This is a genomic window from Stutzerimonas stutzeri, assembly GCF_002890915.1.
Lineage (GTDB): Bacteria > Pseudomonadota > Gammaproteobacteria > Pseudomonadales > Pseudomonadaceae > Stutzerimonas > Stutzerimonas stutzeri_AF.
The window spans coordinates 503720-560559 of sequence record NZ_POUT01000001.1 but is presented as its reverse complement, the minus strand read 5'-3'; the positions used below and the strand labels follow the sequence as shown (position 1 = coordinate 560559).

The window sequence follows — 56840 nt, the reverse complement described above, 5'->3', positions numbered from 1 at the left end:
GTGGAATGCTCGATCCAGGTGCGCATCGATTGGCTCGGCAATTGCACGGACTGCCCTTCCCAGCACAGAGGATTTCGTTCGAGCATGACCGACAGGACAGACTTCGAGGTAGACAACAGTCCGGCGCTCTGGCGTTCCCAGGAGATGCTGCTGCTCCAGCAGGTCATGGCGCTGGCCGGCAGGGACTTCGCGGTGGAACCGGTGTTCAAGGAAATGCTGCATCTGCTTTCCGAGCTGCTCGGGCTGAACCGTGGCCGGATCGTGCTGCTCGATCCGGATGGCCGTGGCGGGCACATCCATTACGCCTACGGCCTGACCGACGACGAAGTAGCGCTGGGCCGCTACGCACTCGGCGAGGGGATCACCGGTCGGGTGCTGGCGCATGGGCAGCTCATCATCGTGCAGGACATCGACAAGGAGCCGGTCTTCCTCGGCCGCATGGTTGAACGCAGCAAGCTGCCGGCCGGGCCGGTGTCCTTCATCGCATTGCCGATCCAGATCGGCCAGCAGACCGTGGGGGTGCTGGCCTGCCATCGCATCCGCATGCGTGCGCGACCGCTGGCCGACGACCTGACCGTCCTGCGCATCCTCGCCACGCTCGCCGGGCAGTTGCTGCACCTGCGAGGCTACATCGAGGAGAAGACCCGCGCCCTGGCCCAGCACAACGACCTGCTGACCCGCGCCCTGCATGCCGACGCCACGCGTTATGGCATCGTTGGCAATTCGCCCGAGTTGCTGCGCGCCATTTCCGAGTTGGAGCGGGTTTCGGATGCCACCGCCAGCGTGTTGCTGCTCGGCGAGTCCGGGACCGGCAAGGAACTGTTCGCCCGCGCCCTGCACCTGGCCAGCCCGCGGCGTGACAAGCCATTCATCAAGGTCAATTGCGCGGCGATTCCCGACAGCCTGTTCGAGTCCGAGTTGTTCGGCTACGAACGCGGCGCCTTCACCGGGGCCACTGCCCTGCGCGCCGGCTGGTTCGAGCAGGCCGATGGCGGCACCATTTTCCTCGACGAGATCGGCGAGCTGCCGCTGACCATGCAGACCAAGCTGTTGCGCACCCTGCAGGAAGGCACCATCACCCGGCTCGGCGGCAAGCGTGAGATCCGTATCGATGTGCGTCTGGTGGCGGCGACCAATCGCGACCTGGCCAGCGAGGTGGGGCGCGGGCTGTTTCGCCAGGACCTCTACTACCGCCTCAACGTCATCCCCATCCACCTGCCGTCGCTGGCCGAGCGGCGCAGCGACATCCCGGCACTGGCGATGCATTTCCTCAACCGGGTCAACCAGGCGAACCAGCGCAACATCAACCTGACCGGTGATGCCATCGCCCGGCTGCAGGCCTACCCCTGGCCGGGCAATATCCGCGAGCTGTCCAATGTCATCGAGCGCGTGGTGCTGCTGGCCGATCGCTCTCTGCTCGGCGCCGCGGACCTGGAACCGTTCCTGGCCGGCGGCGAGGCCGTCGGGGACGTGCGAGCACAGGCGACGGTGGACGATGGCCGAGGCGAGGTGGCCATGGCCGTGCGGCCCTACGCGCCGGCGGGCTCGCATAGCGCCGACGAGCTGCGCCAGGCGCTGGCGCGCTGCGGCGGCAACAAGTCGCGTGCCGCGCAATCGCTCGGGCTGACGCCGCGGCAGTTCGGCTATCGCTGGGAAAAGCTCGGCCTGTAGCGGGCGCCTTCCTGCCATTCGGGTCGGCCGATGACATTGTTTACATTGTTTCCAATCTGTTCGTTGGGTATGCCGCCAGATGCGCGGAAAGCGAGCCTTAAATTTCATATCTAATTGATATAAAAGGAATTTTATTGAGTATTCGGTGATTGGCATAACCTCTGCAATGACCCCGACGAGACCAGAAGAGCAGCCCGCTGCTCAGTTTGAATCCCCGTTGGAGAATGCCATGTCCGCCGCACCCGCCACCTGTGCCACCACCGTCAAGACCTACCTGAAGCCGATCGACCGCGACAGCCTGATGGGTTTCGCCGAGAAGGGCCGCAACAACCCCGCCAGCCGGGGCACCAACAAAGTCCACACCGTGATGCAGGGGATGTACCGCAGCCTCAGCTACGTCGGCGAGCATACGCCGGTGGTGGTGGATGAGCCGCTGCACCTGTTCGGCGAGGACACCGCGCCGGCGCCGGGAGAGATCGTGCTGTCCGGCCTGGGCGGCTGCCTGGCGGTGGGCATCACGGCGGTGGCGACCTGGAAGCAGGTGAAGCTGAGCCGCCTGGAAGTGTTCCTCGAAGCGGACATCGGCAACCCGGCGGCCTGGGGTGCCGGTGGTGCAGAGATGCAGCCGGCGCAGATGGGTTTCCAGGAAATCCGCGTGAAGGTGCTGGTGGAGGGCGATGCGAGCCGCGAGGAGCTGGAGGAGATCGTGCGCCAGGCCAATTTCTACTCGCCGGTGGCCAACTCCATGCGCAACCCGATCCCGTTCAGTATCGCCCTGGCCGACTGAGCCTCATCCCGCAGGAGGAATGCCGTCATGCACAGCGCCGTTGTCGTTTCCCCTTCGTCCGTCGCCGGCCTGGCCGATGAGCGCTTGCTCGCCGAAGTCCGCCGTATCGCGGCGGGGCCGCTGGCCCAGTTGGCTAGCCGGATCGACCACGAAGGCCATTACCCCCTGGAGATCATGACCCGGCTCGGCGAGGCGGGAGCCCTGGGCGCCCACCTGCAGAGCCGGGGAGGGCGCTACGATATTGCCCTGGCCGCCATGCAGGAGGTTAGCCGCAGTTGCGGCTCCACCGGCTTCCTTGTCTGGTGCCAGGACGTCTGCGGCCTCTATATGGAGCAGTCGGACAACCCGGCGCTGTTGGCGCGCCTGTCAGATCACGCGCAGGGCCGGACGTTCGGCGGCACCGGCCTGTCGAACCCGATGAAAGCCTTGGCCGGCATCGAGAACATGCTGCTGCGTGCGCGCAAGGTGCCGGGGGGCTACCGCGTCAGCGGCTCGTTGCCCTGGGTCAGCCATATTGCCCAGGGCCAGTACTGCGGGGCCATCGCCGCCGTGGAGCGTGACGATGGCTCGCGGTCCCACGAAATCATGTTTCTGCTCGACATCGATGCGCGCGTGGAGCTTCGCGCCTGCCCGGCCTTTTCCGGGATGGAAGGCACCAGCACATGGCGCATCCAGCTCGACGACTATTTCGTCGGCGAAGACGGCCTGATCGCCGATCCGGCCCGTCCGTTCATCGCGCGCATCCGTGCGGCCTTCATCCTGCTGCAGGCCGGGATGGCCACCGGCCTGGTCCAGGGCAGCCTGGACGCGATGCGCGAGGTCGAGCCGGTGCTGGGCCATGTCAACCACTTCCTGCACGACCGGCCCGAGGAAATCCAGGCCGAGTTCGAGGAACTGGGCGGGCGAATCATGCAGCTGGCGCGCAACCCCTTCGACGGCAGCAAGGACTACCTGCTGGATGTGCTCGACGCCCGCACCCAGGGCGCCGAACTGGCCCTGCGCGCCACCCAGTCGGCGCTCATGCACCAGGGTGCGCGTGGCTATCTGCGCAGCGCGGCGCCCCAGCGGCGTATGCGCGAGGCGCAGTTCGTCGCCATCGTAACCCCGGCGATCAAGCACCTGCGCTGGGAAATGGCCCGCCTGATGAAAGAGGAGCTGCCGGCATGAGCGACATGACCCGGGCCTGGCGGCAGTTCATCTGCCGTGCCTGCGGCCTGATCTACGACGAGGAACTGGGCGACCCGGACAGCGGGTTGGCGCCGGGGACCCGCTTCGAGGACATTCCCGATGACTGGGAATGCCCGCTGTGCGGCGTCACCAAGCTGGACTTCGAGCCCTACCTGCGCCGCGCCGTGCCACCGGCCGCCGCGCTGCCGGCCGGGCCGCGTGGCACCGGCATCGTGGTGGTCGGCGCCGGCCTGGCCGGCTGGGCCACCGTCGAGGCGCTGCGCGAGCGGGATGCGGAGGTGCCGATCACCCTGGTCAGCGGCTGCAGGGGCGACCGCTATCACAAGCCGGAACTGTCGCTGGCGCTGAGCCGCGGCCTGACGGCCGAGTCGCTGGTGCGCGAGACGGCCACCGAAGCGGCGTGCCGGCTCGGCGTGCGGCTGTACAGCGAAACCTTCGTGGTCGGCCTGAGCCCGGCATTGCACCAGTTGCGCACCACCCGCGGCACCCTGGGCTACACCCGGCTGGTGCTCGCCCAGGGCGCGCGTCCGGCATTACCGGCGGTATTGCCGCCGGCGCTGTGCTGGCGGGTGAACGATCTGGCCGGCTGGACTGGCCTGCAGGCGCAACTGGCCAAGGGGCCGCAGCGGGTCGCCATCGTTGGTGCCGGCATGGTCGGCTGCGAACTGGCCGAGGATTTTGCCCGCGCCGGCCACCGGGTCGTCCTGCTGGACCGCCAGCCCCAGCCGCTCGGCCGTCTGCTGCCGGAGCCGGCGGCACGGCGCCTGCGCCAGAGCCAGACGGAGCTTGGCATCGACTACCGTGGCGAGGTGGACGTGACCGCGGTCAGCGTCCTGGCCGATGGCGGCAAATGCATCGAGACCCGCTGCGGCCAGCGCCTGGTGGTCGACCAGATCGTCGCCGCCACCGGGCTGGCCACCGACCCGCGCCTGGCGCGCCAGGCCGGGCTGGCCTTCGACCAGGGCATCCGCGTCGATCCGCTCAGCCTGCGTACCAGCGCCGAGGACATCCATGCGCTGGGCGATTGCATCAGCCTGGATGGCGCTCCCTGTCGCTTCATCGAACCGATCGGCCGGCAGGCCCGGGCAATCGCCCAGGCCTTGCTGGGTGGCGAGGGCGGCGACTATTGCCACCGCGTCCCGGTAATCCGCCTCAAGACCCGCAGCCTGCCCATCGAATTGCATGGCACACCCTGTGCAGATGGCCAATGGCATGTGGTGAGCGAAAACGACGACTACCTGCTCATGGAGCAGCAGGTCGATGGGCATATCACTTCAACCTTGCGTGTCGGTCAGGCCAGCGCTGCCTGACCGTGTGACCTAAAAGAGGGCATCGTGATGACCGACAAGAATTTCTACCGTCCCTACTCGGCGAACAGCAGCCTGGCCGGCTGCAGTTGTGGCGCCCATGCCAGCCAGCGGGAACACGACCAGCAGGCTGAGCAGGCGCGCCTGGCGCGCGGGCGCGACAGCGAGACCCTGTCCCAGGATTTCGTCGAGGCGGCCGCCGTGCGCGCGCTGTTCCCCCACGATGCCACCCGGCGGCGGTTCCTCCAGGCGGTGGGCATGGGCACGGCGATGGCAGCCATCGCCAGCGTGCTGCCGCTGCAATCGCTGCAGGCGATGGCCGCGGAACGGGGCCCGCTGGAGAAGAAGAACCTGAAGATCGGCTTCATCCCGATCAACTGCGCCACGCCGTTGATCATGGCTGACCCGATGGGCTTCTACCGGGAGCAGGGCCTGTCGGTGAGCCTGCAGAAGACCGCCGGCTGGGCGCTGGTCCGCGACCAGATGCTGAACAAGGAACTGGACGCCTCGCACTTCCTCGCGCCGATGCCGCTGGCCATCTCCATGGGCCTGGGTTCCAGCGCCCAGCCGATGCGCGTGGCGACCATCCAGAACATCAATGGCCAAGCCATCACCCTGGCCCTCAAGCACAAGGACAACCGTGATCCGCGCAACTGGAAAGGCTTCAAGTTCGCCATTCCCTTCGAATACTCGATGCACAATTTCCTGTTGCGCTACTACCTGGCCGAGCATGGCCTGGACCCGGACCGTGACGTGCAACTGCGGGTGACCCCGCCGGCGGAGATGATCGCCAACCTGCGGGCGGGCAACATCGATGGCTTCTTCGGCCCCGAGCCGTTCAACCAGCGCGCCGTCTATGACGGCATCGCCTTCCTGCACGTGCTGTCCAAGGACCTCTGGAACGGTCATCCCTGCTGCTCCTTCGGGGCCTCGCAGGCGTTCATCGAAGAGAACCCCAATACCTTCGCCGCACTCTATCGCGCCGTGCTCAACGCCGCGGTGGCCGCTGGCGACCCGCAGAACCTGCCGGAAATCTCGAAGGCCATCTCCACGCCGAACTACCTCAACCAGCCCGAGATCGTCGTGCGCCAGGCGTTGACTGGCCGATATGCGGACGGGCTGGGTGGCGTGCAGAACGTGCCGGACCGTTCCGGGTTCGATCCGATGCCGTGGTACTCCATGGCGACCTGGATGCTGACGCAGATGAAGCGCTGGGGCTACGTCAAGGGCGAGGTGGACTTCAACGGCCTGGCCGAGCAGGTATTCCTGATGACCGACGCCCGCCGTCACATGGCCGAACTGGGGCTGGCCGAGGCCAGCGCCGAGCCTGTCGGCGGCTACAAGGGCTTCAGCGTGATGGGCCGTCCGTTCGATCCGGGCCAGCCGCAAGCCTATCTGGATGGCTTCGCGATCAAACGTGTCTGAAGGAGGCGCCATGAATACTTCGATTCGGTTGAAGGCCGCGCTGTTGTCCTGCGTGATGCTGCTGGTGCTGCTGATGGTCTGGCAGGCGACGACCCGTCCGGGCCAGCAGGCCGCCGGTGCGGTGGACGACGAGTACGCCCTGCTGATGGGACAGGCGGCGGGCGGTGCCAGCGAAACCGTCAATGGCATGCCGACGCCGGCGCAGTTCGCCACGCTGGCCTGGCGACAGATCAGCGACCCGTTCTACGACAATGGCCCGAACGACAAGGGCATCGGCATCCAGCTCGCCCATTCCCTCGCGCGGGTGGGGCTCGGCTACCTGATCGCGGCGCTGGTGGCCATCCCGCTGGGCTTCGTGATCGGCATGTCACCGCTGCTGTACAAGGCCTTCGACCCCTTTATCCAGCTGCTCAAGCCGATCTCACCACTGGCCTGGATGCCGATCGCGCTCTACACCATCAAGGATTCCACCACCTCGGCGATCTTCGTCATCTTCATCTGCTCGGTGTGGCCGATGCTGATCAACACCGCCTTCGGCGTCGCGGGTGTGCGTCGCGACTGGCTGAATGTGGCCCGCACCCTCGAGGTCGGTCCGTTGCGCAAGGCATTCAGGGTGGTCCTGCCGGCTGCGGCGCCGACCATCATCACCGGCATGCGCATCTCCATGGGTATCGCCTGGCTGGTGATCGTCGCGGCGGAAATGTTGATCGGCGGCACCGGGATCGGCTACTTCGTCTGGAACGAGTGGAACAACCTGTCGCTGGGCAACGTGATCTTCGCCGTGCTGATGATCGGCGTGATCGGCATGCTTCTCGATCTCCTCTTCGCCGCTCTGCAAAGGAAGGTGACCTATGTCGAATGAAACCCATCCGCACACCGTCCCCTTCATCAAGGTCGAGGGGTTGGGCAAGCGCTACCGCGACGACCAGCCGCCGGTGTTCGAAAACATCAACTTCAGCATCCAGCAGGGCGAGTTCATCTGCGTGATCGGCCACTCCGGCTGCGGCAAGAGCACCATCCTCAACGTCCTCGCCGGCCTGGAAGAGGCCTCCAGCGGCGGCGTGGTGATGGCCGGCAAGGAGATCGCGGGCCCCAGCCTGGACCGCGGCGTGGTGTTCCAGAGCCATGCGTTGCTGCCCTGGCTGACGGTGGAGCAGAACATCGCCTTCGCCGTGCGCTCGCGCCATCCGCGCTGGTCGCGCCGCCAGGTCGCCGAGCATGGCGCACGCTTCCTGGCGATGGTCGGCCTCGCCGCCGCCGCGCGGAAGAAGCCCAGCGAGCTGTCCGGTGGCATGAAACAGCGCGTCGGTATCGCCCGCGCTTTTGCCGTGGAGCCGAAGATGCTGCTGATGGACGAGCCGTTCGGTGCGCTGGACGCGCTGACCCGCGGCGTCATCCAGAGCGAACTGCTGAAGATCTGCGAAGCGACCCGGCAGACGGTGTTCATGATCACCCACGACGTCGACGAGGCGATTCTGCTGGCCGACAAGATCATGCTGATGAGCAACGGCCCCCAGGCACGGGTGGCCGAGATCGTGATCAACACCCTGCCGCGGACGCGCACCCGGGAAACCATGCACCACGATCCGCAGTTCTATCGCATTCGCAACCACCTGGTGGATTTCCTCGTGCACCGCTCCAGGGTTATCCAGCAGAGCGGCCCCGCCGCCAGCGGCGGCGAGCCGCTGGTGGTCAGGCCGGGCCTCGAGGACGACGGGCCGCCACCGGGTCCGGACCAGCCACAGAGCTCACGGATGCGCGTCGTCGCCTGAGCGCACCGCCAGTTCCCTTGCACCGATCCACGACCGCGAGCATCCGATGCTCGCGGTACGGGATACCTATCGCCCGAAAACCAAGGAAAAATCCATGCGTGCTCATCTGCTGTTGCCTTGTCCCGCGTTGCTGCTCTCGCTCATCGCCCCCGTGGCCCAGGCCGGGGACGCCTTCTCCGACCTGCTCACCCAGGGCAAGGTCTCGCTCGACCTGCGTTACCGTTACGAACACGTCGACCAGGACAATGCGCTGGCCAACGCCAACGCTCAGACTCTGCGCACCCGCGTCGGCCTGCACAGCGGCAGCTGGTTCGGGCTCTCCGCACTGGTCGAAGTGGACAACGTCAGCCGCCTCGGTGATGAGGATTTCAACGACAGCCGCAATGGCCGCACCGGCTACGCGCTGGTGCCCGACCCGGACGGTAGCGAGGTGAACCAGGCGCTGTTGCGCTATGACACGGCGTTCGGCCATGCCGTGGCCGGCCGGCAGCGCATCGAACTGGACAACCAGCGTTTCGTCGGCGGCGTCGCCTGGCGGCAGAACGAGCAGACCTACGACGGCGTGCTCGGCCGCATCGAGCCGCTCGAGGGCCTGAGCCTGACCTACGCCTACCTGGCCAACATCAACACCCCGTTCGGTCCCGATGGCCAGCATGGCTATCCGACCAACCCGGCTGACATCGAGGGCCACAGCCACCTGTTCAACCTGGCCTATGCCTGGCGGCCGGAGCTGAAACTGGCCGCTTACAGCTACCTGCTCGGCCTCGACAACCTGGCTGTGGCGCCGACCGCCGCGCCCGGCAGCCAGTCCAGCCGCACTACCGGCCTGCGCCTGAGCGGCACCCTACAAGGCATGGGCTATGCCCTGGAATATGCACGCCAGCGCGACTATGCCGGCAATCCCCTGAGCCTGAACGGCCACTATTTCCTCGGTGAGCTGAGCTATCAGCAGGGCGGCTACCTCCTCAAGGCCGGCCACGAAGTGCTGAGCGGCGGCGACGGCCCCGGCAATCGCGCCTTCCAGACTCCGCTGGCGACCAAGCACCTGTTCCAGGGCTGGGCCGACCTGTTCCTGATCACCCCCGCCGAAGGTATCCGCGACAGCTACCTCGGCGGCAGCTTGCCGCTGCTCGGCGGCAGCCTGCAGGCCTGGTACCACCACTTCCGTGCCGACGAGGGCGGGGATCGTTATGGCACGGAACTGGACGTGGCTTATGCCCGGGCGATTCCTGTCGTGAAGAACCTCAGCGCCATGGCCAAGTACGCCCGCTATGACGCCGACGCTTTCGGCGTGGACACCGACAAGTTCTGGCTGCAGCTGCAATACCGCTACTGATCGCGACGGCGCCACCGGGCGTGGGGAGGATGGATGCTGCTGGAAAGCCTGTACGGAGTGGGAGTGGGGTTGGCCTTGGGATTGACCGGGGGTGGCGGCGTGCTGGCCGTACCGGCGTTGGTGCTCGGCCTGGGCTACAGCCTGCCCGAGGCGACCCCGGTGGCATTGGTCGCGGTCGGCGCCTCGGCCCTGCTTGGCGGGCTCGATGGCCTGCGCCGGGGGCTGGTGCGTTATCGGGCGGCGCTGCTGATGGCTGGCGGAGGCGCCCTCTGCGCGCCGCTCGGCCTGCTGCTGGCGCAGGTTCTGCCGGTGGCGGTGCTTATGCTGCTGTTCTGCGCCGTGCTGCTGCTGATCGCTGCGCGTATGGTGGGGCAGGCCCTGGCGCGCACCGTTGCGCAGGGCACCTCCGCCGTGTCGTGCAAGAGCTGTCGGCTGGACAGCACCACCGGGCGCTTTCGCTGGACGCCGCGCTGCTTTCTCAGCCTGTCGCTCATCGGCGGCCTGTCGGGGTTGTTCAGCGGCCTGCTGGGCGTGGGCGGCGGTTTCCTGATCGTTCCCGGCATCCGCCAGGTCAGCGACCTGGGCATGCACGGTATCGTCGCCACCTCGCTGCTGGTGATCGCACTGATCTCCGCTGGCACCGTCATCGGTTTCTGGTGGGCGGGCGGTAGCCTGCCGAGTGCCGCCTGGACCTTCATCGCAGCTGCCGGTGGCGGAATGCTCGGTGGCCGGCTGCTGGCACCCAGGGTATCGGCTCGTGCCTTGCAACTGGGCTTCGCCCTGCTCGCCGGGCTGGCCGCGCTGATGCTGCTGGGCAAGGCGCTCGCATCCCTTCCCCCGCTTTCCTGACTTTCCCGGACTCCTGCCATGCAAGCCCACGTGCACAGCTTCTTCGACGCCCCGACCTCCACCTTCAGCCATGTGGTGCATGCAGGGCCGGGCACCCCCTGCGCCATCATCGACCCGGTGCTCGGCTACGAGCCGAAATCCGGGCGGACCGATACCCGCGCCGCCGATGCGATCCTCGACTACATACGGCAGCAACGGCTCGCCGTGCACTGGCTGCTGGAAACCCACGTGCATGCCGACCACCTCTCCGCCGCCGCCTACCTGCGCGCGCAGGCCGGTGGGTGGATCGCCGCCAGCGAGGCGGTCCGGCAGGTGCGCAAGGTCTTCCTGGGCCTCTACAACCTGCCCGAGAGCTATTGCCAGGCGCATGCCCAGTTCGACCACCTGTTCCGCCCGGACGAGGCTTTCGCCATCGGCGAGCTACAGGCCAGGGCACTGCATGTGCCCGGCCATACCCCGGCGGACCTGGCGTTCCGGGTCGGCGATGACGTGGTCTTCGTCGGCGACACGCTGTTTGCACCGGACGTCGGCACCGCTCGCTGCGATTTCCCCGGCGGCAGTGCCCTGCAACTGTTCCGTTCGATTCGCCGCCTGCTCGACCTGCCCGGGGACACCCGCCTGTTCATGTGCCATGACTATCCGCCGGCCGAACGCGCACCACGTGCCGTGTGCACGGTCGCCGAGCAGCGGGCGACCAACATCCATGCGCGTGACGGCGTCGACGAAACGGATTTCATCGTCATGCGCGGCCAGCGCGACGCGCAGCTGGAACTGCCCGCGCTATTGCTGCCGTCGATCCAGGTAAACATCCGCGCCGGTCTGCTGCCGGAGCCGGAAAGCAATGGGGTGCGTTATCTGAAGGTGCCGCTGGACGGGCTCTGAGCGGAAGCTGGCGGCGCACGATGGGTGCCCTGATGTACAACCGATCGATGAGGAAGTTTTCATGCAGACCAAAGAACATTGGGAAAAGGTGTACACGACCAAGGCCGTGGACGAGGTCAGCTGGTTCCAGGCGCATGCCGGGCTCTCGCTCAAGCTGATTCGCGACGCCGGGGTAGCGCTGACGGCCTCGGTCATCGACGTTGGCGGGGGCGCGTCGACGCTGGTCGATGATCTGATCGCCGAAGGCTTCGAGAACAACACGGTGCTCGACCTCTCCGCCGCTGCCCTGAGCCGAGCCCAGGCGCGCCTGGCGGAGCGGGCCACGGCAGTGGAGTGGCTGGAGGCCGACATTCTCGAAGCCGATCTGGCTACGCAGGCCTACGACGTATGGCACGACAGAGCGGTGTTCCATTTCCTGGTGACGGCTCGCGAGCGACGTGCCTATGTGCAGAAGGTCCTCCAGGCGGTCAAGCCGGGTGGGCTCGTCATCGTGGCGACGTTCGCCGAAGACGGCCCGGACCAGTGCAGCGGATTGTCTGTAAGGCGCTATGCCCCGGATGAATTGCACGCGGAGTTCGGCGAGCCCTTCCTGCTGCTCGGGCACCAGAAGGAATCCCACCGAACGCCTGGCGGTGCCGAGCAGGCGTTCGTTTATTGCGCCTGTCGCAAGCTGGTTTGACCGGCTCCCGGCACCGGGGTCGTCCAGAATGTAAACAATGTATTCATTGTTTGCTTTGGCAATTTCGTCCTCATGGCCCCGAGACGTGTCAGTGGCTCTGGGTAATCTCATTAACTTATTGATTTCAAATTAATTTAACGAGTTTCGTGCGTTTTGGCACAGCGGCTGCAAAAGCTTCGTCGAGATCAGAAAGCATCTCTTGCTCATTCCAACGGAGAAATGCCATGCCTGCTGCCCCCGCCACCTGTGCCACCACCGTCAAGACCTACCTGAAGCCGATCGACCGCGACGGCCTGATGGGTTTCGCCGAGAAGGGCCGCAACAACCCCGCCAGCCGGGGCACCAACAAAGTCCATACCGTGATGCAGGGGATGTACCGCAGCCTCAGCTACGTCGGCGAGCATACGCCGGTGGTGGTGGATGAGCCGCTGCACCTGTTCGGCGAGGACACCGCGCCGGCACCGGGAGAGATCGTGCTGTCCGGCCTGGGCGGCTGCCTGGCGGTGGGCATCACGGCGGTGGCGACCTGGAAGCAGGTGAAGCTGAGCCGCCTGGAAGTGTTCCTAGAAGCGGACATCGGCAACCCGGCGGCCTGGGGTGCCGGTGGCGCGGAGATGCAGCCGGCGCAGATGGGTTTCCAGGAAATCCGCGTGAAGGTGCTGGTGGAGGGCGATGCGAGCCGCGAGGAGCTGGAGGAGATCGTGTGCCAGGCCAATTTCTACTCGCCGGTGGCCAACTCCATGCGCAACCCGATCCCGTTCAGTATTGCCCTGGCTGACTGAACCCTCCCAATCGAACCCCGTGAGCGGGCAGCCGCCGCGCCGCCCGGCAACGACACCAAGAGGAATATCCGATGATTTCCAGCCGCGAAGACGTAACCAAGATGATCCTGGCCGCCAAGGTCAGCAAGGGCCTGAAGTGGAGCCAGGTGGCCGACGCCATCGGCCTGTCGAAGGAGTGGACCACTGCCGGCTGCCTCGGGCAGATGACCTTCGACAAGGCCCAGGCGGAAACCCTCGGCACGCTGTTCGGCCTGTCCGACGAAGCGGTGGCCTGGCTGCAGATCGTGCCGTACAAGGGCTCGCTGCCGACCGCGGTGCCATCCGATCCGCTGATCTACCGCTGGTACGAGATCGTCAGTGTCTACGGCTCGACCATCAAGGAGTTGATCCACGAGGAGTTCGGCGACGGCATCATGAGCGCCATCGATTTCTCCATGGACATCCAGCGCCAGGCCGACCCCAAGGGCGACCGGGTGAACGTCGTGCTGTCCGGCAAGTTCCTGCCCTACAAGAGCTATTGAACCAGACCCGCCCGGGCCGTATGGCGCCGGGCGGTCTCCCGAGGTATGGGAGAAAGGTGCGAACTCGCGTTCGGCCGTGCAGCCCTTGCCCGGGGGCGGAGTAACCGGCACATGCCCCTCACTCGCCGAGGCGGATGCGCCACATGCCCTGGCCACTCTCCTCCACCCAGAAGCCTTCGAGAAACACCGAGCCCTCGAAACGATGCAGTGTGGCTCGGCACTCCGGGTAGCCTTCGCAGCGCAACTGGTAATGGCCTTCGCCCTGGGCGGTTCCGCTGTAGGCGTAGGTTTCCCCGTCCTGGGCATACTCCACGCGCACCCGGTCGGCCTCGAGCCGAACGCTGCAGGGTTCGTCCAGGCTGACACGACTGGCCGAATAGGTTTCCATGCGCGAATTGGGATAGAGCATTTCTCGATTCCTTTTTCCATTGACCCCATCAAGGCCCGGCGAGCCGCTCGGACGGGCCGCTCATCATGACGTGGGGCACTGGCGAGAATCCAGAAAAAGCAAAAGGGCCCAGGTTTTCACCTGAGCCCTTTCATGGATGGCGCATCCGGCGGGATTCGAACCCACGACCCCTGCCTTCGGAGGGCAGTACTCTATCCAGCTGAGCTACGGATGCGTTGCGGGGCGCAATCATACGCATGTCCTCCGCGGGCGTCCATGCTGGCGGTGCGTCGGGGTGCGGGGATATTCGCAAGCGCGTGTGTGGGCGTCGGGGCCGTGGCCGGAGGCTCTATTGCGGGAGCCGCGAGGCTGATTCGGGGCGGGGCGGCTGTTACCCTTGCAGCGGTTGCGGCCGCGGGCCGGGTTTCGCAAGCTGTCGGGGAGTCGGGATGTCGAGTCATATCAAGCTCTGGGATGCGCCGCTGCGCGTGTTCCACTGGTCGTTCGCCGCGGCGGTGATCGCCGCCATCGTCACCGGCTGGGTCGGTGGCAACCTGATGCCCTGGCACGGCCGGCTGGGGCTCGTGGTGCTGGGGCTGCTGGTGTTTCGCCTGCTGTGGGGCTTCGTCGGGTCGACCTATGCGCGCTGGTCGCGGATCTTCGCCGCAACGGTGGGCGTGCGGGATTACCTGCAGGGCAACTGGCGGGAGGCTGGCCACAATCCGCTGGGCGCGCTGTCGGTGCTGGCGATGCTGGGGCTGGTGGGCTTCCAGGTGGTCAGCGGGCTGATGGCGACCGACGATATCGCCTTCCAGGGGCCGCTGTACGCGCTGGTTGGCAGCGATACCGGCAACTGGCTGAGCGGCCTGCACCGGCAGGCGAAGTGGCTGCTGCTCGGGCTGATCGGCCTGCATCTGGCGGCGATCGCCTGGTACGGGCTGGTCAAGCGCAAGCCATTGGTGCGGGCGATGATCGCCGGGCGGATGCGCCGCGAGCATCCGGCGCAGCGGGATGCCCGGGGCGGCTCGCTGGCCACGGCGCTGCTGGCCGTCGTGCTGGCGGTGGGGGTGGTCTGGGGTGTGCAGTCGGTGGCCGGCAGAATGCAGCCACCACCTGCGGCGCCGGCGCCGAGCCTGGATTGGTAGGGCGCTGCCGGTCGGTTCTGGCCGCCCGGCAAGGCGCGAGGGCGCGGGCTCAGTCGGCGCGGAATTTGTCGTGGCAGGATTTGCACGAACCGCCGACGTCGCCGAAGGCCTTCTTGATCGCGGCCTGATCGCCTTCGGCGGCGACCTTGGCGAGCTGGTTGGCGGCACTGGTGAAGGTGCGGCCGATGCGCCCGGCTTCGTCGAGGTTCTGGAAGAACTCGGGCTTGAGGCGGGTCTCGTTGCCCAGCTGCGCGGTGGTGGTGTCCGGGCTGTAGAGGCTGCCCATGCCGGAGTTGGCGATGGCGGCGATGGCGTTGGCGGCGGCGGCGACCCTGGCCTGGTCGTAGGGCTCCTTGCCGTCGATGACCTGGGCCTTGATCTTGCCCATGTTCCAGGCCATGAACTGATAGCCGGCCTGGCGGGTTTCCACCATCTCTTCGGGTTTCAGTTGCGCCTGGGCGGCAGCGCTCGCCAGCAGGACGGCCGCCGCGGCGCCTGTCATCAATGCTTTCACGGTAACTCCTTATCGATCCATGGTTGTCGGCGGCTGGTGCCGCCCGCGTGGAACTATACCCCGCCCAGTAGTGCGGTTTGGGTAACAAGGCGTAACAGACCGCGCAGGCATCAGGCTGGTCAATGGCACGACAACGCCGAGCGTCATGAGCTTGCCGGCCGGCCGGCTGCGGTCCTAGCATGGTCGTTCGCAGTGCAATGCGACGGCAGGAACCGGGCGGCGAAGGACGGTTCAGATGCTCGTCGCGTTCGCCAAACTTTCCGCAGCGGGCCTGCCGCTACGATGCCCGAGGAGACTGCCATGCAACTCAAAGACCCTTCCCTGTTCCGCCAGCAGGCCTATGTCGATGGCGCCTGGCTGGATGCCGACAGTGGCCAGACCATCAGCGTGAACAACCCGGCCACCGGCGAGATTCTCGGTACGGTGCCGAAGATGGGTGCCGCCGAAACCCGCCGTGCCATCGATGCCGCCGAGCGCGCGTTGCCGGCCTGGCGCGGGCTGACCGCCAAGGAGCGCTCGCAGATGCTGCGCCGCTGGTTCGAGCTGCTGATGGAGAACCAGGACGACCTCGGCCGGCTGATGACGCTGGAGCAGGGCAAGCCGCTGGCCGAAGCCAAGGGCGAGATCGCCTATGCCGCCTCCTTCATCGAGTGGTTCGCCGAGGAAGCCAAGCGCATCTACGGCGACACCATCCCCGGCCACCAGCCGGACAAGCGCATCCTCGTCATCAAGCAGCCGATCGGCGTCACCGCGGCGATCACCCCGTGGAACTTCCCGGCGGCGATGATCACCCGCAAGGCCGGCCCGGCGCTGGCGGCCGGTTGCACCATGGTGATCAAGCCGGCTTCGCAGACACCGTTCTCGGCGCTGGCGATGGCCGAGCTGGCCGAACGCGCCGGCATTCCCAAGGGCGTGCTCAGCGTGATCACCGGCTCGGCCGGCGACATCGGCAACGAGCTGACCGCCAACCCCAAGGTGCGCAAGATTTCCTTCACCGGCTCCACCGAAGTGGGCGCCAAGCTGATGGAACAGTGCGCGCCGGGGATCAAGAAGGTCTCGCTGGAGCTGGGCGGCAACGCGCCGTTCATCGTCTTCGACGACGCCGACCTCGATGAGGCGGTGAAGGGCGCCATGCAGTCGAAGTACCGCAATGCCGGGCAGACCTGCGTCTGCGTCAACCGCATCTACGTGCAGGATGGCGTGTACGACGCCTTCGCCGAGAAGTTCCAGGCGGCGGTGGCCCGGCTGCGGGTCGGCAACGGCCTGGAGGAGGGCACCGACATCGGCCCGCTGATCGACGAGCGCGCCGTGGCCAAGGTCCGCGAGCACATCGAGGATGCCGTCGCCCAGGGCGCGCGGCTGGTGGCCGGTGGCCAGGCGCACACGCGGGGCGGCAGCTATTTCGAGCCGAGCGTGCTGGTCGACGTGCCGGACAGCGCCAAGGTGGCCAAGGAAGAAACCTTCGGCCCGCTGGCGCCGCTGTTCCGCTTCAAGGACGAGGCCGAGGCGATCGCCAAGGCCAACGACACCGAGTTCGGCCTGGCTTCCTACTTCTATGCGCGCGACCTGGGCCGCGTGTTCCGCGTCGCCGAGGCGCTGGAGTACGGCATGGTCGGCATCAATACCGGGCTGATCTCCACCGAAGTGGCGCCGTTCGGCGGGGTGAAGTCCTCCGGCCTCGGCCGCGAAGGCTCCAAATACGGCATCGAGGACTATCTGGAAATCAAGTACCTGTGCATGGGGATCTGAGGAGTCGTGCGCCAGCCAGCCCGATCGCGTGGCTGGCTCTTTGCTATTAACGCGGTAAAATCGCGGCCCCTTGCGGCGGCGCACGCTCATCGGATGTACCATTGCAGCTGCCCGAGCGCTTGCTAGGCTGGGCAGTGGCCCTTCATCGAGCAGCGTTGTGAGCATCGCGTCCCACGTTTCCTTTGTCCTCGTCGCCTACAACGAGCCCTGGCGCGCCGATCAGCTTTGCCAGCTGGTTCGCGAGTTGCGCCCGGGCGCGCGCGTGTTGCCGGTGAACGATGGCCAGGCGGCGTTGACCGCCTGCAAGAGACAGGTGCCGAGCCTGCTGATCGCCGATGGCGAGCTGGACGGCCTCGGTGGTGTCGAGCTGCTGCGCGAGCTGCGCCGCCACCCGCCGACGCAACGCCTGCCGTGCATCCTCATCAGCGAACGTACCGACGCCCCCAGCGTGCGCGCGGCACTGCCGCTGGCGCCGGCAGCCTACCTCGGCAAGCCCTGTGACCTGGACGATCTGCGCCGGCGGCTGGACAAGTTGCTGCCGCGCTCGGCCGGGCGGGCGAGCCGGGCCCTGCGCGAACCGGCCGATACACTGGACAGTTTTCTCGAACGCATGCGGCAGAACAATCGTGGCGCGCCGCTGCTGGAGACGGTGCACGCCGCGGCGCTGCGCCTGCAAGCCGGCGACCAGGATCTCGACGAACTGGACGAGCTGCTTGCGCGCGACCCGCAGGTGACCGCGCGGCTGATCAGCGTCGCCAATGGCAGCGGGGCGCACCGGAATACACCGTGCCTGACCCTGGGCCAGGCGCGCCAGTGCCTCGGCAGCAAGCGCAGCCTCAATCTGGTGGCGGAGCTGGCCCTGCAGCACAACGCCCGGCTGGCCGAGCCGCGGCTGGCCGAGCTGGCCGGGCGGCTCGGCGAGCAGGCGCTGCAGACGGCGAACCTGGCCCGTTGGCTGGCCCGCCAGCTGAAACTGGACGCCGAGCTCTGCTACACCGCCGGGCTGCTGCAGAATATCGGCGAACTGGCCCTGCTGCGCAGCCTGCAGGACTGGCTCGACGGGGGCGGCGAGCTGCCCGAGGCTGCCTTGCAGCGCGCCCTGCGCGAGCGCGCTGCCGGTTACGGTTCGGCGTTGCGCACGCAATGGCGCCTGCCGCTGGGGCTGCGCCAGGTGATCAGTGCCTACTACACGCTCGGTGCGGGGGCATTCAGCCGCGAAGCGCTGGTGCTCAACCTGACCCGTCTGCTGGCCGAGCTGCCGACCGAGGCCGTGCCGGCCAGCCTGGTGGGAGAACGCACGGTGCGCCTGCTGCGCCTCGATCCCGACCTGCTGAGCCGCGCCCCGCTGGGCAGAACCGCTGGCCACTGAGCTGCCGCCGGCCTTCTTGGCGACCATTCCGCCGGCTTATAACGGCCGGTCCGCCATCGTCCGCCGAGCGCTTGCGGTCAGCTAAACCCCGTCCTGCCTGCCGATCGATCTCCTAAGCTGTAGTACCCGGCATGCGTCCGGCGAGTGCCCGTCGTCTCTCGACAGTCAGAAATGACTTGGTTATTCTGCTGTGCGAAACATGATTCCGTGAAATAACAATTCCAATCCATTCACACAGCGGAGGCCTACATGACGGAAGTCGTACGGCTGGAAAAACGGGGCGAGATCGCCTTGATCACGGTCGACAACCCCCCGGTCAATGCCCTCGGGAAGGCGGTGCGCCAGGGGCTGCTGCAGGCCTTCCGGGCTGCCGAGGCGGATGCCGCGGTGCGCGCGGTGGTGCTGGCCTGTGCAGGCAACACCTTCATCGCCGGCGCCGACATCAAGGAGTTCGGCAAGCCGCCGCAGGCACCGGCGCTGCCGGACGTGATCGACGCCATCGAGGCCTGCGGCAAGCCCAGCGTCGCGGTGATCCACGGCACCGCGCTGGGGGGCGGCCTCGAAGTCGCGCTCGGCTGCCATTACCGCATCGCCCGCAAGGACGCCCAGGCCGGCCTGCCGGAAGTGAAGCTCGGCCTGCTGCCCGGTGCCGGCGGCACCCAGCGGTTGCCGCGCCTGGCCGGGGTGGCCAAGGCGCTGGAGATGATCGTCAGCGGCCAGCCCATCGGCGCGGCCGAGGCGGTGGCGCATCGCATCGTCGACGAGCTGTTCGAGGGCGACGTCGCCGAGGCCGGCCTGGCCTATGCCCGGCTCATGCTCGAGGAAGGCCGCGTGCCGCGCCGCACTGGCGAGCAGACCGTCGGCCTGGAAGGCGCCGACAATGCCGGGCTGGTCGCCGCCAAGCATGCCGAAGTGGCCAAGCGCATGCCCGGGCTGTTCTCGCCGCTGCGCTGCATCGCCGCGGTGGAAGCCGCGACCCGACTGCCGCTCGCCGAGGGCCTCGCGCGCGAACGCGAGCTGTTCCTCGAATGCCTGAACTCGCCGCAGCGCGCGGCGCTGGTGCACGCCTTCTTCGCCGAACGCCAGGCGAGCCGGATCGCCGACCTGCCGGCCGACGTGCAGCCGCGCGCGATCGATACCGCCGCGGTGATCGGCGGCGGCACCATGGGCGTCGGCATCGCCCTGTGCTTCGCCAATGCCGGGGTGCCGGTGAAACTGCTGGAAATCGATGAAGAGGCGCTGCAGCGCGGCCTGCAGCGCGCCCGTGATACCTACGCGGCCAGCGTCAAGCGCGGCAGCCTGACCCCCGAGGCGATGGAAGAACGCCTCAAGTTGGTCGAAGGCGTTACCGAGTACGCCGCGCTGGCGGATGTCGATGTAGTGGTCGAAGCGGTATTCGAGGACATGGCCGTCAAGCAGCAGGTCTTCGAGCAACTGGACGCGGTGTGCAAGCCCGGCGCGATCCTCGCCTCCAACACCTCGTCGCTGGACCTGAACGCTATCGCTGGCTTCACCCGGCGCCCGCAGGACGTGGTCGGCCTGCACTTCTTCAGCCCGGCCAACGTCATGCGCCTGCTGGAAGTGGTGCGTGGCGAGAAGACCAGCCATGCGGTGCTGGCCAGCGCCATGGCCATCGGCAAGCGGCTGAAGAAGGTCGCGGTGGTGGTCGGCGTGTGCGACGGCTTCGTCGGCAACCGCATGGTCTTCCAGTACGGCCGCGAGGCGGAGTTCCTGCTGGAGGAAGGCGCCACGCCACAACAGGTCGACGCTGCCCTGCGCAATTTCGGCATGGCCATGGGACCGTTCGCCATGCGCGATCTGTCCGGTCTCGACATCGGCCAGGCGATCCGCAAGCGCCAGCGCGCGACGCTGCCGGCGCACTTAGATTTCCCCACCGTCTCGGACAAGCTCTGCGCCGCCGGCATGCTCGGGCAGAAGACCGGCGCCGGCTACTACCGCTACGAGCCCGGCAACCGCACCCCGCAGGAGAACCCCGAACTCGCGCCTATGCTGGAAGCCGCGTCGCGGGAAAAGGGCATCGAGCGGCAGACGCTGGACGAGCGGTACATCGTCGAGCGCTGCATCTTCGCGCTGGTCAACGAAGGCGCCAAGATTCTCGAGGAAGGCATCGCCCAGCGCTCCAGCGACATCGACGTCATCTACCTCAACGGCTACGGCTTCCCGGCCTTCCGCGGCGGGCCGATGTACTACGCCGACAGCGTCGGCCTGGACAAGGTGCTGGCGCGGGTAAAAGAACTGCACGCGCGTTGCGGCGACTGGTGGAAGCCGGCGCCGCTGCTGGAAAAACTGGCCGCCGAAGGCCGCACCTTCACCGAATGGCAGGCCGGCCGATGAACGCCGCCGACCTGTATTCCGAACGCACCATGAGGACCTTCCCATGAACGTCAACTACACGGCCGAAGAGCTCGCCTTCCGCGATGAAGTGCGCGCCTTCCTGAAAAGCGAGCTGCCGGCGGACATCGCCGCCAAGGTCAAGCTCGGCAAGCACATGTCCAAGGAAGACCACCAGCGCTGGCAGCAGATCCTGGTCAAGCGCGGCTGGTATGCGCCGGGCTGGCCGGTGGAGCTGGGCGGCACCACCTGGGGCCCGGTGGAGAAGCACATCTTCGACGAGGAGTGCGCCGCCTTCGGTGCACCGCGCACCGTGCCTTTCGGGGTCAACATGGTCGCCCCGGTGATCATCAAGTTCGGCACCCAGCAGCAGATCGACCACTACCTGCCGCGGATTCTTTCCGGTGAGGACTGGTGGTGCCAGGGCTATTCCGAGCCGGGCGCCGGCTCCGACCTGGCCAGCCTCAAGACCCGCGCCGTGCGTGACGGCGACCACTACGTGGTCAACGGCCAGAAGACCTGGACCACCCTCGGCCAGCACGCCAACATGATCTTCTGTCTGGTGCGCACCGACCCCGAGGCCCAGCAGCAGCGCGGCATCAGCTTCCTGTTGATCGACATGAGCACGCCGGGCATCAGTGTGCGGCCGATCATCACCCTGGACGGCGACCACGAGGTCAACGAAGTCTTCTTCGACAACGTCCGCGTACCGGTGGAAAACCTCGTCGGCGAGGAAAACCAGGGCTGGACCTGCGCCAAGTATCTGCTGACCCACGAGCGCACCGGCCTGGCCGGCATCGGCGCCTCCAAGGCGGCGCTGGCGCATCTCAAGCGCATCGCCATGAAGGAGGTCTGCGACGGCAAGCCCATGCTCGAAGACCCGTTGTTCCGCGCCCAGGTCGCGGAAGTCGAGATGCAGCTGATGGCCATCGAGATGAGCACCCTGCGCATCCTTGCCGCAGCGAAGGAGGGCGGCGTACCTGGCGCCGAGTCGTCGATCCTCAAGATCAAGGGCACCGAGATCCGTCAGGCCATCACCCACCTGCTGCGCAAGGTCATCGGCCCCTACGCGCTGCCGTTCCTCGAGGAGGAGCTGCAGCTGGACTACGACGGCGAGCCGCTGCACGGCGACTACAGCGCGGCGCTGGCCGGCGACTACTTCAACATGCGCAAGCTGTCGATCTTCGGCGGCTCCAACGAAATCCAGAAGAACATCGTCTCGAAGATGATTCTCGAGCTGTAAGGGGGCAACGCCATGGACTTCAAACTGACCGAAGAGCAGCAGATGCTGCAAGACACCGCGGCGCGCCTGGTGCGCGACGCCTATCCGTTCGAACAGCGCGAGAAGTTCAGCGAGTCCGAGCTGGGCTTTTCCGCCGAATTCTGGTCGCAGCTGGGCGAACTGGGCCTGACCGCGGTGCCGTTCTCCGAGGACATCGGCGGCTTTGGTGGTAGCGGCGTGGAAACCATGCTGGTGATGACCGAACTGGGTCGCGGCCTGACGCTGGAGCCGTATCTGCAATCGGTGATCCTTGCGGGTGGCCTGATCAACCAGCTCGGCTCCGATGCGCAGAAGCAGGACCTGCTGCCCCAGGTCGCCGCCGGTTCGCTGCAGCTGGCGGTCGCGTTCGACGAACCGCAGAGCCACTACAACCTGAACGATGTACAGACTCGCGCCGAAGCGGTCGACGGCGGCTATCGGCTCTCCGGACGCAAGGCCGTGGTCATCGGCGGGCACAGTGCCGGGCAGATCATCGTTTCCGCGCGCACTTCCGGCGACAGCCGCGACGAAACGGGCATCAGCCTGTTTCTCGTCGACCCGGACGCCGAAGGCGTAAGCCGTCGCGTCTACCCGACCATCGACGGGCGCAAGGGCTGCGAGCTGTTCCTCGACGACGTGCAGGTGGGTGCCGAGGCGCTGCTTGGCGGGCTCGGCAGTGCCTTACCGGCGCTGCGCTACCAGCAGGGCCGCGCCATCGCCGCGCAGTGCGCCGATGCGCTGGGCAGCATGGACGAAGCCTGCAAGCTGACCCTCGACTACCTGAAGACGCGCAAGCAGTTCGGCGTGCCGATCGGCAAGTTCCAGGTCCTGCAGCACCGCATGGTGGACATGCAGACCGAGCTGGAGCAGGCCACCAGCATGGCGATCCTCGCCGCGACCTTTGCCGATGGCGAAGACAACGACGAGCGCAGCCGTATCATTGCGGCCGCCAAGTACATCTGCGCCCGCGCGGCGCGCAAGGTGGCCGAGGAAGCGATCCAGCTGCACGGCGGCATCGGCATGACCTGGGAATACAACCTCGCCCACCACGCCAAGCGGCTGGTGATGATCGCCCACCAGTTCGGCGACGACGACCATCATCTGCAGGCCTACGCGAAGCTGATGCAGGTGGCCTGAGCGGCCGATCGGCTTGACGAAAAACCCGCTCCCAGGAGCGGGTTTTTCAATGACTGGGGGGGGATGCCGGCGACGTGCTCGAGCCGGGCGTAGGGTGGATAACGCGAAGCTTATCCACCGTTTTTCACCCCGGCATTCGATGCCGCGCCGTCGGTGGAAAATGCTTCGCAGCTTTCCACCCTACATGGCTGCGGCGGCAGCGGTGATCAGACCGGCTTGGCCTGCGCCTCGGCGGTCGTGGCGCCTTGCGGCTTCCATTGCTGCAGTCTATCCAGGCTGCCGCGGTAGTGCTTGAGGCCCATGCCGAGCAGGATGATCGCACCGACCAGGGCGATGCCGGTTACCACCAGCAGCGAGTAGCGCAGCGCCATGTCGTCGCCGAAGACGAAGTCGGTGCCCAGCGCCACGGCGGTCGGGCCGACGCCGAGACCGACCAGGGTGATGACGAACAGGTACACCGCCGAGGCCTGGCCGCGCATGGAGTTGGGCATGATCTCCTGGATCGCCGCCGGGCCGACGCCGAACGGCATGGCGATGGTGAACACGTGCAGGGCGATCAGCGCCAGGGCCAATTGGCCGTCGCCGACCAGGTAGACCAGGTTCAGCGGCAGGGTCAGCGCCGCCGAGACGATGGCGACCCGCAGCGGCGCATCGCGGTAGCCGCGCCGGTGCAGCAGGTCGCACAGGCGCCCGCCGGCGATGATGCCCAGCGAACCGGCGATCGCCACCACCGAGCCGTAGAGCACGCCGACCTCGCTGGCCGACCAGCCGTAGGTGCGGATGAAGAAGGTCGGAATCCACGCCGAGCTGCCATAGGCGGCGAAGGCCAGGCAGGCGAAGCCGAAGTTGTGGCAGAGCACGGTCTTGCGGTTCTGCCTGATATAGGCCGCCACCTCGGCAAGCGGTACCTCGATGCCAGCGCCGACGCCCTGGCGCCGCGGCTCCTTGATCAGCAGCAGCACCGCGGTGAATACCACGCCGGCCGCGCCGAGGATGAGGAAGATCAGCTGCCAGGGACGCACTTCGCCGATCACCGGCAGCAGCACGTCGCCCTGCGCCGAGGCGAACTTGACCACCAGCCCGCCGAGCAGGAAGGCCAGCCCCGAGCCGATGTAGATGCCCATCGAGTAGACGCTCATCGCCGTGCCGCGCAGCTTGGGCGGGAAGCTGTCGGCGATCAGCGAATAGGCCGAGGGCGACAGCGCCGCTTCGCCGACACCGACGCCGATGCGGAAGGTGAGGAAGTGCCAGAAGGTTTTCGCCGTGCCGCACAGCGCCGTCATCAGGCTCCACACCAGCACGCCGATGGCGATGATGCCGCGTCGGCTCTTGCGGTCGGCCAGGCGGCCGATCGGCACGCCGCAGACGGTGTAGAACACGGCGAAGGAGAAGCCCATCAGCAGGCTCATGTGGGTGTCGGTGATGTCGAGGTCACGGCGTATCGGGGCGACCAGCAGGTTGAGGATCTGCCGGTCGACGAAGGACAGGACGTAAGCGAGCATGAGGATGGCGACTGTCAGCCAGGCGCGGGTGCTCGAAGGGTAGCCGTTATTGTTGTTCATGGACGAGGCTCCGTTTGGCGAGGGGCTGCAACCAGCCCAGCCTCACTTTTTCGGAGATCGCCCGAATCGGCAAGCGGAATAACTACCGCATATGTTTCGAAATATGATGGTTATGTTCCGCTGTGCGGAATTAATTACAAGCCGCTGTCGCTTCGGCGCGGCGCTCGTGCAGCTCGGGCAGCAGGTGCGCTTCCCACAGGCTCGGTTGGAAGGCCTGGCGGAAGAAACCGAAGTGGCCGATGCGCGTGGCGCCGATTTCCGCGGGGGCCAGGCGCCGCATGGTCTTCGGTGCCGACGTGTAGAAGCCGTGCAGCGACTCGGTGTTGCGCGCCGACATCATCTCGTCGTCGGTGAAGGAGAGCGACAGCAGCGGCGTCGTCACCGCGGCGAAGGCGCGCCGTACCGGCTCGCCCTCGGCGCCGACCAGGTAGTCCGGATGCAGGCACCAGCGGCGCCACTGGCGGATCACGCCGGCCGGCAGGTCGCCGACCGCGCCGATGCGCGCGCCGGGAAAATAGCCGGCCAGGGCGGTCAGCGCCGGCGCCAGGCCGTGCCAGAGCAGCCAGGCCTGGCGGCGGATCTGCGGGCTGTTCTCGCGCCAGTAGCCGCTGCCGGCAGCGATGGTGATGATGCGCGTCAGCCGCTCGTGGCCTGAGACCAGCGGCAGTACCTGGGCGCCCAGGCTGTGGCCGAGCCAGTACAGCGGCGTGTCTTCGGCCGCATGGGCGGCCTGCGCGAGCATGGCGCTGCAGTCATGGCGGGCCCAGTCGAAGATGTCGACGTCCAACCGGCGCAGCGAGGTGCGGCGCGACTGGCCGATGCCGACGTAATCGAAGGTCACCGCGAGGAAGCCGCACGTGGCGAGCCAGGCGGCGAAATCACTGTAGAAACGCTGCTTGACGCCGATGGCTGGGGCGATCAGCACGACGCCGCGCAGGGCACCGGCCGGTCGATACCAGTGGCTGGCCAGCAGATGGCCGTTGCCGTTGTCGATCGCACGCATTTCAGGCTGTATCGTCGCCATTTTTGTTGTTCTCCGCTTCTGAGATGGCCCTGATCGGTGCAGTATACGAATGACAGAAGATAATTCTAGAAAAATATTCTAGTTATGCATGGGAGGCCGGATGGCCCGTAGTACCCGCAAGCAGCAAATCCTCCAGGCCGCGCTCGCCTGTTTCAGCGAGTCCGGCGTGGATGCCACCACCATCGAGATGATCCGCGATCGCTCCGGGGCGAGCATTGGCAGCCTCTACCATCACTTCGGCAACCGCGAGCGGATCATCGGTGCGCTCTATCTGGAGGGCATCGGCGAGTACGCCGCGCTGCTGGAGGCTGGCCTGTTCGAGTCGCTGGACGCCGAGGCCTGCGTGAAGCTGTTCGTCACCTGCTACGTCGACTGGGTGGTGGCCAATCCCGAATGGGCGCGCTTCATCCTGCACAACCGCGGGCGCGTCGAGGCGGGCGAGATGGGCGAGCGGCTGCGCGACTTCAACCGCGAGCACGGCGGTCGCATCGCCGCGATCCTGCGCCGGCATCGCGAGGCGGGTGCGTTCAAGGCGATCCCGGGGGAGTGCTTCGTCTCGGTGGTGATCGGTCCGGTGCAGGACATGGCGCGCAACTGGCTGGCCGGACGCAGCAAGGCGCCGCTGGCCGACTACCGCGAGCTGCTGGCCGAGATCGCTTGGGACAGCGTGCGCGCCTAGCGTAAGTGCTCGCGCTGGAAGCGGAAGGGGCCTGTAGGAGCGAGCCATGCTCGCGAACCTGGCCACGAAAAAGCATCGCGGGCACGGCCCCACGAGGCCTTTGCGGCAATGCGTTTCACGGTGAAATAGCTGAACGCCACGGGAAGGTATGCGTTCTTGCGTAGGGTGCGCCCACGGCGACGGCTCCGGGGACCTAGACGCCCAGGCTTTCGATATCGCGGGCGAGCATTTCCAACTGGTGCGCCAGCGAGGTCTTGAGGGTTTCTTCGGTGAGCTGGAAGGACGGCGCGCCGCAGGTCAGCACCATGATGCTGCCGTCGGCCAGGTGCAGCGGCACGCCGGCGGCCATGACGTTGCGGTCCCAGTCGCCCAGCGAGAGGCAGAAGCCGTGCTGCGCGAATTCCTCGAACGAGGCCTGCAGCGAGCTTTTCACCGCCCCCCAGCCATCGCCGTATTTGCTCGCCAGCGCGGCCATCAGGTGCTCGCGCTCCTTTTCCGGGGTGGCGGCGAGGAAGGCGCGGCCGGCGGCGGTGGTGGCCAGCGGCAGGCGCACGCCGGCGTCCATGCGCAGGGTGGTGACTTCCGCCGGGCGGCAGTTCTCGACATAGATCATCGACAGCCGGTCGCGGCAGGTCAGGCCGACGGTGGTGTTGGTGCGCCGGGCGAAGTCGTCCATGTACGGCTTGGCCAGCTGGCGCACGCGCAGGTTGGAGACGTAGGCGTAGCCCAGCGCCAGCACGCCGGAGTCCAGCTGGTACTTCTCCAGCTGTTGCGAATAGCTGAGGTAACCGAGCTTGGTCAGCGTGTAGGTCATGCGCGACACCGTCGGCTTGGGCAGCCCGGTGATGCGCGCGATGTCCTGGTTGCCCATGACCACCGAGCCGTGGGTGAAGGCCCGCAGCACATCCAGGCCACGCGACAGGGCCTCGACGAATTTGCGGTCCTTGGGGTTCTCGTTGTCTTCGACGTCGGTCATGGGGGCGGTCTGTCTGTGGTGGCAGCGGGGGCGAACGATAGCAGATCGCCCCGGTGGTCGGCAGTGCCACCGTGCGCAGCCCTGGTTGGCAAAGCGGCCATGTGGCCATGATTGCAGCGGAAAACCTTATCGCATAGTATCGAAAACGACATCATATTTCGCACAGTAAAACAATAATTCGCTATGGAGGTGTCGGATGTCCCTGCCCGCCGAGGGTTATGTCGCCGCTCAGCTTGCCGCCGAGCCCCTGCACAACGTGCACGACCTGCTGGCCAAGGCCGTGCACGCCCATCCGCACTGGAAGGCCTTCACCTGTGGGGATACCACCCTCACCTGCGCCGAGTTCGAGCGGCATGTCGACGCCTTCGCCCGTTTCCTGCGGCATCACGTGGGGCTGCAACCGGGCGAGCGGCTGGCGATCCAGCTGGGCAACTGCCTGCAGTATCCCGTCGCCACCTACGCGGCGCTCAAGGCGGGGCTGGTGCTGGTCAACACCAATCCGCAGTACACCCGCGGCGAGGCGTTGCACCAGTTCAGGGATTCCGGCGCCAGGGCGCTGCTGGTGGTCGAGCCGCTGCTGCCGCTGATCCGCAGCCTGCGCGGCGAGACGGCCATCAAGCAACTGATCGTCGCCCGTGCCGACGATTTCGAGCGCCCTCGCCACGAGATCGACGAGCCCGGTGCCGTGGGTTTCATGCAGGCGCTGCGGCTGGGCGAGCAGTGCCCGCCGCTGGACAGCGTCGCCGGCCTCGAACGGCTGGCGCTGCTGCAGTACACCGGCGGCACCACCGGCGTTTCGAAGGGGGCGATGATCAGCCACCGCAACCTGCTGGCCAACGTGCTGCAGTGCAAGGAGCTGTTTCTGCGCCCCGGTCTGATCGAGCCGGGCAAGGACATCCGCATCGCGCCGTTGCCGCTGTATCACATCATGGCGTTCGCCACCAACATGCTGATCTCGGTGGGTCTCGGCATCCACACCGTGTTCGTCCGCGATGCGCGCAACCTCGACGAACTGGTGGCGGCGATGAAGCACCATCCGTTCACCCTGATGAACGGCATCAACACCCTGTTCGTCGGGTTGATGAGCCATCCGGAGTTCGACAGCATCGATTTTTCCCGGGTGAAGTACGCCAACTCCGGTGGCGCGCCGCTCAACAGCGCCATCGAGCAGCGCTGGTTCGAGCGTACCGGCACGCTGATCCGCGAAGGCTTCGGGCTGACCGAGACCTCGCCGGTGGTTTCGACCGCGACGCCGGTGACGCCGCACAAGCCGGGCTGCGTCGGCCAGCCGCTGGTCGATACCGAGATCCGCGCGGTGCGCGACGACGGCAGCGAGGCGCCGCCCGGTGAGCCCGGCGAGCTGTGGGTGCGCGGGCCGCAGGTCATGCAGGGCTACTGGCAGCGCCCCGAGGAAACCGCCCAGGCGCTGACCGCGGACGGCTGGCTGAAGACCGGCGATATCTGCACGATCGACGAGGACCGGCTGCTGAAGATCGTCGACCGCAAGAAGGACATGATCCTGGTGTCCGGCTTCAACGTCTTTCCCAACGAGATCGAGGACGTGCTGATGCAGCATCCGGCCGTGCGCGAATGCGTGGCCGTCGGCGTGCCGGACGCGCGCAAGGGCGAGGCGGTGAAGGTCTATGTCAGCCTCAAGGAGGCCAGCGTCGACGGCGAGGCGCTGCTGCGGCATTGCCGGCAGTTCCTGACCGGCTACAAGGTGCCGGGTTTCGTCGAGATCCGCGACGAGCTGCCGAAGACCGCGGTGGGCAAGCTGCTGCGCCGCCAGCTGCGTGACGAGGCACGCGCCGCCGCAGGTTGATCGGTGCCTCTTATATATAAGTGCCGGGGCGACGAATGGCGCTGCCGGGCGGCAGCCCTGCCGGCGCCGCACGGTGCCTCGCGAAGCCGCGGCAGCCGGGCGGAAAAATGATTCCGCGCTTGTTGCTCGGGGGGCTTTCTGATATAAAGCAGCGCTCTTTTCTAGGGGCCCGGTATCTTCGTTCCCAGCGTGGCCGGTAAGACCCCCATGAAACGTGGCGCTGAGCGCCGAACTGACAAGTGAATTCAAGCGGCCAACCCATGCCGGGTTGGGCATGTGGTTTAGAGGGCTGAGGCATGTCGAGAGTCTGTCAAGTTACCGGTAAGGGTCCGGTAACCGGGAACAACATTTCCCACGCGAACAACAAAACCCGTCGTCGTTTCCTGCCGAACCTGCAGCATCATCGCTTCTGGGTCGAGTCCGAGAAGCGCTTCGTGCGTCTGCGCGTTTCCGCCAAGGGCATGCGCGTCATCGATAAGCGTGGCATCGACGTCGTTCTGGCCGAGCTGCGCGCCCGCGGCGAAAAGGTTTAAGGAGAGCAATCATGCGTGACCTGATCCGTTTGGTGTCCAGCGCCGGTACCGGCCACTTCTACACCACCGACAAGAACAAGCGCACCACCCCCGACAAGATCGAAATCAAGAAATTCGATCCGGTCGTACGCAAGCACGTGATCTACAAGGAAGCCAAGATCAAGTAATTGATCGGCCCTTGATGGAAGAACCCGCCACCCGGCGGGTTTTTTCGTTTCTGGCGGTCGGCAGGGCGCGCCGCTCGTCAGCGCTCCGGCTAATTTGACAAGAGTCATGTGCTCCCGGCGGAAATTCGCTATCGTTCGCACTTTCTCTTTTTCCACTTCCGGCACGAGGATGCGCAGCGCATGGCGAAGACGGACGGGCCCATCGCGGCAGACAGCAAGAGCACTTCCAGCATCGCCCTGCAGGCGGCTTCCGAGGACATCTGGGCGCAGAAATACCGCCTGACCAGCAAGGACGGCACGCCGATCGACGACAGCGTCGACGACACCTGGCAGCGCGTCGCCCGTGCGCTGGCCGACGTCGAGCCGGCCAAGCAGCGCGAGCACTGGTACGAGCGCTTTCTCTGGGCGCTGCGCAACGGCGCCATCCCGGCCGGGCGGATCATCTCCAACGCCGGTGCACAGGACTACAAGCCGGCCACCTCGACCATCAACTGCACCGTCTCCGGCACCATCACCGACTCGATGGACGATATCCTCGGCAAGGTCCACGAGGCCGGCCTGACGCTCAAGGCCGGCTGCGGCATCGGCTACGAGTTCAGCACCCTGCGCCCGCGCGGCTCCTTCGTCTCGGGGGCCGGCGCGCACACCAGCGGCCCGCTGTCGTTCATGGACATCTTCGACAAGATGTGCTTCACCGTCAGCTCCGCCGGCGGCCGCCGCGGCGCGCAGATGGGCACCTTCGAGGTCGGCCATCCGGACGTGCGCGAGTTCATCCGCGCCAAGCGCGAGGACGGCCGGCTGCGCCAGTTCAACCTCAGCCTGCTGATCACCGACGAATTCATGCAGGCGGTGGAGGCCGACGGCGAATGGCCGCTGATCTTCCCGGTGCACGCCAAGGAAGCCGCCGAGCTGGACCTGAACGACGCCGAACGCGTGCTCTGGCGCGAATGGCCGGTGCACGACGACTACATCGTGCGCGAGGACGGCCTGGTCGCCTGCAAGATCTACGGCAGGGTCAAGGCGCGGCACCTGTGGGACATGATCATGGTCTCCACCTACGACTACGCCGAGCCGGGCTTCATCCTCATCGACCGGGTCAATCAGTTGAACAACAACTGGTGGTGCGAGGCGATCCGCGCGACCAATCCCTGCGGCGAGCAGCCGCTGCCGCCCTATGGCTCCTGCCTGCTGGGCTCGGTCAACCTGACTCATTTCGTGGTCGACCCGTTCGGCGCCGAGGCGCGCTTCGACTGGGAGAAGTACCGCGAGGTGGTGCGCATCTTCACCCGCATGCTGGATAACGTCGTCGAGATCAACGGCCTGCCGCTGGAGCAGCAGCGCCACGAGATCGAGAGCAAGCGCCGCCACGGCATGGGCTTCCTCGGCCTCGGCTCGACCCTGGCGCTGCTCAAGCTGCGTTATGGCAGCCCGGAGGCCTGCGTGTTCACCGAGGAAGTCGCCCGCGAGATGGCGCTGGTCGGTTGGGAACAGGCGCTGGAGCTGTCGAAGGAGAAGGGCGCGGCGCCGCTGCTGAGCGAGGACTTCGAGGTCACCGCCGAGATGCTGCGCAAGCGTCCGGAAATGGCCAAGGATGGCTACCAGGTCGGTGACCGCATCGCCGGCCGGGTGCTGCACGCCAAGTACTCGCGCTACATGCAGAAGATCGCCGAGTACGCGCCGGACCTGATCGAGGCGCTGGCCGAGCAGGGCGCGCGCTTCACCCACCACAGCTCCATCGCACCCACCGGCACCATCAGCCTGAGCCTGGCCAACAACGCTTCCAATGGCATCGAGCCGAGCTTCGCCCACCACTACTCGCGCAACCTGATCCGCCCCGGGCGCAAGGCCAAGGAGAAGATCGAGGTATTCAGCTACGAACTGCTGGCCTACCGCACGCTGATCAACGAGCGTGCCAAGCCGGGCTCCGACGCGCCGGGCGAGAAGCTGCCGGACTACTTCATCACCGCCGACGACGTCAGCCCGACCCAGCACGTGGACATCCAGGCCGCCGCGCAGAAGTGGGTCGACTCGTCGATCTCCAAGACCGCCAACGTGCCGACCGACTACCCGTTCGAGGCGTTCAAGGACATCTACCGCTACGCCTGGCGCCAGGGCCTCAAGGGCTGCACCACCTTCCGCTTCAACCCGGCGGCCTTCCAGGGCGTGCTGGTCAAGGAAGCCGACCTGGAGAAGACCCTCTACCGCTTCACCCTCGAGGACGGCAGCGTGGTCGAGCTCAAGGGTAATCAGGAAGTGGAATACGATGGCGAGGTGAACACCGCCGCCAACCTGTTCGACGCCCTGAAAGAAGGCTACTACGGCAAGTACTGAGCCGGCCTGCCAACCATTTTGGACGCCGGGCCGCGAACGCCGCCCGGCAGGAGAGATTGCACAATGACCGTAAAGATCACCCAGCGCATCAAGGGCTTCAAGGTCGTCGACGAGACCCTCGAGCGTCCCGCGGCGGCAGCGGCCAACACCGACGCCAAGGCGGGCAAGACCGTCCAGGTGGTGGAGATGGACGAGAGCCTGCAGCGCCCGGAAACCCTGATCGGCATGACCTACAAGATCAAGTCGCCGCTGTTCGAGCACGCGCTCTACGTCACCGTCAACGACATCGTGCTCAATGCCGGCACGCCGCACGAGCAGCGCCGGCCGTTCGAGATCTTCATCAATTCGAAGAACATGGACCACTTCCAGTGGATCGTCGCGCTGACCCGCATCATGTCCGCGGTGTTCCGCAAGGGCGGCGACTGCACCTTCCTGGTGGAGGAACTGAAGGCGGTGTTCGACCCGCGCGGCGGCTACCTGAAGAAGGGCGGCGTCTACATGCCGTCGATCGTCGCCGAGATCGGCGCGGTGCTGGAGCGCCATCTGATCGCCATCGGCATGCTCGAAGGCCAGGCGCTGGACGAAACCCAGCTCAAATACCTGGCCGAGAAGCGCGCCGCCTACGAGGCCAGCCAGGGCGCCGTGGCGGTCGAGCCGGGCGAGGGTTTCCCCGCCGGCGCGCAGTTGTGCAACAAGTGCAATACCCAGGCGGTGGTGCAGATGGACGGCTGCGCCACCTGCCTCAACTGCGGCCATTCCAAGTGCGGCTGAGCGGCTCGCCTTGATCGACGGCCCGCTTTACCGAGCGGGCCGGTCTCTGCTAGATTCCAACACATCGTCGTCCAGACAACCCTCAGGTCATGGATTCCATGCTTGCGATCGCACACTGCCTTTCCCGGGTGAAGCCCGCCGCTCACGGCCAGGCGCACCTGTGTGCAATCGCACCTCTCGCATCTGTCGTTGCCGCCTTGGCAATCGCGCCGCCACCTCCACAGGCGGTCGCACTGGGCTGATTCGCCCGCTTCGCAGCTCCAGCTCTGCTTTTCCGGCCCGTTCGGGGTCGCTGCGTGATCGTTTCCGACACGCGCTGGGGCCTGTTTCGCTTCGACAGGTGATTATCGATGACCTTCAACAAATCGCTTTGGACGTCCTATGGCGTCATGACGCTTTTCGTGCTGCTCTGGGGCAGTGCGGCCATATTCACCCGCTGGGGGCTCGACCACGGCTCGCCGTTCGCCCTGCTGATCGTGCGCTTCGCCCTGGCGCTGATGGCGGTGCTGCTCATCGGGGCATACCGGGGGCGCTGGCGGCCCGCCTCCGGCACCGCCGGCCCGGCGGTCGCCAGCGGCCTGCTGATGATCGGCTGCTATTCGATCTGCTATTTCCAGGCCATGGCCTGCGGCGTTACCCCGGGGGTGATGGCGACGTTGCTGGGCGTCCAGCCGATCCTGACCTTGCTGCTGCTGGAGCGGCGCTTTTCGCCGCTGCGCCTGATCGGGCTGCTGGTGGCGCTGGGCGGGCTGGCCGCCGTGGTGTTCCAGAGCCTGGTGCTGGCGCGCTTCTCGCTCGGCGGCATGCTGTTCGCCCTGGGCGCGCTGCTGTGCATGACGCTGGGGGCGATCCTGCAGCAGCGCATCCGTCAGAGTCCGGTGGAGATCCTGCCGATACAGTACGCGGTTAGCCTGCTGCTGTGCCTGGTGTTCGTACCGTTCCAGCCGTTTCGCCTCGAGGCCGTTGCCGGCTTCATCGTGCCGGTGCTCTGGTTGGGGCTGATCATTTCGGTGGCCGCGCAGCTGCTGCTGTACCGGATGATCCGGGCGGGCAATCTGGTCAACGTCACCAGCCTGTTCTATCTGGTGCCGGTGGTTACCGTGGGGATGGATTACCTGTTCCTCGGCAACCGCCTGACGTCTCTCGGCCTGCTGGGCATGGGGGCGATCCTGCTGGGCCTGGGACTGGTGTTCAAGGCGGCGCCGGCCTCGCGAGCGACCTGAGGACAGGGCCGGCCGGCACGGTGGTGGGCAAGCCAGGCCCACCTCCGGACCGCGCTGGCCACGGCGTGGCTGCCGCTCGGCTGCGGTGGAAAAGCGCTGCGCGAGTTTTCACCGGCGCATCCAACGGTGCTGGCCGGCAGGCGTCAGCTCACCACGCGGTAGCACGGCGCGTAGGGCACTCCGCCGGGCAGCTTCATGCGGTGCTGCACGACGAAGGCCTGCAGCAGTTCGTCCAGCGGCCGCATGACCGCCGCGTCGCCGTGGATCTCGTAGCGCCCGTACTGTTCGATGCGGCGGATGCCCTTGTCCTTGACGTTGCCGGCGACGATACCGGAGAACGCGCGGCGCAGGTTGGCGGCCAGCTCGTGGGGCGGCAGATCGCGCCTGAGCTGCAGGTTGGCCATGTTCTCGTGGGTGGGGTCGAACGGCCGCTGGAAGCCTTCCTCGATCTTCAGCAGCCAGTTGAAGTGGAAGGCGTCGTTGCGTTCGCGGCGGAAGCGCCTGACCGTTCGCAGCCCTTCGGCCATCTGCCGGGCGACTTCGCTGGGGTCGTCGATGATGATCTGGTAACGCTGCTGTGCGGCCTCGCCCAGGGTCGCGCCGACGAAGGCGTGGATCTGCCGCAGATAGGGTTCGGCATCCTGCGGGCCGGTGAGGATGACCGGGAAGGGCAGCTCGCGGTTGGCCGGATGCAGCAGGATGCCGAGCAGGTAGAGGAATTCCTCGGCGGTGCCGACCCCGCCGGGGAAGACGATGATGCCGTGGCCGACACGCACGAAGGCCTCCAGGCGCTTCTCGATGTCCGGCAGGATCACCAGTTCGTTGACGATCGGATTGGGCGCCTCGGCGGCGATGATGCCCGGTTCGGTCAGGCCTAGGTAGCGGCTGCCGACCAGGCGCTGCTTGGCGTGGCCGATGGTGGCGCCCTTCATCGGCCCCTTCATCACGCCGGGGCCGCAGCCGGTGCAGACGTCCAGGCTGCGCAGGCCGAGTTCGTGGCCGACGCGCTTGCTGTACTTGTATTCCTCGGTGCTGATCGAGTGCCCACCCCAGCACACCACCATGTTCGGCTCCACGCCGGGGCGCAGGGTGCGGGCGTTGCGCAGCAGGTGGAAGACGTAGTCGGTGATGCCCTGCGAGCTGCTCAGGTCGATGCGGGCACTGTCCAGTTCGCTTTCGGTATAGACGATGTCGCGCAGCGCGCTGAACAGCATCTCCCGCGTGCTGGCGATCATCTCGCCGTCGACGAAGGCGTCGGCCGGGGCATTGAACAGTTCCAGGCGCACGCCGCGGTCCTGCTGCAGGATGCGCACCTCGAAATCCTCGTAGGCCTCGAGGATGGTCTTGGCGTTGTCGATACGGGTGCCGGTGTTGAGGATGGCCAGGGCGCACTGGCGGAACAGCTTGTGGGTACTGCCCGCGCCGACTTCGCTGAGCTGCTGGACTTCACGTTGCGAGAGGGTTTCCAGGCTGCCCTTGGGGCTTACCGAGGCGTTGATTACTTGGCGTTGGGTCATTCTTCGTTCCCTGAGGGCGATGCCTCCGAAGGCCGGTTGCATCGGGATGGTGAGCGCCCATGGTCATCCATGGGCTGCCGCGTTCACGGCCTGGCATATCGCGCGTGATGGTCTCGGCGGGAGGGGCTGAAGGCGGCAGGGGGCGTCATCTTACCCGCCATGTTCCGCGTTGCGGGCATGGATTCTCGACATGCCGTCGCGCGATCGCGTTCGGCCCGGCCCAAGCCACTGCGGCTCAGGCCGCGGCGTCAGAACGCAAAGGGTAAGACACTCGCAGGCTGCTGGCGTGCGGCGAGCAGGCGGCGAAATTCGTCGGGGTTCTTCACCTGGACGTCGGGCTGGCCGGCGAAGTGCTGCGCGGCGATCAGGCGCGACAGCCAGAAGCGTACGCAGGCGACCCGCAACATCGGTTGCCATAGCTCGGCTTCGGCCGGGGTGAAGCGGCGCAGGGCGGAGTAGGCGGCCAGCAGCGGCTCGCTGCGCTCGCCGTCGATCTCGCCGTTGGGGTGCGAACACCAGTCGTTCACGGCGATGGCCAGGTCGTAGAGCATCGGCCCGGAGCAGGCGTTGTAGAAGTCGATCACGCCGGTCAGGTGGCTGCCTTCGAACAGCACGTTGTCGCGGAACAGGTCGGCGTGCAGGTTGGCGCGCGGCAGGGCGAGCAGTTTCGGGCGCAGCTCGGCGATCTCCGCCAGGCCGTCGCGCAGCAGCGGCAACTGATCCTCGTGCAGGCCCAGCGCCAGGCTCGGGCCCTGTTCCTGCATCCAGTCCAGGCCGCGGTCGCTGGCGCGCTCGAGGATGTGTTCGCGGGTCGCCAGGTGCAGCCGGGCCAGCAGCCGGCCGACCTCCGCGCAGTGGTGCGCGTTGGGTTCGGCCACATGCCGGCCGGGTAACCGCGGCTGCAGCAGTGCCGGCTTTTCCGCCAGCTCGCGCAACGCCTCGCCCTGCCTGGTGCGCAGCGCGTAGGGCACCGGCAGTCCGGCGCGCTGCAGCACGTCGAGCAGCTCGATGAAGAACGGCAGGTCCTGCGTCAGCCCACGCTCGATCAGCGTCAGTACGTATTCGCCCTGCTCCAGGCTGACGAAGAAGTTGCTGTTTTCGCTGCCCGCGGCGATACCCTGGAAATCGCGCAGCCGCCCTAGGCCGTAGGGCGCCAGGAAGGCTTCCAGCTCGTCGCGTTGCAGGGGCGTGAATACCGACATGGCAGCCTCCTACCTATCAGGGCATTACCAGCTGAAGATCTTCCAGGACGGAATCAGCATGTCCGGCTGGTCGGCGCGAACGAAGTTGCCGTCGTTGCCGTCGGCGCGCACCAGGAAGTAGGGCTTGCCGTGCTTGGGGGTGATCTTCACGGCGTAGAGGAAGCCATTGACGCGGTATTCCTCGACGGTGCGGTCGCCCTCCTGGCGGATGGTCACGTCCGGCTCGCCTTCGACCGGTTCCTGGGCGAAACCGGCCAGGGGCACGCACGCCAGTAGGCTGGCCAGCATCAGGTGTTTGAGAGCGCGCATGATAACCTTGTCCCTTTGTCGATAAGTGGTCCTTGGCATTCTAGCTCCGGGCCCGCCGAAAAGGTTGATTCCGCTCATGAGCCAAGCCCCCCTCGTCCTGGTGGACGGTTCGTCCTACCTCTACCGCGCCTTCCATGCGCTGCCCCCGCTGACCACCTCCGCCGGCAAGCCCACCGGAGCGGTCAAAGGGGTGTTGAACATGCTGCTGGCGCTGCGCAAGCAGTATCCCGACAGCCCCTTCGCGGTGGTCTTCGATGCCAAGGGCCCGACCTTCCGCGACGAACTGTTCGAACACTACAAGTCCCACCGCCCGCCGATGCCGGACGACCTGCGCGTACAGATCGAACCGCTGCACGCCGCCGTGCGCGCGCTGGGCCTGCCGCTGCTGAACGTGGACGGCGTCGAGGCGGACGACGTCATCGGCACCCTGGCCCGCCAGTGCGCGGCGCTGGGCCGCGACGTGGTGATCTCCACCGGCGACAAGGACATGGCGCAGCTGGTCTGCCCGCACGTCACCCTGGTCAACACCATGACCGGCAGCGTCTACGACATCGAGGGGGTGAAGAGCAAGTTCGGTGTCGGCCCGGAACTGATCATCGACTTCCTCGCGCTGATGGGCGACAAGGTCGATAACATCCCCGGCGTGCCCGGTGTGGGCGAGAAGACCGCCTGCGGCCTGCTCAACGGCATCCCCGGCGGGCTCAAGGGGCTCTACGAGAATCTCGACCAGGTCGCCGGCCTGCCGATCCGCGGCGCCAAGTCGCTGGGCGCCAAGCTGGCCGAGCACCGCGACGCGGCGTTCATGTCCTACGAGCTGGCGACGATCAAGCTCGACGTGGCGCTGGACGTCGAGGTCGGCGACCTGATGCCCGGCGCGCCGCATCGCGAGGCGCTGATCGCGCTGTACCGCGAGCTGGAGTTCAAGCAGTGGCTCGACGAGCTGCTGCGCGAAGCCAAGGCGGCGGGAGAAAACTGCGAGGCGGCACCCGAGGATTGCTCGATTCAGGCCGAGGCGCAGTACGACACGGTCCTCGAACAGGCCGAGTTCGACGCCTGGCTGGCTCGGCTACAGGCCGCCGACTGCTTCGCCTTCGATACCGAGACCACCAGCCTCGATGCCCAGCGCGCCGAGCTGGTCGGCCTGTCGTTCGCCGTCGAGGTTGGGCGGGCAGCCTATGTGCCGCTCTGCCATCACTACATGGGCGTGCCGCCGCAGCTCGATCGCGACACGGTGCTCGCCGCGCTCAAACCGCTGCTGGAAGATCCGGCGAAAACCAAGGTCTGCCAGCACGGCAAGTACGACATGAACGTGCTCGCCCACTACGGCATCGAGATGCGCGGCATGGCCTACGACACCATGCTCGAATCCTACGTGCTGGACGCCACCGCCACCCGCCACGACATGGACAGCCTGGCGCTGAAATACCTCGGCCGCGGCACCATCCGCTTCGAGGACATCGCCGGCAAGGGCGCCAAGCAGCTGACCTTCGACCAGATCGCCATCGAGCAGGCCGGGCCCTACGCGGCCGAGGACGCCGACGTCACCCTGCGCCTGCACCAGACCCTGCTCGGCAAGCTGGAACAGACGCCGTCGCTGCTCCGGGTGCTGCGCGAGATCGAGATGCCGCTGGTGCCGGTGCTGGCGCGCATCGAGCGCAACGGCGCGCTGGTCGATGCGCAACTGCTCGGCCAGCAGAGCGTCGAGCTGGGCGAGAAGCTGGTGCAGCTCAAGCGCGAGGCCTTCGACATCGCCGGCGAGGAGTTCAACCTCGGCTCGCCCAAGCAGCTCGGGGCGATCCTCTATGACAAGCTCGGCTGCCCGGTACTTTCCAAGACCGCCGGCGGCCAGCCGTCGACCGCCGAGGGCGTGCTCGCCGAACTGGCCGAGCAGGATTACCCGCTGCCCAAGGTGATCATGCAGCACCGTTCCCTGAGCAAGCTCAAGGGCACCTACACCGACAAGCTGCCGCAGCAGATCAACCCGCGCACCGGGCGCATCCACACCAGCTACCACCAGGCGGTGGCCGCCACCGGCCGGCTGTCCTCGTCGGACCCGAACCTGCAGAACATCCCGATCAGGACGGCCGAGGGACGGCGTATCCGCCAGGCCTTCATCGCGGCGCCGGGCTACAAGCTGCTGGCGGCCGACTATTCGCAGATCGAACTGCGCATCATGGCCCATCTGGCACAGGACGCCGGCCTGCTGCACGCCTTCCAGAACGACCTGGACGTGCACCGCGCCACGGCTGCCGAAGTCTTCGGCGTGCCGCTGGACCAGGTAACCGCCGATCAGCGGCGCAGCGCCAAGGCGATCAACTTCGGCCTGATCTACGGCATGAGCGCCTTCGGCCTGGCCAAGCAGATCGACGTCGGTCGCAAGGAGGCCCAGGAATACATCGACCGCTACTTCGCCCGCTACCCGGGCGTGCTCGCCTACATGGAGCGCACCCGCGCCCAGGCGGCCGAGCAGGGCTACGTCGAAACGCTGTTCGGCCGCCGCCTGTACCTGCCGGAAATCCATTCGAAGAACGGCGCCATGCGCAAGGCCGCCGAACGCACCGCGATCAACGCGCCGATGCAGGGTACCGCCGCCGACATCATCAAGCGCGCGATGATCGCCGTGGACGGCTGGCTGCAGGAAAGCGGGCTGGACGCCAGGGTGATCCTGCAGGTGCACGACGAACTGGTGCTGGAAGTCCGCGCGGAGCAGGTCGAGCAGGTGCGCGAGACGATCTGCCCGCTGATGAGCAGTGCCGCGGAGCTGAGCGTGCCGCTGCTGGTGGAAGCCGGTGTCGGCGGCAACTGGGACGAAGCGCATTGAGCCTTGGCCGAATTTTTTTTCGCCGGCGGTGAACTAATCCGGAAACCGTTCGGTCAGAGGATGCGAAGGGTGTAAAAATCCTTCGATGCTCCTTGTTGTGTTAAGTGTTGGCAGATCTCTGGACCCCGCCCTAGCGGTCCGGATTTGAACCTCGAACTTCCCCCTCCCCCAATGAAGTTCGAGGTTTTTTTTGCCCGGAGGAAAGTGAGCGTCCTCGACAAACGGCCCGCCCGGGAGGCAGGGCCGTGGCGTTTGCGAACGTCCTGACTGCGCAACATCTTGCACACCCCAAATGTGGATAACCTTGTGGATGAATGCATACAGGCCAGGCAATACGGAGCCTGTAGGCCATTGCGCAACTTTTTGCACGGGGGTGCGCAAGATGTTGCGCAACTTTCTGTGCGCTGGATCACAAATGGCTTTCGGTAGGCTCTGGCTGCTTACGCAATCTATTGATTAATCAGTGTTTTCTGATCCTGGCACGGCACTTGTACTGAGAAGCTCGCCATTCGGCATTCATTCCAGACAAGGAGAGCACCCATGCCAACACCCGCGTACCTGTCCCTCGAAGGCACCAAGCAAGGCCTGATCACCGCCGGCACCTTCACCGAGGACTCTGTGGGTAACATCTTCCAGGAAGGCCACGAAGACCAGATCCTGGTACAGGCCTTCCAGCACCAGGTCATCATCCCGCGCGACCCGCAGTCCGGCCAGCCGACCGGCCAGCGCGTGCACAAGCCGCTGATGATCACCAAGGTGTTCGACAAGTCCTCGCCGCTGATCTTCAACGCCCTGACCTCCGGCGAACGCCTGAACAAGTGCCGCCTGGAGTGGTACCGCACCTCGTCCACCGGGACCCAGGAGCACTACTTCACCATCGAGCTGGAAGATGCGGTGATCGTCGACGTGCAGTCGCGCATGCCCAACTGCCAGGACCCGAACATGTCCCACTTCACCCACCTGGAAGACGTCTACTTCACCTATCGCAAGATCGTCTGGACCCACGAGGTCTCCGGTACGTCCGGTTCCGACGACTGGCGCACCCCGATCGCCGGTTGAGGCGACACCCTTTGGCCAGCCCAGGCTGGCCAAGGTTTTTTGATGCAGTGAACGGAAAAACCGACCGGCCGCTCTGCAATGCGCAACCCGCGTATTGCAGAGCGGCCGCTACCCGATAAGCCGGGTCCCCGCAGCGCTCATGCGCCCCGCCATGGACGGAAACAGGAGGAACATGGATGTTCGCCGCAGCCAACCAGCCCCATTTCACGCTGAGCATCGAAGGGCTCGAGCACGACCTGCAGGTGCTGGCCTTCGACGGCCACGAGGCCATCGCCCAGCCCTACCGCTTCGACCTCGAACTGGTCAGCGAACGCCCCGAGCTGGACCTCGAGGCCCTGCTGCACCGGCCGGCCTTCCTGGCCTTCGATCGCGCCGGCGGCGGCATCCATGGCCTGATCCAGCGTGCCGCCCAGGGCGAGTCCGGCAAGCGCCTGACCCGCTACAGCCTGACCCTGGTGCCGCAACTGGCCTACCTCGCCCACCGCAGCAACCAGCGCATCTTCCAGCAGCTCAGCGTGCCGCAGATCATCGCCCGGATCCTCGAGGAGCACGGCATCCTCGCCGACACCGGCCACCGCTTCCAGCTCGGCCCGGTGCTCTATCCGGCGCGCGACTACTGCGTGCAGTACGACGAGAGCGACCTGCACTTCCTCCAGCGCCTGTGCGAGGAAGAAGGCATCCACTACCACTTCGAGCACGACCGCCAGGGCCATGTGCTGGTCTTCGGCGACGACCAGACGGTGTTTCCGACGCTCGCGCCGGTGGCCTACCAACAGGATTCCGGGCTGGTGGCCGACGAGCCGGTGGTCAAGCGTTTCGGCCTGCGCCTGGAAACCCGCACCAGCCGCGTCAGCCGCCGCGACTACGACTTCGAGCAACCGCGCCTGCAACTGGAGAGTACCGTCTCCGGTGAGCTCGTCCCGGACCTGGAAGACTACGACTACCCTGGGCGCTTCGTCGATCGGGCCCGTGGCAGGCACCTGGCGCAACGCGCTCTGGAGCGCCACCGTCACGACTACCAGCAGGCCGAGGGCAGCAGCGACCAGCCGTGTTTGCTCAGCGGCCATTTCCTCGAACTGACCGACCATCCGCGTGCCGACTGGAACCAGCTCTGGCTACTGAGCGAAATCCACCACCAGGGCCGCCAGCCGCAGGTGCTGGAAGAGTCGGCGACCAGCGATACCCAGCCAGACGACGGCTTCCAGCAGAGCTACCGCAACCGCTTCCTCGCCACACCCTGGGACATCCCCTACCGCCCGGCCCTGAAACACCCGAAACCGAAAATCCTCGGCAGCCAGACCGCCGTGGTCACCGGCCCGGCCGGCGAGGAAATCCACTGCGACCCGCACGGCCGCGTGAAGGTCCAATTCCACTGGGATCGCGAAGGCACACGCGACGACAAGAGCAGCTGCTGGCTGCGCGTCTCCAGCAGCTGGGCCGGCGACCGCTACGGCGGCGTCGCCATCCCGCGGGTGGGCATGGAAGTGCTGGTCACCTTCCTCGAAGGCGACCCCGACCAGCCACTGGTCACCGGCTGCCTCTACCACGCCGAGCACGTCGCGCCCTATGAGCTGCCGGCGCACAAGACCCGATCGGTGTTCAAGACCCTCAGCTCGCCGGGCGGCGATGGCTACAACGAACTGCGCATCGAGGACCGCAAAGGCGCCGAGCAGATCTACGTTCACGCCCAGCGCGACTGGGATGAGAACATCGAGCACGACCAGAAGATCCGCGTTGGCCACGAACGCCACGACCGCGTCGAGGCCAACGCCTACAGCGAATTCCAGGCCGAGGAACACCGCACCACCCACGGCGACCGTAAAACGGAAGTCAGGGCCAGCGACCACCTGACGGTGGGCCGCGACCAGCACATCCGGATCGGCAACGGGCAGTTCGTCGAGGCGGGCCAGGAAATCCACCTCTCCAGCGGCCTGAAAGTGGTGCTCGAAGCCGGCAGCGAACTCACCTTCAAGGCCGCCGGCAGCTTCGTCAAGCTCGACGCCGGCGGCATCACCCTCAGCGGCCCCGTCATCAAGGCCAATTCGGGCGGCAGCCCAGGCAAGGGCTCGGGGGCGAGGCCGATCCTGCCGGGGCAGGTGAGCCCGGCTGATGCGGACAGGCCGGGCGTTCCGCTGGAAGCGCTGCTCAAGCAGAACCTGCTGTTTCGCAGTACCCGCGCGGGTGTGTGCGAAGTCTGCGAGGCGGCCAGGGCCTTGCCGGAGGACGATGCATGAACGCACACCCTGCCACTGGCAACGGCGCCCTTCTGCTGGACGGCGCCCGCCATGAAAATGCCACGGCCTGGCTCTATCAGCGCTTTCCCACTCATCAACCCTGGCCGTTGCTGCTGGGCACGGACTATGAGCCCATCGCCGATGCGGGCCCCATCCTGCTGGACGCCCCGCAGGGTAGTCCGGTCTACGAGGCGTGGCGGCACGGCAGCGATATCGAGGATGGCGTCTGGCTGCAAAGCGATGCCGCGCTGGACGATCTTCAACGTATCCTGCAGCGCCGCCTGCGCATCTTCACGCCGGAGCGGGGCGAACTCTGGTTGCGCCTGGGCGATGCCTGTCCGCTGTACCGTGCCTGGCAGAGCGGGGCGCAGTGGCCGGAAGGTTTCTGGCATGGCGTCCAGGGCGTCTGGCTTCGCGATGGGACCGGCATTTTCTGCGCCTGGCATAATGACCGGCCGCAGCAGGACGGGGCGCCGGACGATCTGGGCATCGCCGCCCAACTGACGCTCGACTGGCCCCTGCTGCAGGCATTGGCCAATCAGGACGATATCGCACAGGACGCGAAACCATGACTGCCCAGGCTCCCCGTTCCTCTCGCTTGACGCCCGCCGCCTGCCCCTTGCTCAGTGCCGTGCTGCCGCTGCGCTATGCACTCGGCCCGACCCTGGCGGTGGATACCAGCGCCCATGAGCTGCCGCCGCTGCGAGGGGAATTTCCCGCCATCGGCGATTATTTCGAGCCCTTGCGCGGCCGCCCGCTGAACTACACCGCACGCCTGCTGCGCGATGGCTGGCTGTACGTCTGGCAGAGCGGGCTGCAACGGCTGGTCGAATACCGCGTCGTCCAGGCCGTGCTGACGCAGACCCCGCGTGGCGGCAAGGTCATCGACGGGCGCAGCCTGGCCTATCTGCTGCTGCCTGCCGGCGAACCGGCCATGCTGGCCTGGTCGCCCAGCCAGTGGAGCGATGCGCAGTTCGCTGCCGCCAGGACCGGCACGGAGATCCGCCAGCGGGTGATGCGCACCATCACTCCGGGCGCGACGCCTTTCAGCGGCCCGGCCCGCGGCATCCACGAGCGGATCGGCGACTATATGGATGCCGACTGGTATGGCTGGAGCTGCGAGCCTTCCTCCGCCCATCGCCCCGCCTGGCCGGGCCTGCTGGACGACATGCGGCGCTGCGAGCAACAGGCCTATGCCCTGATCGACGATCCCTGGGGCGTGTTGCTGGACCTGGCCGAACTGATCCGCGCCCGGCAGCAGGCCTTCAAGGTCACCCGGGAGATCCGCGGCGAGGATTGGGCCATGGCCGGTGTACTCAAGTCCCTGGGCGAGAACGATCCGCAGGTCGGTGGGCAACTGCGCGATATCACCGACTACCGGAAGCTGCACGCCACCTGGCAGGAACAGACGCGGGAGGAAGACGACCACGCTGCCGACATCCGCCGCCTCGGCGAACTCTGGGCGGCCTGGTTCGACACCCTGGCGCAACTCGGTCCCGCCAGCCTGGACACCGCCTGCGGTCACTTCGACATCGAACGTCCCGCGGCCCGCAGTGAACTGGAATTGCACTTCGCGGCGGCCTGCCTCGGCCCGGCGGCCACTGGTCCGGGCGCCAAGGCCATCGCCGACGCGCTGGCGCTCCAGCAGCGCTCCGGCAAACCCTGGCTGGTCTGGTCGCTGCTGGGCCTGGGCAAGCGCCTGGGTATCGGCGAAATCAACGCCCTTACCGGATTGGCCGACGGCGCCCGGGAAAATGGCGCCAACCTGCTCGACGAAGCCCGCAAGCTGGCGGAGCTGCTCAACCAGGCCGCGGAGAAACTGGCCCGGCATGTCCAGGGCTCGGCGCTGGAAGCCCTGTTCACCGCCCTGGCCCCCATTGCCGGGCTGGGCCTGCAACGCGCCGATGACGGCACCAAGGCCGCCGGACGCCTGTACCTGGCGGCCTCGCTGGCGCGCAGCCAGCAACGCCTGGCCGTCGAGGCCGTCAGCCAGCGGCAACTGGGCGAATGGATGAGCGACCTGATGGGCACGCGCCCCAGGCTACCCGCTCATATCAAACCCACACAGTTGAGTGCTGCTATCAGCGACGCCCTGCCATTCTTCCGCCTGCTACCAGCCAAGGACCTGCCTGCCCTGGCCGGACATCTGGCGGCGGACGTCAACCTCAGGGGAATGCTCGACCTTGGCAAGGGCGCGCTGGAAAAGGCGCCGCTCAAGTGCTTGGTGGCGTTGGTGGCGGGGGTGAATTTTGCTTGGGGTGGTTTTCAGTTTTACCGAGAAAGAAACGCCAAAAGTTTATTGAGCGCTCTGGGCGGCGCTTTCGGCGTTTCTTCTGCTCTATTTGCTACCCTGCAGAAAGTCGCAGAAGTTGATTGGAAGACCTCAGTAGAAATCAGTGGCGCGCTGTCCATCAGCTCGCAAAAAACGCTAGAACGTGCATTGGTTCGTGGTGCGGCTACCGCTGGGCTGCAATCGATTACCTCGGGCTTCGATGCGCTGGTCTTCGGAATCGAGGCATTGGAGGCCTATCAAACTGGTGATCTGGACACCGCCACCATCAATGCCGGGTTGACCCTCGCTTCTACCACCAATCTGGCCCTCTATGTACAAGGTTTTCGCGCCATGCGTGCCGCCCGCGCGGCAGTAATGGCTGGCGAAGCCTCCGCGATTGCCCGGGGCATCAGCGTGGCGCCGCACCTGGCTGCCCGCGCGCTGGGCGTCACCATCCTGATCGTCGGTGGGGTGATCGCCCGGCAATATACCCAGGACACTCCACTGGAAGCCTGGGTCAAGCACACCCGCTTCGGCATCCGACCCGCCGATTGGGCCGACAGCTACGAGCGATCGATGACCGAGTTCTACAAGCTCCTCTTTCCCATCGTCTTCCAGGCCTATCGCCTCAACGAACTGAACCCCTATCGTGGCATGCAGACCATCACCTACGTACTGCTGCGCCTGCCGGGCAAGGACGCCCTGACCGACGATATGATCCACTTCAAGGGCCACGAGACCTGGGGCAGCTTCCTTGGCCTCGGTGGCAGGCGCAAGGCCGTGGAATGGACTGGTAAGGACTTCGATCGCCATGACGGCACCCGGGTACGGGGCGAGCCTGGTGTGGCGGTCTATCGCCGCGTCTACCACGAGGAGCACGGCAGCGAACTGGATGCCATCCACGGCGAGCTTAGTTACTCCCCCATCGAGGGTTTGACCCTGCCTCCCATTGAAATCAAGGAACTCGCATGGCTGTAAGCGATTTGATTCAGCAAGCCCGCGCTCGCTTTGGCAAGAACTCCAGCGTGGTGCTGCTTCCCGACCAGTCCACCGGGGAAAAACCTTGGGAGATGTTCGTCACCGACGAACATACCGAGCACTATCTGACCCTAAAGGCCGGGGGAGATACGGGTAGAGGAATGTTGACTGGAATGATGGGAGGAATTGGTGGTTTAACAATGCTTTTTTTCTCTCTTTTATTTGCATTACAAGGGGACATCAAGGACGCGATATTTACGCTCTCATTTACTGCCGCTTTAGTTTTGCCGGCCTTCCTCTGGGAAACTCGCCGCCCACTCCCCCTGCCCATCCTGTTCAACCGCCGCACTCGCGAAGTCTATTTCGATCACAACGGTGAGTTGTTCCATACCCCCTGGGATGGTATCCAGGCGCTGGCCGGCGAGTTCATCATGGTCGGTCCGCATACCGGCGGCATGCGCAATGCTTCCCTGGAAATCCTGGTGCGACGCTTGGGCGAGCCGGACAACGCCCTGCTGGTGAGCCTGGGCCTGCCCATGGGCAAGACCCTGCAGATGCAGAAGGGCTTCTGGGAGTGGCTGCGCGCCTATATGGACAACGGCCCCTGGTTCGACGAGAACGGCCAGCGCAGCGAATCCGATGTCTTCGTCAGGGAAATGCTTTCCGCCCATATGAAACCCACGGACTTTCTCCCTTGGGTCAAACAGAAAATTGCCGAGAAGAAAGCCGCCCATGGCGGCAAAAATTACCTGGACTGGACCGATGCCTTTTCCTTGTTTGGAGAGACCTTGTTCTACCCGATGAACTGGCTGCAGGAGTTCACCTACAACATCGCCAAACGCCGCTCGCGCAACCGCTGGCCGCAGATCGTCACCGAGCGTTTGCAGCCCGACGGACCGATGACGCGGCTGATCGATCTGGAGCGAGAACGTGGGCTGGATGTGTGAATGCGTGGATAGGACTCTGCTGAAGCGGTTCGCGACGAAACGGTCCGGCCGTCCCACCCGGGGAACGGGCTTTTCGTAGGGTGCGCTTCGCGCACCGCCGGGCCTCGGAGGATGCGTGCGCGGAGCGCACCCTACGTCGGGCGGTGCCGGATTGCAGAAGCGGTTTGCTTCACGGCAATTTCGACGGACCTAAGGCAACTCCAGCCCGCCGCCGGCCTTGTGCAATGTGCGCAGGTGCGCGCCGATCTGCGTCAGGTTGGTCTCGATGGTCTCCAGCTCCTGCCGCCGCTCATCGCCCAGCAGTACGCGGACTTCCCGCTCCAGCTCTCCGCTGAGCTGGTTGAGCCGCAGCTGGCGTTGCGCGCTTTCGTGTTCCAGGCGCTGCCATTCGCTGGCCTGGGGCAGGCCGTAGCCCTGGCCGCCAAGCAGTTCGGCAGGGCGGCTCAGGTAGCCGCTGTTGGCGAGGAGCTCCTGCAGCGCGTCGTCGGCCTTGCTCAGCGTGACATCGCGGCCGCGGCCGCCGAGGTAGCGGTTCTTCAGCTCGTCCTGGGCCAGCAGCAATTGCCGGCGCAGGGCTGCCTGCTCGACCAGCAGCAGAGCGGCACTGGCACGCAGGTCGGCCTGTTCGATCCAGCGCCGACGCTCGGCGGCGGGCAGCTCCAGCCATTGCTCGACGCTGTCCTGCGGCAGGCCGAGGCGTTCCTTGAGCACGGCGAACATCGCCTGGTAGCGGTCGCGGTAGGAGTCGAAGCGATAGCCCAGGCGCAGCGCCTCGCGCGGGTCGTCGAGCACGCTGGCGTCGGCCAGGCCACGGTTGATCAGGACTTCCAGCAGGCCGCTGGGCAGGATGCTGTCCAGCGCCGCCAGCTCGGCGCGGGCGGTACCGCTGCGCAGCAGCTTGAGGCTTTCCACCGCGCAGTTGTTGGACAGGAAGTAATAGTTGCCGTCGTAGCTCCAGTGCAGTTCGGCGCTACGCTCGACCAGGGTACGGATCTCGTCGCGGTTCAGCTTCAGCGGCACCGAGGCCAGGCCGCGCAGTTCGACCTTGGTGTATTCATCGATCACCTGGCCCAGCGGCAGGACGAACAGCCGCGACGGGTAGACGCCGGTCAGGCCGTCCCAGCTGGACAGCTGCACGTCGTCGACGAAGGCGCGAAAGGACAGCACCAGGTGCTGGTCCAGATCGAGCCGGCAGTCCGGCCCGGGTTCGCGGCCCGGGGCGCAGATCACCAGGCGCAGCATGCTGTGGCCCCAGCGGCTGACCCAGGCCTCGTTGGCCTCGGCGAACAGGTAGTCGACCTCGTAGACCCGTGCGGGATCGAGCTGCAGCAGTGGCGTGCGACCGAAATCGCGGCCGGCATTGAGGATCGGCAGCCCGGGCGCACAGGCCGCGGTATCCGCCGGTTGCCAGCCGAAGTGTTCGCTGAAGTAGCGCTGCAGCGATGGCCGCCGGCAGGCGTAGCTGGGGTCGAGCAGGAAGTACTCCAGGTTCACCGCGACGAATTCCAACGGGCTGGTCAGCTCGTAGTTGTCCGGGCTGCGCGCCACCTGGGCGTTGTCGTGTTCGCGCTGGCCACGGCGGCCGACCCGTTGCGGCCAGCCGGCCAGGTCGAGCAGGCGCGGATCGTCGCTGAGGGTGAAGCGGCGCCGGGTCTGCCCGCGGCAATCGTCCGGCAGGCCGACCAGGCCGAGGCTGCCGGCGCGTTGGCGGCACTGGCCCTGCAGCAACTGCTGCGCGGGCGACCAGAGGCGGGCGCGGTCGTAGAGATGGACCAGCTCGTGGATGACGGTGGCGAGCAGTTCGCGGCGGAGCGTGCCATGCGGGCGGTCGGTGCGCTGGTGCGCGGCGGAACCGTCGGCGAGTGCCGGCAACAGGCGCCGGTTGAGCTCGATGAGGTCGCCGCCGGCGCGGCCATAGGCCTGTTGCGGCAGGCCGTCGCGCCACCTCACCCGTACCTCGCGCTCCAGGCGCTGCACCAGCCGCGGCGGCAGGGCGGCCAGGGCTTCGTCGAGCAGTGCCTGGCTTGCGGCGCGCTCGGCAGGCCGCAGGCCGCGATCGTCCAGCTTCAGGCGCAATTCGGCCTGGGCGCTTGCGACGACCAGGCCGAGGCAGCCCGCCAGCAGCCAGGCGCAGGCGCGGTTCACAGGGCGAGGATGGCTTCGGCCAGCTCCAGGTCGCTGGCGTTGCGGGCGTCGGGGAATTCGCTGCGCAGCGAGCCGATGGCGGCTTCCAGGTGGGCGCCGCGGATCGCCCCGGCGCTGGCGACGAAGCTGGCGGCATCTTCGCGGGCCTCGACGACCACCTTCATGTCGCTGATGCGGCTGGTCACGTCGGAGGTGAAGTTGATGCTGCGGTCCAGGGCGCGGACCACGATGTTACTGGTGGCGACCAGGGTCTGGGCCTGGGCGCCGGCTGCCAGCAGGACGCATGCGAGGGGGAGGGTGATCAGGCGTTTGAGCATGGACGGGTTCTCGCTTCTTGGGCGACCGACGGGCGGGGCGCCGGTCAGTGAATCACTGGACGAGGATGGCTTCGGCCAGCTCCAGGTCGCTGGCGGCCAGCTCGGGATGCTGCTGGCGCAGCCAGGATAGTGCGGCCTGCAGGCGCGCTCCAGGGTGCTGGCCGGCGCTGGCGACGAAACCGGCGGCGTCGTCGCGGGCATCCGCGAGCAGCTTGTTGTCGAACGGGGCGCTGGTCAGCTGGCTGCTGACGTAGCTGGTCTGGACGATGCTGGCGGTGGTGGTGTCGAAAGCCTGGGCGGAGCCGGTGGCGAGGCAGGCCGCGGTCAATGCCGCGATTTGAAACGAACGCATGTGAGTCCTGTAGCCGGTAAAAACGCCGCCAAGGCTAGCGAAACGCCTTCATCACGGCCAGTACTCAGTTGCTTCGCCAGTTTTCAATGCCAACGCCGGGTCACAGCGCCAGGATCGCCTCGGCCAGTTGCAGGTCGTTGGCATCGAGCTGCGGCACCTGACGGCGGATATGCAGCAGCGCGGCTTCCAGGTGTGCGCCGCGCAGCTCGCCCTGGCTGGCGACGAAGCGCGCGGCATCGTCACGGGCCTCCAGCACCAGTTTGTCGTCGCGCAGCGACGAGGTCAGGTCGGAGGTGGTGTCGATGCTGTTGGTCAGGCCGCCGGCGATCATGTCGGTGGTGGCGGTGAAGCTGGCAGCTGAAACGGTGCCGCTCAGCAGAAGGCCGGCGGCGCACAACGGAAGCAGGATACGGGACATGGTGATTCTCCAGGGCTGTGGCTTCAGACCGCGCCATGGGCGTTACGTTCCCGATGGCGCGGTCCTCGCCGCGCAGCATAGGCTTCGCCCCGCCTGCAGGAAAGCGCGGCGTGTTTCAGCGCCAGAACGGTTTGTTCAGCTCGGCCTCGCGCTCGCTGCGGCTGATGCCGACATCCGCCAGCAGGCGATCGTCGAGGCTTGCCAGTTGGCGGCGGCTGCGGGCGTTCTGTTGCCACTGGCGCAGCAGCCGCACCAGGCGCTGGACCGGCCGTCCGGGGCGGGTGAGGGAAAGGGGGCGTGGCAGGGCGCGATCCATGATGTCGTCCTTCCGCATTCGGCGGGCATGGCTTATGGGCAGACAGGATCGCGCGCGGGGGACGGGCGCAACAGCCACAGGAATCGGGGATTGTGCCGGTGCAGTTGCCGCGTGCTGCTAACTGTACCGCTTGTGGCTGCGGCAACTGTTGCTGCCAGGTGGTGCCGGGTTCAGTCGGGCGCCTGGCGTGCGAGCGCTCCCGGGGTGAAGCCGAACAACAGGCGGAAGGCGGCGATGAACGCCGAAGTGGAATCGTAGCCGCAGGCGAGCGCGACGTCGGTCACCGGCGCGCCCTGTTCGAGCAGCGGCAGCGCGCTGAGCAGGCGCAGGCGCTGGCGCCAGGCGCGGAAGCTGAGGCCGGTGTCGCGGCGGAAGCGGCGGGTCAGGGTCTTTTCCGAGAGGCCCAGCCGTTCGCTCCAGTGGGCGAGGCCGAACGGCAGCTCCGGTGCTGCGTAGAGGGTTTCGCACAGTCGCCGCAGATGCGGGTCGCTGGGCCAGGGCAGCGAATAGCCGATCTCCGGCGCCGCCTGCAACTGATCCAGCAGCACCGCCGCCAGCCGCCCCTCGGCGCCCTGTTCGTCGTATGCCACCGGCAACTGGCCGAAGGCGCGGATCAGTTCGCGTAGCAGCGGACTGACCTCCAGCACCTGGCAACGCGCCGGCGCCCAGGCCAGCACGCTGTCGTCGAGGTACAGGCTGCGCATCTCCGTCTGCGGCGAGCTGATCACTTCGTGCAGCAGGCCCGGTGGGATGAGGATGGCGCGCTGCGGCGGAGCGAGGAAGCGCCCGCCGTCGGTGTGCACGCGCAATACGCCGCTGGTGGCATAGGACAGCTGCGCCCAGGGGTGGCTGTGGCGCGGCGTGGTGGTGCGTTCGGGCAGCGATTCGCTGCGGGCAAACAGGGGCCGGGGCAGCGCATCCATGACCGGGATGCGCCGATGGGGAAGATTGTGGTGTCCGTTTCTCGACATTGCCGGGTCCAGTGGCGTTAGCCGGTTATGCCTGTCGACAGTAGACTCTGCGCCGACTCGCCGCAACACACTCGCCACAGGAACGCGCACATGGCCAGACCCCGCCTGCTACCCGACAACTTCACCCTCGCGCTGATCGCCGCCGTGGCCGTCGCCACCCTGCTGCCCGCGCACGGGCAGGGCGCGGTGGTGTTCGAGTGGATCACCAACCTGGCCATCGCCCTGCTGTTCTTCATGCACGGCGCCAAGCTGTCCGGTACGGCGATCCTTGCCGGCATGACCCACTGGCGCCTGCACCTGCTGGTGTTCGCCTGCACCTTCGTGCTGTTCCCACTGCTGGGGTTGGCGCTCAGGCCGGTGCTGACGCCCATGGTCGGGGCCGAGCTGTACCTCGGCATCCTCTACCTTTGCGCGTTGCCGGCGACGGTACAGTCGGCCATCGCCTTCACCTCGCTGGCGCGCGGCAACATCCCGGCGGCGATCTGCAGTGCGGCGGCTTCCAGCCTGATCGGCATCTTCCTCACGCCGCTGCTGGTGCTGCTGCTGATGGGCGCACAGGCCGATGGTGGCTCGACGCTGGAGGCGATCGGCAAGATCGTCGTGCAACTGCTGCTGCCGTTCATCGCCGGGCAGATCGCGCGGCGCTGGATCGGCGACTGGGTGGCGCGCAACAGGGGTTGGCTGAAGAACGTCGATCAGAGCTCGATCCTGCTGGTGATCTACACCGCCTTCAGCCATGCGGTGATGGAGGACATCTGGGGCCAGATACCGCTGCCGCAGCTGATCGGGCTGGTGCTGGCCTGCTGCCTGTTGCTGGCGCTGGCGTTGCTCGGCACCTATTTCATCGCGCGCTGGCTGGGTTTTGACCTGGAGGACCGCATCACCATCCTCTTCGCCGGTTCGAAGAAGAGCCTGGCCACCGGCATCCCCATGGCCCAGGTGCTGTTCGCCGGCGGCGCGCTGGGTACGCTGATCCTGCCGTTGCTGCTGTTCCACCAGATCCAGCTGATGGTGTGCGCGGTGCTGGCGCAACGCTATGCGCGTCGGCCGGAGCTGGAGCCGGCCTGAAGTCCGGTTAATGCAGGTTGGATTCGTGATCGGCACGCAAGGATCATTTGCCCGAACGGGGCTGGGAGGGCCATGCGGGGCTGGATAAGCTGCGCGGCATTCCGTTCCCGAGGTGTTCCATGAAGAAGATTCTGCTACTCAACGGCGGCAAGGCATTCGCCCATTCGGCCGGCCGCTACAACGCCACCCTGCACGCGGCGGCCAGCGAGACCCTGGAGGCCGCCGGCTTCGAGGTGAGGACCACCGAGATCGACGCCGGCTACGACGTGGCCGAGGAGGTTGCCAAGATCCTCTGGGCCGACGCGTTGATCTACCAGATGCCCGGCTGGTGGATGGGCGCGCCCTGGACGGTGAAGAAGTACCTCGACGAGGTGTTCACCGCCGGCCACGGCAGCCTCTACGCCAACGACGGCCGCACGCGCTCCGACGCCTCGCAGAAGTACGGCAGCGGTGGTCTGCTGCACGGCAAGCACTACATGATCTCGGCGACCTGGAACGCGCCGCAGCAGGCCTTCGACGACCCGAGCGACTTCTTCGCCGGCAAGGGCGTGGACGCCGTCTACCTGCCGTTCCACAAGGCCAACGAGTTCCTCGGTATGCGCGGGCTGCCGACTTTCCTCTGCGTGGATGTGATGAAGCGCCCGGCCATCGAGGCGGACGTGGCGCGCTACCGCCGGCACCTGGGCGAGGTATTCGGTTTCCAGGCCTGAGCTGCCGCTGGGGGCCGCTGCCCGATGAGGTGCCCGAGCCAGTTTGCTCAGCCCGGTTCGCGGGCGTTGCGGGCGAACTCGATGAATGCCTTGAGCGTCGCCGGCACATGTCGGCGACTCGGGTAGTAGAGATGCAGGCCGGGGTAGTAGGGGCACCAGTCTTCCAGTACCTGGACCAGGCGACCGTCGGCGAGCTGGTCCTTGACCAGCTCCTCGAACACATAGGCGAGGCCGACGCCCTGCTGTGCCGGCCCAGGCATCAGGCCGACGTCGTCCAGCGTCAGCGGGCCGTCCACGTCGATCTCCAGTTCGATACCGCCGCGTGCGAACTCCCAGCGGTAGAACGCCCCGCTGGGGAAGCGGTGGCGGATGCAGGGCAGCCCCTGCAGGTCCTGGGGCTTCTGCGGCACGGGGTAGCGCTGGAAGAACTCCGCTGAACCCACCACCACGGAGCGCATGTAGGGGCCGATGGCCAGGGAAACCATGTCCGCTTCCAGCCGCTCGCCGAAGCGCACGCCGGCGTCGAAGCCGGCCGAAACCACGTCCACCAGCGCATCGTCGGTGACGATATCCAGGCGCACGTCCGGGTAGGCCGCCAGGAAGCGGCTGGCGAGCGGCAGCAACACCAGCTGCGCGGCGGGTCGCCCGGCGGTGATGCGCAGTTTGCCCGAGGGTTTGTCACGAAAGCTGTTGAGGTCCTCGAGGGCGTCGTCGATATCGCGAAAGGCCGGCTTGACCCGGCTATAAAGGCGCGCGCCCGCCTCGGTGAGGGCCACGCTGCGCGTGGTGCGGTTGAACAGACGAATCCCGAGGCGGGTTTCCAGGGCGCGCAGGGCATGGCTCAGCGCCGATGGCGTGAGGCCCAGCTCGACCGCCGCGCGGCTGAAGCTCAGGTGATTGGCGATGCACAGGAAGATGGCCAGGTCGGCGGCGGCAACGGTTTTCATATATGTGAATTAAACTCAAAAACCCATGTGATTTTCTTGGGATTATCACATCAGTAGCCGAGGCCTAGAGTGACGTCAACTCATCGACAAGGCCCTGCATGGTGCAGGGTCACTGAAACGGAGGAGTTGATATGCGTACTTGGTTCATTACGGGTGCATCCCGTGGTCTCGGCGCCCTGATCGCACAGCGTGCCCTGTTTGCCGGCGATGCGGTCATCGCCACCGCGCGCAAGCCCGAGGATGTCGAGGCACGCCTCGGCAGCCATCCCAACCTCCTGGCCCTGCGCCTGGACGTCACGCAGGAAGCCGAGGCCCATCAGGCCGTGGCGGCGGGCATCAGGCAGTTCGGCCGCATCGACGTGCTGATCAACAATGCCGGCTTCGGCGTACTCGGTGCGGTGGAGGAAACCAGCGCCAGCGAAACCGAGCGGCTGTTCGCCACCAACGTGTTCGGGGTGCTCAACGTGACCCGTGCGGTGCTGCCGCACATGCGTCGCCAGCGCTCCGGCCACATCATCAACATCTCCTCCATCGGCGGCTACCAGGCCTACATGGGCTGGGGGGTGTACGGCTCCACCAAGTTCGCCGTGGAAGGCATCACCGAGGCGCTGTATCAGGAACTGGCGCCGCTGGGGATCCATGCCACGGTGGTGGAACCCGGATTCTTCCGCACCGACTTCCTCGACGAGCAATCGTTGCTGAAGACCGCCCTGGAACTGCCGGACTACGACGATACCGTCGGGGCCGTGCGCCGGTTCGCCAAGGACTACAACCATGCGCAACCGGGGGACCCGAACAAGTTCGCCGAAGCGATGCTGGCACTGGTCGACGCGCCGAAGCCGCCGCAGCGCCTGGCGCTGGGCAGCGACACCGTGGCGCGCATCGAGCAGAAGCACAGCTTCGTCAGTGCCGAACTGGCCGAGTGGCGGGCGCTGTCCCTGTCCACCGACTTCGACGCCTGAAGCACCCTGTCCCGCACCAGGCCAAAGCCGCCGCGCAGGCACGGGCGGCGCAGCGAAAAAAACCCCTCACGGCGCGGCCGGGAGGGGGTTCTCGCTTCAGCGCGGGTAAGGGATCACTCCACCGCCTTGACCATGTCCTCGACGACCTTCTTGGCGTCGCCGAAGACCATCATGGTCTTGTCCATGTAGAACAGCTCGTTGTCGAGGCCCGCGTAGCCGCTGGCCATGGAGCGCTTGTTGACGATCACCGTCTTGGCCTTGTACGCCTCGAGGATCGGCATGCCGGCGATCGGCGACTTCGGGTCGGTCTTCGCCGCCGGGTTGACCACGTCGTTGGCGCCCAGCACCAGCACCACGTCGGCCTGGCCGAACTCGGCATTGATGTCCTCCATCTCGAAGACCTGCTCGTAGGGCACCTCGGCCTCGGCCAGCAGCACGTTCATATGCCCCGGCATGCGCCCCGCCACCGGGTGGATCGCATACTTCACGGTCACGCCCAGGTGCGTCAGCTTCTCCGCCAGTTCCATCAGCGCGTGCTGCGCGCGGGCCACCGCCAGGCCGTAGCCGGGGACGATGATCACCGTGTCGGCGTTGGTCAGCAGGAAGGCGGCGTCGTCCGAGGAGCCGGACTTCACGTTGCGTTCCTGTTGCGCACCGGCCGGGCCGCCGGCATCGGCGCTGGCGCCGAAGCCGCCGAGGATCACGTTGAAGAACGAGCGGTTCATCGCCTTGCACATGATGTACGAGAGGATCGCGCCGGAGGAGCCGACCAGCGAGCCGGCGATGATCAGCATCGAGTTGTTCAACGAGAAGCCGATACCGGCCGCCGCCCAGCCCGAGTAGCTGTTGAGCATCGACACCACTACCGGCATGTCGGCACCGCCGATGGGGATGATGATCAGCACGCCGATGACGAAGGCTAGCGCCACCAGCAGGGCGAACGCCGGGATATTGCCGGTGAAGGTGTAGACCAGGCCGAGGCCGACGATCGCCAGGCCGACGGCCAGGTTGAGCAGGTGCTGGCCCTGGAACACCACCGGCGCGCCCTGGAACAGGCGGAACTTGTATTTTCCGGACAGCTTGCCGAAGGCGA

The 56840-nt window shown here is 66.5% G+C and carries 51 protein-coding genes and 1 tRNA gene (1 of these 52 cut by a window edge); 35 read left to right on the top strand and 17 right to left on the bottom strand.

What is annotated here, in order from left to right; all coding sequences use genetic code 11:
* Positions 1-84: 84 nt before the first annotated feature.
* The 13 genes from CXK94_RS02645 to cynS all read left to right on the top strand — a co-directional run bounded on the left by CXK94_RS02645 (position 85) and on the right by cynS (position 13199).
* Positions 85-1671, top strand: a complete 1587-nt coding sequence (locus tag CXK94_RS02645; RefSeq protein ID WP_037045065.1) for a sigma-54 interaction domain-containing protein — start codon at positions 85-87, stop codon at positions 1669-1671.
* Between the two features lie 229 nt (positions 1672-1900).
* Entirely contained in the window at positions 1901-2458 is a 558-nt protein-coding gene (locus CXK94_RS02640; protein WP_102893164.1) for an OsmC family protein, read from the top strand.
* A 27-nt stretch (positions 2459-2485) separates the two neighbouring features.
* Complete coding sequence (locus tag CXK94_RS02635) at positions 2486-3625, top strand: acyl-CoA dehydrogenase family protein (protein WP_037045379.1); 1140 nt, start codon at positions 2486-2488, stop codon at positions 3623-3625.
* Positions 3622-4956: an FAD-dependent oxidoreductase gene (locus CXK94_RS02630; protein WP_102893163.1), complete on the top strand. Its 1335-nt coding sequence runs from the start codon at positions 3622-3624 to the stop codon at positions 4954-4956. Before CXK94_RS02635 ends, CXK94_RS02630 begins: the two co-directional genes overlap by 4 nt.
* A gap of 27 nt (positions 4957-4983) precedes the next feature.
* On the top strand, positions 4984-6378 hold the full coding sequence (locus CXK94_RS02625) for a CmpA/NrtA family ABC transporter substrate-binding protein (protein WP_037044775.1): 1395 nt from the start codon (positions 4984-4986) through the stop codon (positions 6376-6378).
* Between the two features lie 10 nt (positions 6379-6388).
* Positions 6389-7240: a nitrate ABC transporter permease gene (gene ntrB / locus CXK94_RS02620; protein ID WP_037044773.1), complete on the top strand. Its 852-nt coding sequence runs from the start codon at positions 6389-6391 to the stop codon at positions 7238-7240.
* The gene (locus CXK94_RS02615; protein ID WP_037044772.1) at positions 7230-8150 is read left to right on the top strand and encodes an ABC transporter ATP-binding protein; all 921 of its coding nucleotides are present in this window, start codon (positions 7230-7232) and stop codon (positions 8148-8150) included. The genes ntrB and CXK94_RS02615 overlap by 11 nt, the downstream gene beginning before the upstream one ends.
* Before the next feature lie 94 nt (positions 8151-8244).
* On the top strand, positions 8245-9486 hold the full coding sequence (locus tag CXK94_RS02610; RefSeq protein ID WP_037044771.1) for an alginate export family protein: 1242 nt from the start codon (positions 8245-8247) through the stop codon (positions 9484-9486).
* A gap of 33 nt (positions 9487-9519) precedes the next feature.
* Entirely contained in the window at positions 9520-10335 is an 816-nt protein-coding gene (locus CXK94_RS02605) for a sulfite exporter TauE/SafE family protein (protein WP_177325829.1), read from the top strand.
* A gap of 18 nt (positions 10336-10353) precedes the next feature.
* Positions 10354-11217: an MBL fold metallo-hydrolase gene (locus tag CXK94_RS02600; RefSeq protein ID WP_037044770.1), complete on the top strand. Its 864-nt coding sequence runs from the start codon at positions 10354-10356 to the stop codon at positions 11215-11217.
* Between the two features lie 61 nt (positions 11218-11278).
* Entirely contained in the window at positions 11279-11896 is a 618-nt protein-coding gene (locus tag CXK94_RS02595) for a class I SAM-dependent methyltransferase (protein ID WP_037044768.1), read from the top strand.
* Between the two features lie 224 nt (positions 11897-12120).
* Positions 12121-12678, top strand: coding sequence for an OsmC family protein (locus tag CXK94_RS02590; RefSeq protein WP_102893162.1), 558 nt, complete (start codon positions 12121-12123; stop codon positions 12676-12678).
* Positions 12679-12749: 71 nt separating this feature from the next.
* Positions 12750-13199 carry a cyanase gene (gene cynS, locus CXK94_RS02585; RefSeq protein WP_037045100.1) on the top strand — a complete coding sequence of 150 codons (450 nt, stop codon included), beginning with the start codon at positions 12750-12752 and terminating at the stop codon, positions 13197-13199.
* A gap of 118 nt (positions 13200-13317) precedes the next feature.
* Here the strand turns inward: cynS and CXK94_RS02580 are convergent, their stop codons facing one another.
* Together CXK94_RS02580 and CXK94_RS02575 are read right to left on the bottom strand one after the other, a co-directional pair.
* On the bottom strand, positions 13318-13608 hold the full coding sequence (locus CXK94_RS02580) for a hypothetical protein (RefSeq protein ID WP_102893161.1): 291 nt from the start codon (positions 13606-13608) through the stop codon (positions 13318-13320).
* Between the two features lie 137 nt (positions 13609-13745).
* Positions 13746-13822, bottom strand: a tRNA-Arg gene (locus tag CXK94_RS02575).
* Between the two features lie 214 nt (positions 13823-14036).
* Here CXK94_RS02575 and CXK94_RS02570 point away from each other — a divergent pair.
* On the top strand, positions 14037-14732 hold the full coding sequence (locus tag CXK94_RS02570; protein ID WP_102893160.1) for a cytochrome b/b6 domain-containing protein: 696 nt from the start codon (positions 14037-14039) through the stop codon (positions 14730-14732).
* A 49-nt stretch (positions 14733-14781) separates the two neighbouring features.
* Here CXK94_RS02570 and CXK94_RS02565 read toward each other — a convergent pair whose 3' ends face one another.
* Positions 14782-15234 (bottom strand): c-type cytochrome, encoded by a 453-nt coding sequence (locus CXK94_RS02565; protein ID WP_037041692.1) that lies wholly within the window; start codon positions 15232-15234, stop codon positions 14782-14784.
* 312 nt (positions 15235-15546) lie between these two features.
* Between CXK94_RS02565 and gabD the strand changes: the two genes are divergently transcribed.
* The 5 genes from gabD to CXK94_RS02540 all read left to right on the top strand — a co-directional run bounded on the left by gabD (position 15547) and on the right by CXK94_RS02540 (position 23114).
* Complete coding sequence (gene gabD / locus CXK94_RS02560; RefSeq protein WP_102893159.1) at positions 15547-16995, top strand: NADP-dependent succinate-semialdehyde dehydrogenase; 1449 nt, start codon at positions 15547-15549, stop codon at positions 16993-16995.
* Positions 16996-17152: 157 nt separating this feature from the next.
* Complete coding sequence (locus CXK94_RS02555) at positions 17153-18364, top strand: HDOD domain-containing protein (RefSeq protein ID WP_037041687.1); 1212 nt, start codon at positions 17153-17155, stop codon at positions 18362-18364.
* A gap of 249 nt (positions 18365-18613) precedes the next feature.
* Positions 18614-20719 carry a 3-hydroxyacyl-CoA dehydrogenase NAD-binding domain-containing protein gene (locus tag CXK94_RS02550; protein ID WP_037041685.1) on the top strand — a complete coding sequence of 702 codons (2106 nt, stop codon included), beginning with the start codon at positions 18614-18616 and terminating at the stop codon, positions 20717-20719.
* Positions 20720-20762: 43 nt separating this feature from the next.
* Positions 20763-21959 (top strand): acyl-CoA dehydrogenase family protein, encoded by a 1197-nt coding sequence (locus tag CXK94_RS02545; RefSeq protein WP_037041683.1) that lies wholly within the window; start codon positions 20763-20765, stop codon positions 21957-21959.
* A gap of 12 nt (positions 21960-21971) precedes the next feature.
* On the top strand, positions 21972-23114 hold the full coding sequence (locus CXK94_RS02540) for an acyl-CoA dehydrogenase family protein (RefSeq protein WP_037041681.1): 1143 nt from the start codon (positions 21972-21974) through the stop codon (positions 23112-23114).
* Positions 23115-23320: 206 nt separating this feature from the next.
* Here CXK94_RS02540 and CXK94_RS02535 read toward each other — a convergent pair whose 3' ends face one another.
* The gene (locus CXK94_RS02535; protein WP_102893158.1) at positions 23321-24676 is read right to left on the bottom strand and encodes a spinster family MFS transporter; all 1356 of its coding nucleotides are present in this window, start codon (positions 24674-24676) and stop codon (positions 23321-23323) included.
* A 130-nt stretch (positions 24677-24806) separates the two neighbouring features.
* Positions 24807-25700 (bottom strand): serine aminopeptidase domain-containing protein, encoded by an 894-nt coding sequence (locus tag CXK94_RS02530; RefSeq protein ID WP_102893157.1) that lies wholly within the window; start codon positions 25698-25700, stop codon positions 24807-24809.
* A gap of 100 nt (positions 25701-25800) precedes the next feature.
* On the opposite strand from CXK94_RS02530, the gene CXK94_RS02525 reads away from it, so the two are divergent.
* Positions 25801-26379, top strand: coding sequence for a TetR/AcrR family transcriptional regulator (locus CXK94_RS02525; RefSeq protein ID WP_037041679.1), 579 nt, complete (start codon positions 25801-25803; stop codon positions 26377-26379).
* A 193-nt stretch (positions 26380-26572) separates the two neighbouring features.
* Here CXK94_RS02525 and CXK94_RS02520 read toward each other — a convergent pair whose 3' ends face one another.
* The gene (locus CXK94_RS02520) at positions 26573-27355 is read right to left on the bottom strand and encodes an IclR family transcriptional regulator (RefSeq protein WP_102893156.1); all 783 of its coding nucleotides are present in this window, start codon (positions 27353-27355) and stop codon (positions 26573-26575) included.
* A 196-nt stretch (positions 27356-27551) separates the two neighbouring features.
* Here CXK94_RS02520 and CXK94_RS02515 point away from each other — a divergent pair, with 196 nt between their 5' ends.
* From CXK94_RS02515 to CXK94_RS02490, 6 genes are all read left to right on the top strand, one after another.
* A complete protein-coding gene (locus CXK94_RS02515) occupies positions 27552-29177 on the top strand; it encodes a long-chain-fatty-acid--CoA ligase (RefSeq protein ID WP_102893155.1) in 1626 nt (541 codons plus the stop codon).
* 296 nt (positions 29178-29473) lie between these two features.
* Entirely contained in the window at positions 29474-29710 is a 237-nt protein-coding gene (rpmB, locus tag CXK94_RS02510; RefSeq protein WP_003242523.1) for a 50S ribosomal protein L28, read from the top strand.
* An 11-nt stretch (positions 29711-29721) separates the two neighbouring features.
* Positions 29722-29877, top strand: a complete 156-nt coding sequence (gene rpmG, locus CXK94_RS02505) for a 50S ribosomal protein L33 (RefSeq protein ID WP_003284185.1) — start codon at positions 29722-29724, stop codon at positions 29875-29877.
* Between the two features lie 180 nt (positions 29878-30057).
* Complete coding sequence (locus CXK94_RS02500; protein WP_102893338.1) at positions 30058-32208, top strand: adenosylcobalamin-dependent ribonucleoside-diphosphate reductase; 2151 nt, start codon at positions 30058-30060, stop codon at positions 32206-32208.
* Between the two features lie 63 nt (positions 32209-32271).
* Positions 32272-32979 (top strand): NrdJb, encoded by a 708-nt coding sequence (locus CXK94_RS02495; RefSeq protein ID WP_037041675.1) that lies wholly within the window; start codon positions 32272-32274, stop codon positions 32977-32979.
* A gap of 350 nt (positions 32980-33329) precedes the next feature.
* Positions 33330-34202, top strand: coding sequence for a DMT family transporter (locus tag CXK94_RS02490; RefSeq protein ID WP_037041673.1), 873 nt, complete (start codon positions 33330-33332; stop codon positions 34200-34202).
* A 143-nt stretch (positions 34203-34345) separates the two neighbouring features.
* Here the strand turns inward: CXK94_RS02490 and ppnN are convergent, their stop codons facing one another.
* From ppnN to CXK94_RS02475, 3 genes are all read right to left on the bottom strand, one after another.
* A complete protein-coding gene (ppnN, locus tag CXK94_RS02485; protein WP_037041671.1) occupies positions 34346-35719 on the bottom strand; it encodes a nucleotide 5'-monophosphate nucleosidase PpnN in 1374 nt (457 codons plus the stop codon).
* Between the two features lie 248 nt (positions 35720-35967).
* Entirely contained in the window at positions 35968-36921 is a 954-nt protein-coding gene (locus CXK94_RS02480) for a homoserine kinase (protein ID WP_102893154.1), read from the bottom strand.
* 24 nt (positions 36922-36945) lie between these two features.
* Entirely contained in the window at positions 36946-37230 is a 285-nt protein-coding gene (locus CXK94_RS02475; RefSeq protein WP_037041667.1) for a DUF2782 domain-containing protein, read from the bottom strand.
* A 76-nt stretch (positions 37231-37306) separates the two neighbouring features.
* On the opposite strand from CXK94_RS02475, the gene polA reads away from it, so the two are divergent.
* The 6 genes from polA (at position 37307) to CXK94_RS02445 (ending at position 47541) form a co-directional block, all read left to right on the top strand.
* Positions 37307-40051, top strand: a complete 2745-nt coding sequence (gene polA / locus CXK94_RS02470; RefSeq protein WP_102893153.1) for a DNA polymerase I — start codon at positions 37307-37309, stop codon at positions 40049-40051.
* A gap of 540 nt (positions 40052-40591) precedes the next feature.
* A complete protein-coding gene (locus CXK94_RS02465; protein WP_003286458.1) occupies positions 40592-41110 on the top strand; it encodes an Hcp family type VI secretion system effector in 519 nt (172 codons plus the stop codon).
* 176 nt (positions 41111-41286) lie between these two features.
* On the top strand, positions 41287-43344 hold the full coding sequence (gene tssI / locus CXK94_RS02460) for a type VI secretion system tip protein TssI/VgrG (RefSeq protein WP_102893152.1): 2058 nt from the start codon (positions 41287-41289) through the stop codon (positions 43342-43344).
* Positions 43341-43916: a DUF4123 domain-containing protein gene (locus CXK94_RS02455; protein ID WP_102893151.1), complete on the top strand. Its 576-nt coding sequence runs from the start codon at positions 43341-43343 to the stop codon at positions 43914-43916. The genes tssI and CXK94_RS02455 overlap by 4 nt, the downstream gene beginning before the upstream one ends.
* Positions 43913-46594, top strand: coding sequence for a toxin VasX (locus CXK94_RS02450; RefSeq protein WP_102893150.1), 2682 nt, complete (start codon positions 43913-43915; stop codon positions 46592-46594). Before CXK94_RS02455 ends, CXK94_RS02450 begins: the two co-directional genes overlap by 4 nt.
* Positions 46585-47541, top strand: a complete 957-nt coding sequence (locus CXK94_RS02445) for a hypothetical protein (protein WP_037044801.1) — start codon at positions 46585-46587, stop codon at positions 47539-47541. The genes CXK94_RS02450 and CXK94_RS02445 overlap by 10 nt, the downstream gene beginning before the upstream one ends.
* A gap of 189 nt (positions 47542-47730) precedes the next feature.
* On the opposite strand, the gene CXK94_RS02440 is transcribed toward CXK94_RS02445, so the two are convergent.
* The 6 genes from CXK94_RS02440 to CXK94_RS02415 form a co-directional block, all read right to left on the bottom strand.
* A complete protein-coding gene (locus CXK94_RS02440; protein ID WP_102893149.1) occupies positions 47731-49686 on the bottom strand; it encodes a DUF4105 domain-containing protein in 1956 nt (651 codons plus the stop codon).
* The gene (locus CXK94_RS02435) at positions 49683-50003 is read right to left on the bottom strand and encodes a DUF2388 domain-containing protein (RefSeq protein WP_037044244.1); all 321 of its coding nucleotides are present in this window, start codon (positions 50001-50003) and stop codon (positions 49683-49685) included. The genes CXK94_RS02440 and CXK94_RS02435 overlap by 4 nt, the downstream gene beginning before the upstream one ends.
* 52 nt (positions 50004-50055) lie before the next feature.
* The gene (locus tag CXK94_RS02430; RefSeq protein ID WP_037044236.1) at positions 50056-50355 is read right to left on the bottom strand and encodes a DUF2388 domain-containing protein; all 300 of its coding nucleotides are present in this window, start codon (positions 50353-50355) and stop codon (positions 50056-50058) included.
* A gap of 100 nt (positions 50356-50455) precedes the next feature.
* Positions 50456-50773, bottom strand: a complete 318-nt coding sequence (locus CXK94_RS02425; RefSeq protein ID WP_037044234.1) for a DUF2388 domain-containing protein — start codon at positions 50771-50773, stop codon at positions 50456-50458.
* A gap of 115 nt (positions 50774-50888) precedes the next feature.
* Complete coding sequence (locus CXK94_RS02420) at positions 50889-51089, bottom strand: DUF1127 domain-containing protein (RefSeq protein ID WP_037044231.1); 201 nt, start codon at positions 51087-51089, stop codon at positions 50889-50891.
* Between the two features lie 170 nt (positions 51090-51259).
* Positions 51260-52060 (bottom strand): AraC family transcriptional regulator, encoded by an 801-nt coding sequence (locus CXK94_RS02415; RefSeq protein ID WP_037044227.1) that lies wholly within the window; start codon positions 52058-52060, stop codon positions 51260-51262.
* A 90-nt stretch (positions 52061-52150) separates the two neighbouring features.
* Between CXK94_RS02415 and CXK94_RS02410 the strand changes: the two genes are divergently transcribed.
* On the top strand, positions 52151-53128 hold the full coding sequence (locus CXK94_RS02410; protein ID WP_037044225.1) for a bile acid:sodium symporter family protein: 978 nt from the start codon (positions 52151-52153) through the stop codon (positions 53126-53128).
* Positions 53129-53247: 119 nt separating this feature from the next.
* Positions 53248-53838 (top strand): NAD(P)H-dependent oxidoreductase, encoded by a 591-nt coding sequence (locus tag CXK94_RS02405; protein WP_037044222.1) that lies wholly within the window; start codon positions 53248-53250, stop codon positions 53836-53838.
* Positions 53839-53885: 47 nt separating this feature from the next.
* Here the strand turns inward: CXK94_RS02405 and CXK94_RS02400 are convergent, their stop codons facing one another.
* A complete protein-coding gene (locus CXK94_RS02400; RefSeq protein WP_102893147.1) occupies positions 53886-54785 on the bottom strand; it encodes a LysR family transcriptional regulator in 900 nt (299 codons plus the stop codon).
* Positions 54786-54916: 131 nt separating this feature from the next.
* On the opposite strand from CXK94_RS02400, the gene CXK94_RS02395 reads away from it, so the two are divergent.
* On the top strand, positions 54917-55747 hold the full coding sequence (locus CXK94_RS02395) for an oxidoreductase (protein ID WP_102893146.1): 831 nt from the start codon (positions 54917-54919) through the stop codon (positions 55745-55747).
* 113 nt (positions 55748-55860) lie between these two features.
* Here CXK94_RS02395 and CXK94_RS02390 read toward each other — a convergent pair whose 3' ends face one another.
* Positions 55861-56840: the 3' portion of an NAD(P)(+) transhydrogenase (Re/Si-specific) subunit beta gene (locus CXK94_RS02390; protein WP_102893145.1), read on the bottom strand. 457 nt of this gene lie beyond the right edge of the window; 980 of the gene's 1437 nt are visible here — the last part of the coding sequence; its start codon lies off the right edge, out of view; its stop codon occupies positions 55861-55863.

Coding starts and splice junctions, on each gene's coding strand:
- CXK94_RS02645 (WP_037045065.1), top strand. CDS start 85: ATGACCGACAGGACAGACTTCGAGGTAGACAACAGTCCGGCGCTCTGG.
- CXK94_RS02640 (WP_102893164.1), top strand. CDS start 1,901: ATGTCCGCCGCACCCGCCACCTGTGCCACCACCGTCAAGACCTACCTG.
- CXK94_RS02635 (WP_037045379.1), top strand. CDS start 2,486: ATGCACAGCGCCGTTGTCGTTTCCCCTTCGTCCGTCGCCGGCCTGGCC.
- CXK94_RS02630 (WP_102893163.1), top strand. CDS start 3,622: ATGAGCGACATGACCCGGGCCTGGCGGCAGTTCATCTGCCGTGCCTGC.
- CXK94_RS02625 (WP_037044775.1), top strand. CDS start 4,984: ATGACCGACAAGAATTTCTACCGTCCCTACTCGGCGAACAGCAGCCTG.
- ntrB (WP_037044773.1), top strand. CDS start 6,389: ATGAATACTTCGATTCGGTTGAAGGCCGCGCTGTTGTCCTGCGTGATG.
- CXK94_RS02615 (WP_037044772.1), top strand. CDS start 7,230: ATGTCGAATGAAACCCATCCGCACACCGTCCCCTTCATCAAGGTCGAG.
- CXK94_RS02610 (WP_037044771.1), top strand. CDS start 8,245: ATGCGTGCTCATCTGCTGTTGCCTTGTCCCGCGTTGCTGCTCTCGCTC.
- CXK94_RS02605 (WP_177325829.1), top strand. CDS start 9,520: ATGCTGCTGGAAAGCCTGTACGGAGTGGGAGTGGGGTTGGCCTTGGGA.
- CXK94_RS02600 (WP_037044770.1), top strand. CDS start 10,354: ATGCAAGCCCACGTGCACAGCTTCTTCGACGCCCCGACCTCCACCTTC.
- CXK94_RS02595 (WP_037044768.1), top strand. CDS start 11,279: ATGCAGACCAAAGAACATTGGGAAAAGGTGTACACGACCAAGGCCGTG.
- CXK94_RS02590 (WP_102893162.1), top strand. CDS start 12,121: ATGCCTGCTGCCCCCGCCACCTGTGCCACCACCGTCAAGACCTACCTG.
- cynS (WP_037045100.1), top strand. CDS start 12,750: ATGATTTCCAGCCGCGAAGACGTAACCAAGATGATCCTGGCCGCCAAG.
- CXK94_RS02580 (WP_102893161.1), bottom strand. CDS start 13,608: ATGCTCTATCCCAATTCGCGCATGGAAACCTATTCGGCCAGTCGTGTC.
- CXK94_RS02570 (WP_102893160.1), top strand. CDS start 14,037: ATGTCGAGTCATATCAAGCTCTGGGATGCGCCGCTGCGCGTGTTCCAC.
- CXK94_RS02565 (WP_037041692.1), bottom strand. CDS start 15,234: ATGACAGGCGCCGCGGCGGCCGTCCTGCTGGCGAGCGCTGCCGCCCAG.
- gabD (WP_102893159.1), top strand. CDS start 15,547: ATGCAACTCAAAGACCCTTCCCTGTTCCGCCAGCAGGCCTATGTCGAT.
- CXK94_RS02550 (WP_037041685.1), top strand. CDS start 18,614: ATGACGGAAGTCGTACGGCTGGAAAAACGGGGCGAGATCGCCTTGATC.
- CXK94_RS02545 (WP_037041683.1), top strand. CDS start 20,763: ATGAACGTCAACTACACGGCCGAAGAGCTCGCCTTCCGCGATGAAGTG.
- CXK94_RS02540 (WP_037041681.1), top strand. CDS start 21,972: ATGGACTTCAAACTGACCGAAGAGCAGCAGATGCTGCAAGACACCGCG.
- CXK94_RS02535 (WP_102893158.1), bottom strand. CDS start 24,676: ATGAACAACAATAACGGCTACCCTTCGAGCACCCGCGCCTGGCTGACA.
- CXK94_RS02530 (WP_102893157.1), bottom strand. CDS start 25,700: ATGGCGACGATACAGCCTGAAATGCGTGCGATCGACAACGGCAACGGC.
- CXK94_RS02525 (WP_037041679.1), top strand. CDS start 25,801: ATGGCCCGTAGTACCCGCAAGCAGCAAATCCTCCAGGCCGCGCTCGCC.
- CXK94_RS02520 (WP_102893156.1), bottom strand. CDS start 27,355: ATGACCGACGTCGAAGACAACGAGAACCCCAAGGACCGCAAATTCGTC.
- CXK94_RS02515 (WP_102893155.1), top strand. CDS start 27,552: ATGTCCCTGCCCGCCGAGGGTTATGTCGCCGCTCAGCTTGCCGCCGAG.
- rpmB (WP_003242523.1), top strand. CDS start 29,474: ATGTCGAGAGTCTGTCAAGTTACCGGTAAGGGTCCGGTAACCGGGAAC.
- rpmG (WP_003284185.1), top strand. CDS start 29,722: ATGCGTGACCTGATCCGTTTGGTGTCCAGCGCCGGTACCGGCCACTTC.
- CXK94_RS02500 (WP_102893338.1), top strand. CDS start 30,058: ATGGCGAAGACGGACGGGCCCATCGCGGCAGACAGCAAGAGCACTTCC.
- CXK94_RS02495 (WP_037041675.1), top strand. CDS start 32,272: ATGACCGTAAAGATCACCCAGCGCATCAAGGGCTTCAAGGTCGTCGAC.
- CXK94_RS02490 (WP_037041673.1), top strand. CDS start 33,330: ATGACCTTCAACAAATCGCTTTGGACGTCCTATGGCGTCATGACGCTT.
- ppnN (WP_037041671.1), bottom strand. CDS start 35,719: ATGACCCAACGCCAAGTAATCAACGCCTCGGTAAGCCCCAAGGGCAGC.
- CXK94_RS02480 (WP_102893154.1), bottom strand. CDS start 36,921: ATGTCGGTATTCACGCCCCTGCAACGCGACGAGCTGGAAGCCTTCCTG.
- CXK94_RS02475 (WP_037041667.1), bottom strand. CDS start 37,230: ATGCGCGCTCTCAAACACCTGATGCTGGCCAGCCTACTGGCGTGCGTG.
- polA (WP_102893153.1), top strand. CDS start 37,307: ATGAGCCAAGCCCCCCTCGTCCTGGTGGACGGTTCGTCCTACCTCTAC.
- CXK94_RS02465 (WP_003286458.1), top strand. CDS start 40,592: ATGCCAACACCCGCGTACCTGTCCCTCGAAGGCACCAAGCAAGGCCTG.
- tssI (WP_102893152.1), top strand. CDS start 41,287: ATGTTCGCCGCAGCCAACCAGCCCCATTTCACGCTGAGCATCGAAGGG.
- CXK94_RS02455 (WP_102893151.1), top strand. CDS start 43,341: ATGAACGCACACCCTGCCACTGGCAACGGCGCCCTTCTGCTGGACGGC.
- CXK94_RS02450 (WP_102893150.1), top strand. CDS start 43,913: ATGACTGCCCAGGCTCCCCGTTCCTCTCGCTTGACGCCCGCCGCCTGC.
- CXK94_RS02445 (WP_037044801.1), top strand. CDS start 46,585: ATGGCTGTAAGCGATTTGATTCAGCAAGCCCGCGCTCGCTTTGGCAAG.
- CXK94_RS02435 (WP_037044244.1), bottom strand. CDS start 50,003: ATGCTCAAACGCCTGATCACCCTCCCCCTCGCATGCGTCCTGCTGGCA.
- CXK94_RS02430 (WP_037044236.1), bottom strand. CDS start 50,355: ATGCGTTCGTTTCAAATCGCGGCATTGACCGCGGCCTGCCTCGCCACC.
- CXK94_RS02425 (WP_037044234.1), bottom strand. CDS start 50,773: ATGTCCCGTATCCTGCTTCCGTTGTGCGCCGCCGGCCTTCTGCTGAGC.
- CXK94_RS02420 (WP_037044231.1), bottom strand. CDS start 51,089: ATGGATCGCGCCCTGCCACGCCCCCTTTCCCTCACCCGCCCCGGACGG.
- CXK94_RS02415 (WP_037044227.1), bottom strand. CDS start 52,060: ATGTCGAGAAACGGACACCACAATCTTCCCCATCGGCGCATCCCGGTC.
- CXK94_RS02410 (WP_037044225.1), top strand. CDS start 52,151: ATGGCCAGACCCCGCCTGCTACCCGACAACTTCACCCTCGCGCTGATC.
- CXK94_RS02405 (WP_037044222.1), top strand. CDS start 53,248: ATGAAGAAGATTCTGCTACTCAACGGCGGCAAGGCATTCGCCCATTCG.
- CXK94_RS02400 (WP_102893147.1), bottom strand. CDS start 54,785: ATGAAAACCGTTGCCGCCGCCGACCTGGCCATCTTCCTGTGCATCGCC.
- CXK94_RS02395 (WP_102893146.1), top strand. CDS start 54,917: ATGCGTACTTGGTTCATTACGGGTGCATCCCGTGGTCTCGGCGCCCTG.